This is a genomic window from Azotobacter chroococcum (assembly GCF_004339665.1).
Classification (GTDB): Bacteria; Pseudomonadota; Gammaproteobacteria; order Pseudomonadales; family Pseudomonadaceae; genus Azotobacter; species Azotobacter chroococcum.
In genome coordinates, this window is the sequence record NZ_SMMU01000011.1 from 1 (window position 1) to 55,711 (window position 55,711).

Genomic DNA, 55,711 nt, shown 5'->3' on the forward strand with positions numbered 1-55,711 from the left:
CCGCTGGCGGAGCAGCGCATTCTCTTCGCGCAACTGCCGAAGCAGCCCCTCCTGCGCGGCCAACTGCTCGCTCAGGGAAAGCAGCAGCTGCCTGAGTGCGGCGGGATCGTCGGGAAGGGTGTCGGGCACGGAAGTCATGGCGCCGGATTATACCGGCTCAGGCCACGTAGCGCGGCCTCGACACCCGGTGCGGACGGTTGCGCCAGAGGTCGAAGCCATCCAGCAGCCAGTTCAGCTCCTCGGCGCTCAATACGATGGCCGCGTCGCCGGGCTCCGGCGGCGCCTTGAAGCGCTCGGCCTCCAGGCGCTTGAGCCAGAGACAGAAGCCGTTGCGCTCCCAGTACAGGATCTTCACCCGGTTGCGCGACCGGTTGAGGAAGACGAACAGCACCGGATCGAACACCGCCACCCGGAGGTCCAGCTCGACCAGGGCGGCGAGGCCGTCGATGGATTTCCGGAAGTCGACGGGCTTGGGGTAGAGATAGACCTTTTCGACCTTGGTGTCGGGTCGCATCATGATGACGGGCTCCAGAAGGAAATCGGGAGCACAGCATCGGCGGGCCTTTACCTCGGTTGAAGATGGGGTTCATGGAGCGCTTTCCAGTGAGCGATCGAGAACAACCCGTACTCAGCCAGCAACCTGGCCGTGATACGCCGGGCAGCGTACAGCAGAGCAACAGTAGCCAACTGGGCGTCGGCAGGTAAGCGCATGCGGGCCTGCGCCAATGCGAAGTACCGAACCCAGCTGTTGTTTGGCCCGGAGGGCTCATGCGCGATTGCCCTGGTACTGGCATCCGAGAAAGTCCAATGGGTCTGCCTTTCCCCGCGGCCAGGTGCGCAATAGAGATAGATATTGCTGCCGATCAGTATTGTCAGATGCTGGTCGCCATCTTTTCAGTGCCCGAAATTTCTTCAGGCAGCAATTCAAAATGCATAAAAATTTTTATCTAACCCCTTGTGCATAAAAAGTTTTTCTGTAGAATGCGCGCCATCTTCGGAGCGTAGCGCAGCTTGGTAGCGCGTCTCGTTCGGGACGAGAAGGTCGCTGGTTCGAATCCAGTCGCTCCGACCATACCCGAGAACCCCAGCCTTCGGCTGGGGTGTCTACAAGAAGCCCGCCTAGTGCGGGCTTTTTCGTCTCTGGCCTGACCCTGTGCAGGTTTGCATTTCTAAATTCTTTTGAGTCGGATGCCGGGCTGTGTCAGATCATTTGTGGTGATCTACGTTGTTCTCCGCTTCGGCCAGCAATTGCGGTGTGTTCAGGTTGGCTAGCCGCGGATCTCCCGGGGGGCATTGCAGGACTGTGGTGGAATGGCTCAGGAAGATTCGGCGCGGACTGCGCTCGCCGTCCTGCCAGGCCTGTTCAAGTGCAGGTTTCAGGCTCTTGGGAAGCAGGCAGAACAGGGGCTCCCATTGTTGCCCTTGGCGTAACAGCAGAGGCTGTCCGGGATGGGGGCTGGCGTTTTGACGCATGCTGTTCAGCAGTGCAGCGTCGAGCAGGGGAGCATCGCAGGGCAGTACCAGCAGCCACGCGTGGCGGGCAACTGCCAGTCCGGCGCGAATGCCGGCCAGGGGGCCAGGAAAGTCCGGATTGTCGTCATGCACCACACGGTCGGCATAGATTGCATAACGTTCGGTATTGCGGTTGCAGGAGATGATCAGGTCATCGGTGAGTGGTCGGGTCAAGGCATGCAGGTGGGCGATCAACGGCTTGCCTCCCCATTCCAGCAGCCCCTTGTCGCGCCCTCCCATGCGTTGCCCGCGACCGCCAGCCAGCAGCAGTACAGAACAGGGGGGCAGGGGCGTACCGGGGAGGCTCATCGGATGGCTCCAGTGATGGCTTGTGGTATAACTCCGGCCCGACTTCTCCACAACCCTGGAAGGCAGCATGAGTCACAAGGTTGAAGCGGCCTTCGTGCCGTTGAACATCGCAGTCTTGACCGTCAGCGACACCCGCACTCTGGGTACCGACACCTCCGGCCAACTGCTTGTCGAACGCCTGAGCGCGGCCGGGCACAAGCTGGCGGCGCGCCTGCTGCTCAAGGACGACTTGTACCACATTCGTGCCGTGGTCGCCGCCTGGATCGCCGACAAGGACGTACAGGTCGTATTGATCACCGGTGGAACCGGCTTTACTGGCCGCGACAGCACGCCCGAAGCCGTAGCCTGTCTTTTGGACAAGCAGGTCGATGGTTTCGGTGAGCTGTTCCGGCATATTTCCATGAAAGAGATCGGCACTTCCACTGTACAGTCCCGCGCGCTGGCCGGCCTGGCCAATGGCACCCTGGTCTGTTGCCTGCCGGGTTCGACCGGGGCTTGCGCCACTGCCTGGGATGGCATTCTCGCCGAGCAACTGGATGCCCGGCATCGCCCCTGCAGTTTCGTGCCCCATCTGAAGCCGGTGGCGTCTTGCGAGACTCGCGGGTAAGGCAATGAAAAAAAACGCATTGATGTCCGTCGAGGCGGCTCTCGAATGCCTGTTGCAACTGGCCGAGAAAGAGCCGGTCGGTGATTCCGAACAGGTGGCACTGGATGATGCCGAAGGGCGTGTGCTGGCCGAGCCCCTGATCGCTCCCCTGGATCTGCCGCCCTGGCCGAACAGCGCCATGGACGGTTATGCCCTGCGTCTGGCCGGCTGGACGGGCGAGCCGCTGACGGTCAGTCAGACGATCTTCGCCGGGCAGGCCCCGGAGCCCCTGCAGTTGGGTACCTGCGCGCGCATCTTTACCGGAGCGCCGGTGCCGAAGGGGGCGGATTGCGTTGAGCTGCAGGAAAATGTCGAGTTGCTCGAGGACGGGCGAGTACGCTTCACTCAGGCTTTGCGCCCGCGACAGAACATCCGCGAGCAGGGCCAGGAAACTCGTCGCGGTGAGACCGTGCTGGCCGCCGGCACCCGCCTGGGGCCTGCGCAACTGGGCTTGGCCGCTTCCCTGGGGGCTGCCGGGCTGTTGGTGCGGCGACGCCTTCGGGTGGCAGTGCTTTCCACTGGGGATGAGCTGGTCGGGCCTGGACAGCCACTGGGGCCGGGGCAGATCTACAACAGCAATCGCACCCTGCTGCTCAGTTGGCTGAAGCGGCTGGGTTGCAGCGTACTGGATGCCGGCATCCTGCCCGATGATCCGCAGCTGACCCGCGTCCGACTTGGCGAGCTGGGAGCCGTCGATCTGATTCTTTCGACCGGTGGGGTATCGGTCGGTGAGGCGGACTGCCTCGGTCAGGTTCTGCGCGAGGAAGGCGAGCTGGCCCTGTGGAAACTGGCGATCAAGCCGGGCAAGCCACTGACCGTCGGCCGTTATCGGGGCGTCCCCGTGGTCGGCCTGCCGGGCAATCCGGCATCCTCGCTGGTCACCTTCGCCCTGCTGGCTCGGCCCTATCTGTTACGCCGTCTCGGGGTGCAGTCCGTGATGCCGCTGACGTTTTCGGTGCCGGCCGGCTTCGTCTGGAGCAAGCCCGGCAAGCGCCGCGAGTACCTGCGTGCGCGCTTGGAGGATGGGCGCGCCGTGCTCTATCCGAACCAGAGCCCTGGCGTACTGCTCAGCGCTGCCTGGGCCAACGGGCTGGTCGAGATACTCGAGGATACCACCCTGGCCGAAGGCGACCCGGTGCGCTTCATTCCGCTGAGCGAAGTGCTGGGCTGAGGGGAGTGCTGGAGGGCGTTGGCCATCCTCCTGTCGTCCATACTTGGCTGGAAAGTTTTCCGAGGTGAACGATGGGCGAGCACAAGGCATGGCTGGTGCTGCATGGTCGACAGGCCGCGAACGAGGAACTGCGTGCCGCTATCCTTGCCCAGCGCAAGGCTGGCTGGGACATTGCCGTGCGCCTGACCTGGGAGGCCGGCGATGCCCGCCGCTTGGCCGAGGAGGGGCTGGCGGCGGGTTATCCGACGCTCATCGCCGGTGGTGGCGACGGCACCTTGCGCGAAGTGGCGGAAGCCATGGTCCTGGCTGGCGGCGACGCCAGTCTGGCGATCCTGCCGCTGGGCACGGCCAACGACTTTGCGCGTGCAGCAGGCGTACCCTTGCCGCCGGCAGAAGCCCTGGCCCTGCTGGATGTTGCGCCCAGCCCGGTAGATCTTGGCGAGGTGGATGGTCAGCTGTTTCTCAACATGGCCACCGGCGGCTTCGGCTCGAAGGTCACCGCCAATACTCCCGAGGAGTTGAAGAAGGCCCTTGGCGGGGCCGCCTATCTTCTTACCGGACTGACCCGTTTCAATGAGCTGCATGCTTCCTTCGGGCGTTTTCGCGGGCCGGACTTCTGCTGGGAGGGCGAGTTTCTCGCGCTGGGCATCGGCAACGGACGTCAGGCCGGGGGCGGCAATCTGCTCTGCCCCGGCGCGCTGGTGGACGACGGTCTACTCGACCTCTGCATCGTGCCGGCGCCGGAGAATGCGGAAAGCCCGCTCAGCACCTTGGGGGCGCTGATTTCCCTGCGCATTCTCGGTGTGGAGACCATCTCCATCGGGGCGCGCCTGCCGTGGATCGAGGTCGAGGCGCCGGATGGCCTGGACCTGAACCTGGATGGCGAGCCGGCAAACAGTCGGGCCTTGCGCTTCACCACCCGCGCAGCGGCCCTGCGGATGCATCTGCCACCCGACTCGCCGCTGCTGAGCAGCAATTCCGGGCCGGCACTGGCCGCGGCCGATGCAACCCTGCCCGTGGCTTGACGTTTACTGATCGTCGAAATAGCGCTCGTGCCACTCCACTAGGGGTTGCGGAGCATTGAGCTTGTGCCCGTAGATCACCGAGTAGGACAGCACGTTCTGTACGTACTGGCGGGTTTCGTCGAAGGGGATGCTTTCCACCCAGACGTCGAAGGCCAGGTGGTCGGCGCCGCGCAGCCACTGGCGCACGCGCCCGGGACCGGCGTTGTAGGCGGCGGAGGCGAGCACCCGGTTGCCGCCGAACTGGGCATGCACCTGGCTGAGGTAGGCGGCGCCGAGCTGGATGTTGGTGTCAGGATCGTAGACCTGGCGCGGCGAGCTCAGCGGGATGCCGAACTTGCGCGCGGTTTCCTGGGCGGTGGCCGGCATCAGCTGCATCAGGCCGCCGGCGCCGGCGCCGGAGCGGGCATCGTTCATGAAGGCGCTTTCCTGGCGGGTGATGGCGAACACCCAGCTCGAGTGCAGGCCGCGATTCCTGGCGGCGCGGGTCAGGCTGCCCTGGTGGGCCATCGGGAAGCGGATGTCCAGATCGTCCCAGTACTGAGCCTGGCTGATGGTGCGGATGGCCGGGAAATACCAGCCCATGTCGTAGGCCAGTCTGGCCTGGGCGACCATTTCCTCGCGACTGAACAGGCGGCTGACGTGATACCACTCGCGGCGCGCGTCGACGACCTGTCCGCGGGCGTGGAACTCCAGGGCCCGGCGGATGCCGGCGGTGTTGCGCACCTTCTGCATCACCCGGGGATCGAGTGCCATCGGCTTGTGGTTCAGCTGGTAGGGAGCCTGGATGCGGTCGGCGGCGAGAAATCCGTAGAAATCCCGTTCGCGGGCGACCGGCTGGTAGAGCCCGGTCGCCTGCTGGCTCTGCGGCTGGGCCAGTTGCAGGCTGCGCGCCTGCCAGTAGCGCCAGCGGTTGCTGCTGGCGAGCTCCTGCGGCATTCGGCTGGTCAGGCGGTGGGCTTCGTCCCAGCGGCCGAGGCGCAGCAGCAGGCGGGTACGCCATTCGGCCACGGTCTTGTCGCGCAGCTCCGGATCGTATTCGGCCATCACCGCGAGGGCCCGGCTGTCGAAGCGCTTGGCCAGGGTCAGGCCGATCTCCCTGGCGATTGCCACCTTCTCCTCGCTGGAGAACCGCATGCGCCGGGCGTAGTCGTCGAGCAGGGCCAGGGCCTTGTCCGGCTCTTGGCGGGCCAGGCGGCGCAGGCCGAGCCCGACCACGTCGGCCATGCGCTCGCTGGCCGAGGCGAAGCGCGAACTCTGGCTCAGCAGCATCTGTGGCTTCTGCGCCACCTCCACCATCAGCAGGCCTTCGCGCTCGAGGCTGGGGGTGCTCTTCGCCAGATGGGTGGCCAGGCCATAGTTGCGTGCGTCGGCGGCCAGGCGCAGGCGCTGCCAGCGCTTCTGCTCGCTCAGTTGGCCGTCGGCGGCCCAGAGTCCGAACAGTGTGTCGCAGGCCTCGGGCTGCGACTTGCCGACCAGCCAGAGCTTCTCGGCGCTGGCATGGCCTTCGGCCTTGCGTCCGTGGGTGAGCTGATACTGGCCGTACAGGCAGTCGAGTTCGGTGAAGTTCAGCGCCGGATCGTAGTAGTCGACGAAGGTCCGCCAGTCGCCGCGCTCGGCCAGCCAGCGCAGCCAGCGCAGTTTCATCCAGCCGATCTGCGGCAGGTCGCCATGTTCGGCGAGGAACTCCTCGATTTCCCTGTTGCTGGCGCTCTTCAGGCGGGCGGTCAGCTCGTCGTAGGCCAGGTGAGGCTCCAGCGGATAGTCGCGCAGGGCCTGGCGGTTGCGCAGGTAGAGGCCGGCATCGCCCTTGGCCAGCGCCCGCTTGGCCTGGTCGTAGAGGATGCGCTGCTCGCCGAGCGAAGCCGCCTCGGCGGGCGGAATGGCCAGGGGGATCAGGGACAGGCAGAAAAACAGGCTGAGGAATCGACTGCGCATGACTCTTCTCGGGGGAAGGAGTGGCGACGGAACTTCGAGGTAATGGAACTCCTGTCTAGTTTAGCTGTAGCTCCACCTGTATTGACAGCGTACTGAAAAGCCCGACGAGGAGGCGTGCGCGCATGGCCGGCGCCCGGGCCTGATAGAATGTGCGCCGATTTTCTTCGAGATTTTGCCCATGACGCTGCTCAAGTTCACCGACGTTTCCCTCGCCTATGGCGCCATGCCGTTACTCGACAAGGTGTCCTGGCAGATCGCCCGCGGCGAGCGCGTCTGCATCATCGGTCGCAACGGCACCGGCAAGTCCAGCATGCTGCGTCTGGTCAAGGGCGAGCAGAACGCCGACGACGGCGAGATCTGGCGCGCCCCGGGGCTGAAGATCGGCGAACTGCCGCAGGAGCTGCCGCGCGCCGACGAGCGCACCGTGTTCGATGTGGTCGCCGAGGGCCTGACCGGGGTCGGCGAGCTGCTCGCCGAGTATCACCACCTGAGCCAGAACATTCACAGTGACGCCGACCTGGACAAGCTCATGCACGTCCAGCAGGAGCTGGAAGCGAAGGATGGCTGGCGCCTGCAGCAACTGGTCGACAGCACCCTGAGCCGTCTGCAGCTGCCGGCCGACAAGACCCTCGCCGAGCTGTCCGGCGGCTGGCGCCGGCGTGTGCTGCTGGCCCAGGCGCTGGTCTCCGAGCCCGACCTGCTGCTGCTCGACGAGCCGACCAACCACCTCGACATCGGCGCCATCGCCTGGCTGGAAGAGGCCCTGAGCGGCTTCAACGGCGCCGTGCTGTTCATCACCCACGACCGGGCCTTCCTGCAGAACCTGGCCACCCGCATCCTCGAGCTGGACCGCGGCCACCTGATCGACTGGAACGGCGACTACGCCAGCTTCCTGGTGCACAAGGAGCAGCAACTGGCGGCGGAGGAAACCGCCAACGCGCTGTTCGACAAGCGTCTGGCCCAGGAGGAGGTGTGGATCCGCCAGGGCATCAAGGCCCGCCGCACCCGCAACGAGGGCCGCGTGCGCGCGCTCAAGGCGATGCGCGCCGAGCGCTCCGAGCGCCGCGAGCGCCAGGGCAAGGCCAGCTTCCAGGTGGAGACGGCGGAGAAGTCCGGCAAGCAGGTGATCGTCGCCGAGCACGTCGGCTTCGCCCACCCCGGTGGCGAGCCGTTGATTCGCGACTTCTCCATGGTCCTGCAGCGTGGCGACCGCATCGGTCTGCTCGGCGCCAACGGTACCGGCAAGACCACCCTGCTCAAGCTGCTGCTTGGCGAACTGCAGCCGACCAGCGGCCGCATCGACGTCGGCACCAAGCTGGAAGTGGCCTATTTCGACCAGCTGCGCCACCAGCTGGAGCCGGAAAGGACGGTGATCGACAACATCGCCGAAGGCCGCGAGTTCATCACCATCAACGGCCAGAACCGCCATGTACTGAGCTATCTCGGCGATTTCCTGTTCAGTCCGCAGCGCGCCCGCACCCCGGTCAAGGCGCTGTCCGGCGGCGAGCGTGCGCGCCTGCTGCTGGCCAAGCTGTTCAGCAAGCCGGCCAACCTGCTGGTGCTCGACGAGCCGACCAATGATCTGGACGTGGAAACCCTGGAACTGTTGGAAGAGATCCTGCTGGACTTCCCCGGCACCGTGTTGATGGTCAGCCACGACCGGGCCTTCCTCGACAACGTGGTGACCAGCACCCTGGTGTTCGAGGGCGAAGGCCGGGTCCGCGAATACGTTGGTGGTTACCAGGACTGGCTGCGCCAGGGCGGCTCGCCGCGCCTCTTGGGCGTCGGCGAGCGCCAAGGCCGGGACGAGGCGCCGAAAAAGGAGGCGGCTGCCGCCGCGGCGGAAACTGCCAGCCCGTCGACCGTTCCCAGGAAAAAGCTGAGCTATAAACTGCAGCGCGAGCTGGAGGCGATTCCCGGCCAGATCGACGCCGTGGAGACGGAGCTGGCCGAGCTGCAGGAGCGCATCGCCGATCCGGCTTTCTATCAGCAGCCGGCAGAACAGAGCAGCGCGGCCCTGGCCCGCCTGGAAGGCCTGCAACAGGAGCTCGACCGTCTGCTCGAGCGCTGGGCGGAACTGGAAGAGGCCTGACCGGCTCGCCGCCGCGGGCGCACGGCGAGGTAGCCGGGCGCCACGGCTTTTTCTCAGCGACCGGCCGGAAGACACCTATGGCAATCGACTACCGCATCACCCTGGATGACTGGCACGCCTTCAGCTATCGCATCGAGCTGGAGCGCGGCTACGACCACACGCACGCCAAGGACGCGCCGGGCTGGACGCGCCTGGGCTACCAGCAGTGCAGCAACTGCCCGCTGAGTCCGGAACAGTACAGCCACTGCCCGGCGGCGCTGGACCTGCAGGGGGTGATCGAGGACTTCCAGGGCCTGCCGGCGTTCCAGAAGGCGCAGGTCTGGGTGCGCACGCCGGAGCGGGAATACCGCAAGCAGGTCAGTCTGGAGGAGGGCGTGCGCTCGCTGCTCGGGGTGATCATGGCCACCAGCGCCTGTCCCCGGCTGTCCCGCCTGCGGCCGATGGCGCAGCAGCATCTGCCGTTCGCCAGCCAGCAGGAGTTCGCCCTGCGCGCAGTATCCCTCTATCTGGCACGGCAGTACTTCAACGCCCGGGAAAGGCGCCATGCCGACTGGGAGCTGAAGGGCCTGGTGCGTCTGTTCCAGCAATTGCAGCTGGTCAACCAGGCCTTCTGGCAGCGCATCCATGGCACCTGTGGCGGCGACTCGAACCTCAAGGCCTTCCTGACCTTCTTCTCCATGGCCTCCAGCATGAGCTACTCGCTGGAAACCCAGCTCGCGAAGATCCGTCCGCTGGTGATGAGCGACGGCGAGGACTGAGCCTGTCCTCTCGTCCGCAGGGAGGAGGGGACGCCGGTCATTCGGGCTTCTTCAGACGCACCGCCAGCACGTCGCAGGGCGCGCCGTGCAGCAGGTCGTTGGCGGTCGAGCCGAGCAGCAGGGCGAGGCCGTGGCGGCCATGGCTGCCGACCACGATCAGATCGCAGCCCTTCTCCTGTGCCAGTTGGTGAATCTCCTGGCGCGGCTGGCCGAAGAGGATATGCCGCCGCTCGGGCAGCAGCTCGGGATACTGGCTGGCGAAGGCTTCGACCCGCTCGCGGGCCTGGTCGGTCTGCTGCTGCTGCAGCGTCGACAGGTCCATCGGCACGTCTCCGCCGAAGGCCATGGCCATCGGCTCGACGATGTGCACCAGCGACAGCTGGGCCTGGAAGCAGTTGGCCAGGGCAATGGCCTGGCGGATGACCGGATGGCATTCGTCGGTGAGATCGACGGCGGTCATGATGTGTTGGTAAGGCATGGTCGTGTCCTGTGCAGTGAGCCTGCGACAAGTATGACCTGCCCGCGTGAACAGGAAAGCCTCCGGCGGGGACTGATGCGCGATTCCTTGAGCCACGGCAAGGCCGTGCGGGGCGGCGGGCGGTGCTGCTGTTTTTATTGTTATGTTTTTTAACTATTAGCCTTCCGCTTCCTATAATTTCATGGTCGTTGACGGTGAAAAAACCCTTTGCTGAAATGCCAGCGCTTCATTGTTAAGTTGATTAACTAATGAGGCTTCCGGATAACAATCGATAAGAAAGGAAACGAACATGCTGAAGCTGATTCCGCTTGCCTGGCGCCTTCCGTGCGCTGCTCCCTTCTCCTCCTGCCTCCCCGGCATTGCCCGACCCCGGACAACGCCTCCTTCTTTCCCGACAACCAGGCCATAACCCGGCGGATACGCCTCGCGATAGCGGCGGTCGATGCAGTAACCCCTCGATGCGCCTGGCGCCGGCATGGGCCGGGGCGCGCGGCCGCCTGTCCGAATCCTGCAAAAGGTGGTTTTCGATGAATAGGGTAGGGAAAGAGTCTCGTCGTACTTACACGACCATTGGCCTGTGTTTTGTCGTTGCGCTCCTCGAGGGCATGGATCTGCAGTCCGCCGGCATCGCCGCGCCGGGCATAGCCGCCCAGTTCGGCCTGAGCTCGACGATGATGGGCGCGGTGTTCAGCGCCAGCATCCTCGGCCTGCTGCCCGGCGCCTTGGGCGGCGGCTGGCTGGCCGACCGGATCGGCCGCAAGCGGGTATTGATCGGTGCGGTGGTGCTGTTCGGCCTGTTCTCCATCGCCACCGCGCTGGTCTGGGATCTGAACAGCCTGCTGGCGGCGCGCTTTTTGACCGGCGTCGGCCTGGGCGCCGCGCTGCCCAACCTGATCGCCCTGTCCTCGGAGGCGGCGGATGCGCGCTCCCGCGGCACTGCGGTCAGCCTGATGTACTGCGGCGTACCGCTGGGCGGGGCGCTGGCGGCGCTGGTCGGGATGGCCGGCTTCGCCAGTGGCTGGAAGGCGGTGTTCTACGTCGGCGGGGTGGCGCCGCTGCTGGTCGCGCCGTTGCTGGTCCTGTGCCTGCCCGAGTCGGCGGCCTTCCGCGCGCAGCAGAACGCCCGGGGCGGCGTCTCCGCGACGCCACGCGCCTCCCTCTGGCAGGGGCTGTTCCAGGAGGGCGCGGCCATGCCGACCCTGCTGCTGTGGATCAGCTACTTCTTCACCCTGATGGTCGTCTACATGCTGCTCAACTGGCTGCCGTCGCTGCTGGTCGGCCAGGGCTTCAGCCGTCCCCAGGCCGGCATGGTGCAGATTCTCTTCAACCTCGGCGGGGCCACCGGCTCGCTGCTGCTCGGGTTGCTGCTGGATCGCTGGCGTCCGCTGGCGCTGGTGGCGCTGACCTACGCCGGCATCCTCGCCGCCCTCGCCGGACTGGGCCTGTCCACGGTGTTCGTCAGCATGCTGCTGGCCGGTTTCGCCGCCGGCTTCTTCGCCATCGGCGGGCAGTTGGTGCTCTACGCGCTGGCGCCGCTGTTCTATCCCACCGCGGTACGGGCCACCGGGGTCGGCGCCGCCGTGGCGGTCGGCCGCCTGGGCTCGATGAGCGGGCCGCTGGTGGCCGGGCAGATGCTGGCGATGGGCACCGGCGCGACCGGCCTGCTGCTGGCTTCCGCGCCCGGCGTCGTGGTGGCCGCGGCGGCGGTGTTCTACCTGCTCGGCCAGCGCCGCACCGAGGGTGTGACCGCCTGACCGGGACGGCGGGCCGCGAGGGACGGGGCCCGCCTATCCCGCTGTTTCCCTTTGAATGCCGCCGCTTTGCCCGGAACGGCAAGCTCCGCTCGTGCGGCGGCGACAGATAACAAGAACAACAAAGGTAATCGACATGCTCGACACACGACGGGGCGCGGCAGGCGCGACCGTGCTGCTGCTCGCCCAGGGAACGGCACTGGGCGCTGGCTTCATCGAGGACAGCCAGGGCAGCCTGACCCTGCGCAACTTCTACTTCGACCGCGACTACAAGGGCGAAAGCAACGTGTCCGCGCGCCGCGAGTGGGCGCAGGGTTTCATCCTCAACCTCAAGTCCGGCTTCACCGAAGGGCCGGTCGGCTTCGGCCTCGACCTGCAGGGCATGCTCGGCGTCCAGCTCGACTCCTCGCGCGACCGGGTCGGCACCGGCCTGCTGCCGGTCCAGCGCGGCAGCGGCGAGGCCGCGCAGGAGTATTCCGAGCTGGGCATCACCGGCAAGATGCGCTACTCGAAGACAGAGCTGCACGTCGGCACCGTGATGCCGCGCCTGCCGATCCTGATCAGCAGCCCGGCCCGGCTGCTCTGGCAGACCTTCCGCGGCGGCCACCTGCGCTCCCAGGACATCCGGGGCCTGAGTTTCCAGGGTGGCTACCTGAACCGCATGAACCAGCGCGACTCCACCGACTACCAGAAGATCGCCATCGCCGCGCCCAACGGCCGCTTCGACGGCACCGCGGAGTCCGACGAGTTCATCTTCCTCGGCGGCGACTACGCGCTGACCAAGGCACTGAGCGTGAGCTACTACCACGCCCGTCTCGACGAGATCTACCAGCAGAACTACCTGGGTGCGATCCACCAGTTCAAGCTGGGGCCGGGCGAGTTCAAGACCGACTTCCGCTGGTTCCTCAGCGACGAGGAGGGCGACGGCAAGGCCGGTTCGGTCGACAACCAGTACGTTGGAGTGGCCTTCGGCTACAAGCTGGGCGGGCACCGGCTGACGGTAGGCGGCGCGCTGTCCAGCGGCGACTCGGCGATGCCCTACATCGCCGGCTCGGAACCGCACCTGATCTCCGAGTACGCGCTCAGCTCGGAATTCCTCAACGCCGATGAGCACTACTGGAACGTCCGCTACGACTACGACTTCGCCGCGGTCGGCCTGCCCGGCCTGACCGGCATGCTGCGCTTCATGAAGGGCACCAACGTCGATTTGCCGGAGCGCCTCGGCGGCAGCGGGCAGAGCGAGAGCGAGCGGGATCTGGAACTGTCCTACGTGGTCCAGTCCGGGCCGCTGAAGAACGTGGCGCTGCGTGTGCGCAACGCGCGCTACCAGAACAGCTTCGCGGCCAACGCGACGATGCGCGACGACAACGAGACGCGGGTCAACGTCGATTACACCTGGAAGCTCTGGTAGGTCCGGGGTCGAAAAACGCGAAAACAATTAATTGACATAACTAATTTTCAGGCGCTAGTTTAGGCCTTACACCAACAACAACTCGAAGGTGAACTGCCATGAACAAGTACGAAGGCCGCTGGAAAACCGTGATCGTGGAGATTGAGGGCGGTATCGCCTGGGTCACCCTCAACCGTCCGGAAAAGCGCAACGCCATGAGCCCGACGCTCAACCGCGAGATGCGCGACGTGCTGGAGACCCTGGAGCAGGACGCCGAGGCTAGGGTGCTGGTGCTGACCGGCGCCGGCAGCGCCTGGACCGCCGGCATGGATCTCAAGGAATACTTCCGCGAGGTCGACGCAGGTCCCGAGATCCTCCAGGAGAAGATCCGCCGCGAGGCTTCCGAGTGGCAGTGGAAGCTGCTGCGCATGTACAGCAAGCCGACCATCGCCATGGTCAACGGCTGGTGCTTCGGCGGCGGCTTCAGCCCGCTGGTGGCCTGCGACCTGGCGGTCTGCGCCGACGAAGCGACCTTCGGCCTGTCGGAGATCAACTGGGGCATCCCGCCCGGCAACCTGGTCAGCAAGGCCATGGCCGACACCGTCGGCCACCGCCAGTCGCTCTACTACATCATGACCGGCAAGACCTTCGACGGCCGCAAGGCGGCGGAAATGGGCCTGGTCAACCAGAGCGTGCCGCTGGCCCAGCTGCGCGAGACGGTGGTCACCCTCTGCCAGGACCTGCTGGACAAGAACCCGGTGGTGCTGCGCGCGGCGAAGAACGGCTTCAAGCGTTGCCGCGAACTGACCTGGGAGCAGAACGAGGACTACCTGTACGCCAAGCTCGACCAGTCGCGCCTGCTCGACACGGAGGGCGGCCGCGAGGAAGGCATGAAGCAGTTCCTCGACGAGAAGAGCATCAAGCCGGGCCTGCAGGCCTACAAGCGCTGACCGCGACAGGACGGGAAGGGCGCCTGCCGCCCGCCCGTCCGGGTCCTGTGAAGAACAATGACAAGACAAGGATTCCCCCATGCTTGACGTGCCCTTGCTGATCGACGGGCTGGCCAGGCCGGCCGGCGACGGACGCACCTTCGTGCGGCGCAACCCGCTGAATGGCGAGATCGTCTCGACCGCCGCCGCGGCTACCCTGGAAGACGCCGATGCCGCGGTCGCCGCGGCGCAGCGGGCCTTTCCGGCCTGGGCCGCGCTGGCGCCGAACGAGCGCCGGGCGCGCCTGGCGAAGGCCGCGGACCTGCTGGAAAGCCGCGCCGCCGAGTTCGTCGCCCTCGCCGCGGAAACCGGCGCGATGGCCAACTGGTACGGCTTCAACGTGAAGCTGGCCGCCGGCGTCCTGCGCGAAGCCGCGGCGATGACCACGCAGATCACCGGCGAGGTCATCCCTTCCGACATCCCCGGCAGCTTCGCCATGGCGCTGCGCCAGCCCTGCGGCGTGGTGCTCGGCATCGCGCCGTGGAACGCGCCGATCATCCTCGCCGCGCGTGCCGTGGCGATGCCGTTGGCCTGCGGCAATACCGTGGTGCTCAAGTCCTCGGAGAACAGCCCGGCCGTCCACCGCCTGCTCGGCCAGGTGCTGCACGACGCCGGGCTGGGCGACGGGGTGGTCAACGTGCTCAGCAACGCGCCGGAGGATGCCCCGGCGATCGTCGAGCGGCTGATCGCCAACCCGGCGGTGCGGCGGGTCAACTTCACCGGCTCGACCCACGTCGGGCGGATCGTCGGCGAACTGGCGGCGCGCCACCTCAAGCCGGCGGTGCTCGAGCTGGGCGGCAAGGCGCCGTTCCTGGTGCTGGACGACGCCGACCTGGACGCCGCGGTCGAGGCGGCGGCCTTCGGCGCCTTCTTCAACCAGGGGCAGATCTGCATGTCCACCGAGCGGCTGATCGTCGACGAGCGGGTGGCCGATGCTTTCGTCGAGAAGCTGGCGAACAAGGCCGCTTCGCTGCGGGTCGGTGATCCGGCCGACCCGGCGTCGGTGCTCGGCTCGCTGATCGACGCCGGCGCCGCGCGGCGCATCCAGGCCCTGGTCGACGACGCCCTGGCCAAGGGCGCGACACTGCTGTGCGGCGGCCGCAGCGAGGGCAGCCTGATGCAGGCCACCCTGCTCGACGGCGTCAGCGCCGACATGCGCCTGTACCGCGAGGAATCCTTCGGCCCGCTGGCCGTGGTGCTGCGCGCCGCAGGCGACGAGGCGCTGCTGCGCCTGGCCAACGACTCCGAATTCGGCCTCTCCGCGGCGATCTTCAGTCGCGACGTTTCCCGCGCCCTGGCGCTGGCGCAGCGCATCGAGTCGGGGATCTGCCACATCAACGGGCCGACCGTGCAGGACGAGCCGCAGATGCCCTTCGGCGGCGTCAAGTCGAGCGGCTACGGCAGCTTCGGCGCGCGCGCTTCGATCGAACACTTCACCCAGCTGCGCTGGGTCACCCTGCAGAACGGACCGCGGCATTATCCGATCTGAGAACCTGCCCGTGGCCGGCGTGCGGCCATGGGCGGGTGGCGAGCGATCTTCCGGAACAACAAGAACAACACAGGGCCGGCGATGACCGGTCCGCGTATGCAGGCGCCTCCGCGTCCCCGAGCGTGCGGCGGCGCCCTGCGGGAGAAATGCGAATGAACAGCAAGGCTTGCGAGTCCCTTTCCCTTTCGCCGCAGTCGCCGGAGGAGCGTCCGCGCTGGCGGTCGGTGACGATCGGCCAGCCCGGCGTCGCCTTCGCAGAGGCGAACGAGATCTTCTACATGCGTCCCCGGGAGCTTCTGGAGCCCCTGCCGACGCGCCTGCTCGACCGCCTGCGCCACTGGGCCCGACTGACCCCCGGGCAGACCCTGGTCGCCCGCCGCGGCGACGACGGAGCCTGGCAGCGCCTCAGCTACGCGCAGATGCTGGCCAGCGCCCGGACCATCGGCCAGCACCTGCTCGACTACGGGCTGAGCGCCGAGCGGCCGCTCCTGATCCTCTCCGGCAACGGCCTGGATCACCTGAAGCTGGCCACCGCCTGCCTCTACGCGGGGATTCCCTACTGCCCGGTGTCGCCGGCCTATTCCACCCTGTCCCAGGATCTGGCCAAGCTGCGCCACATCGTCGAGCGCCTGCAGCCCGGCCTGGTCTTCGCCGCGGACAGCGACAGCTATGCGCGCGCTATCGAAACCGTGATTCCGGCGGACGTGCCGCTGCTGTTCAGCGAGGGCGCGCTGCCCGGGCGGCCGTGCCGGGTCTTCGCCGACCTCGAGCGGCCGACCGATACCGCCGCGGCGGACGCCGCCTTCGAGCGGGTGGGACCGGACAGCATCGCCAAGTTCCTCTTCACCTCGGGCTCAACCAAGCTGCCCAAGGCGGTGCCGACCACCCAGCGGATGCTCTGCGCCAACCAGCAGATGCTACTGCAGACCTTTCCGGTGTTCGGCGAGGAGCCGCCGGTACTGGTCGACTGGCTGCCCTGGAACCACACCTTCGGCGGCAGCCACAACGTCGGCATCGCCCTCTACAACGGCGGCACCCTCTACATCGACGACGGCAAGCCGACCCCGCAGGGCTTTGCCGAGACCCTGCGCAACCTGCGCGAGATCTCGCCGACCGCCTACCTGACCGTGCCCAAGGGCTGGGAGGAACTGGTCGGCGCGCTGGAGCAGGACGGCGAGTTGCGCGAGCGCTTCTTCACCAAGGTCAAGCTGTTCTTCTTTGCCGCCGCGGGTCTCTCGCAGTCGGTTCGCGAGCGCCTGGACCGGGTCGCCGAGGCGCACTGCGGCGAGCGCATCCGCATGATGGCCGGGCTGGGCATGACCGAGACCGCGCCGTCCTGCACCTTCAGCACCGGGCCGGTGGACATGGCCGGCTACGTCGGCCTGCCGGCGCCGGGCTGCGAGGTCAAGCTGGTGCCGGTGGACGGCAAGCTGGAGGCGCGCTTTCGCGGCCCGCACGTGATGGCCGGCTACTGGCGCGAGCCCGAACTCACCGCCGAAGCCTTCGACGAGGAGGGCTACTACCGCTCCGGCGATGCCCTCAAATTGGTCGATCCCGAGCGTCCCGAGCTGGGCCTGCTGTTCGACGGGCGCATCGCCGAGGATTTCAAGCTGTCCTCCGGGGTCTTCGTCAGCGTCGGGCCGCTGCGCACCCGGATCATCCTGGCCGGTGCCCCCTACATCCAGGACGTGGTGGTGACCGCGCCGAACCGCCCCGAGATCGGCCTGCTGATCTTCCCGCGTTTGCCCGAGTGCCGCGCCCTGGCCGGCCTGCCCGAGTCGGCGCCGGCCGCCGAGGTGCTGGCGGCGCCGGCGCTGCGCGACTGGCTGCGGAATCTGCTGGGCGAGCTCAACCGCACGGCGACCGGCAACGCCAGCCGGCTGGCCTGGGCCTGCCTGCTCGCCGAGCCGCCGTGCATCGACCGCGGCGAAGTGACCGACAAGGGCTCGATCAACCAGCGCGCGGTGCTGCAGTTCCGCGAGGCGCAGATCGACGCCCTGTACGCCGGCGAGGATGCCGGGCGGGTGCTCGCATGAGTCGCGCAGCCGGGCTGTATTCGGCCCTCGACGAAGTCTGCCTGGTGGATGCCCTGCGCACCCCCTGGGTCGATCTCGGCGGCGCGCTGGCGCAGGTCTCGCCCATCGACCTGGGCATCGCGGTGGCCCGCGGGCTGTTCGCGCGCAGCGGCATCGAGGCGGCGGCGGTGGACTCGGTGATCGCCGGCTCGATGGCCCAGGCCAGCTTCGATGCCTATTTCCTGCCGCGCCACATCGGCCTGTACAGCGGCGTGGCGCAGGCGGTGCCGGCGCTGGCGGTGCAGCGCATCTGCGGCACCGGCTTCGAGATCCTCCGCCAGGCCGGCGAGCAGATCGAACATGGCAGCGCGGGCCTGGTGCTGTGCGCGGCCAGCGAGTCGATGTCGCGCAACCCGATTGCCGCTTACACCCATCGCGACGGCTTCCGCCTCGGCGCGCCGGTGGAGTTCAAGGACTTCCTCTGGGAGGCGCTGTTCGATCCGGCGGCCGGCCTCGACATGCTGCAGACCGCGGAAAACCTCGCCCGCCTCTACGGACTCGATCGGGAGACGGTCGACCGCTTCGCCGCGCAGAGCTTCGCCCGCGCCGTGGCGGCCGAGGAGGCCGGCTGGTTCGCCGGCGAGATCCTGCCGCTGGAGCGCGCGCGCTTCGCCCTGGACGGCGGCTGCGAGCGCCGCCTCGAGCTGCCGCGCGGCGTCGAGACGGTGGAGCGCGACAGCCATGTGCGCGCCTCGTCGTTCGAGGCCCTGCAGCGCCTGCGGGCGGTGCATGCCGGCGGCGTGCAGACCGCCGGCAACAGCTGCGCGGTGGTGGACGGCGCCGCCGCCGCGCTGGTCGGCGCCTGCCGCGACTTCCCCGGCGCCCGGCCGCTGGGCTGGCTGCGCGCGGCCAGCGCCTGCGGCGTCGCCCCGGAACTGATGGGCAGCGGCCCGGTGCCGGCCATCCGCCTGCTGCTCGAGCGCAGTGGGCTGAGCCTGGCGGACATTGGCCGCTTCGAGATCAACGAGGCGCAGGGTGCGCAGGTGCTCGCCGTGCAGCGCGAGCTGGAGATCGATGCGGCGCGGCTGAACGTCCACGGCGGGGCCATCGCCCTCGGCCATCCGCTGGCCGCCACCGGCCTGCGCCTGACCCTGACCGTGGCGCGCCAGCTGCGCGCCGCCAACCTGCGCTACGGCGTGGCCGCGGCCTGCATCGGCGGCGGCCAGGGCATGGCCGTGCTGATCGAGAACCCCGACTACCGGGGCTGAGAATTCACTGGAGGATTTCCCATGTGGCACTACCAGGCTCCGCTGCGCGACATGCGCTTCGTCATCGAGGAATGGCTGGCGGCGCCGGCCGACTGGCAACGGATGCCGGCCTTCGCCGCCTTGGACGTTGAGCTGGCCGCGCAGGTGGTCGAGGAGGCGGGACGCTTCGCCGGCGGGGTGCTGGCGCCGCTGAATGCCTCCGGCGACCGCCAGGGCTGCCGCTTCGACAACGGCCGGGTGACCACCCCGGACGGCTTTCCCGCCGCCTACCAGGCCTTCGTCGACGGCGGCTGGGCGGCGCTGGCCTGCGCCGAGGAGCACGGCGGCCAGGGCCTGCCGCAGCTGCTCAACGCCGCGCTGCTGGAGATGATCTACTCGACCAACCATGCCTGGGCGATGTACCCCGGCATCGCCCACGGCGCCTACGAGTGCCTGCGCGCCCACGGCACGCCCGAGCTGCGCGAGCGCTATCTGGCGGACATCGTCAGCGGCGAGATCCTGCCGACCATGTGCCTGACCGAGCCGCAGGCCGGCAGCGACGTCGGCCTGCTGCGCAGCCGCGCCGAGCCGGCCGCGGACGGCAGCTACCGGATCACCGGCGGCAAGATCTTCGCCTCCGGCGGCGAGCACGACCTGACCGAAAACATCCTCCACCTGGTGCTCGCCCGCCTGCCCGACGCGCCGTCCGGCAGCCGCGGCATCTCGCTGTTCCTGGTGCCCAAGCGGCTGCCCGACGGCCGCCACAACGCGGTGCGCTGCGGCGGCATCGAGCACAAGCTGGGCATCCGCGGCAGCGCCACCTGCACCCTGAGCTTCGAGCAGGCCGAGGGCTGGCTGCTCGGCGAGCCGCATCGGGGCCTGGCGGCGATGTTCGTGATGATGAACTCGGCGCGCCTGCACGTCGGCCTGCAGGGCCTCGGCCACGCCGAGGCGGCCTGGCAGAACGCCGCGCAATACGCCGCCGAGCGCCGCCAGATGCGCGCGGTGCGCCGCCCGGAGGGGCGCGCCGAGGCGCCGGCCGATCCCATCCACTACCACCCGGCCATGCGCCGCACCCTGCTCGAACTGCGCACCCTGACCGAGGGCATGCGCGCCCTCGGCTACTGGACGGCGCACCTGCTCGACCAGGCCGAGCAGGGTGCCGATCCGGCGCTGCGTGCGCAGGCGGAAAGCCGGGCGCAGCTGCTCACCCCGCTGGTCAAGGCCTACTTCACCGAGCAGGGCTTTCGTCTGGCCAGCTCGGCGCTGCAGGTGTTCGGCGGCTACGGCTACGTGCAGGACTATGCCGTCGAGCAGATCCTGCGCGACAGCCGCATCGCGATGATCTACGAGGGCAGCAACGAGATTCAGGCCAACGACCTGCTGCTGCGCAAGGTGCTCGGCGATGGTGGCGCTGCGCTGCGCGGCCTGCTGGAAACCTTCCGCGCGGAAGCGGAGGCCGCTTCGACCCTGCCCGAATGCGGCGGCTTCGCCACCGCCCTGGGGCAGTACTGCGACCGCCTGGCGACCGCCGCCGAAGGGCTGGCCGCCGCCGCGGCGCAGGACCCGGAGCGGCCCTACCGGGCGGCGGGCGACTTCCTGCGCCTGCTCGGCCTGGTCGCCCTGGCCTTCGCCTGGGTGCGCAGCGCGCGCCTGGCTGCCGGGCGCGCGGACGATCCCTTCTATGCTGGCAAGCTGGAGTCGGCGGCCTTCTTCTTCGCCTACCTGCTGCCGGAAGCCGACCATCGCCTGGCGCTGATCGAGGCCAGCCGCCAGCCGCTGCCGTTCCTGCCCGAATGATCGAACAAGGAAAACCCCCGATGAAGATTCTGGTCACCGTCAAACGCGTGGTCGATTACAACGTCAAGGTCCGCGTCAAGGCGGACAACTCCGCCGTCGACCTGGCCAACGTCAAGATGGCCATGAACCCCTTCTGCGAGATCGCCGTGGAAGAGGCGGTGCGCCTGAAGGAGCGCGGCATCGCCAGCGAGATCGTGGCGGTTTCGGTCGGTCCCGCTGCCGCCCAGGAGCAGCTGCGCACCGCCCTGGCCCTCGGCGCCGACCGCGCCCTCCTGATCGAGACCGACGAGGAACTCGGTTCCCTGGCGGTGGCCAAGCTGCTCAAGGCGGTGGTCGACAAGGAGCAGCCGCAGCTGGTCATCACCGGCAAGCAGGCCATCGACAGCGACAACAACCAGACCGGGCAGATGCTCGCCGCGCTGACCGGCTACGCCCAGGGCACCTTCGCCTCCAAGCTCGAGCCCGCCGGCGACAAACTCAAGGTCGTCCGCGAGATCGACGGCGGCCTGCAGACCCTGGAGCTGGCCCTGCCGGCCATCGTCACCACCGACCTGCGCCTGAACGAGCCGCGCTACGCTTCCTTGCCGAACATCATGAAGGCCAAGAAGAAGCCGCTGGAGACGGTCACGCCCGCGGATCTGGGCGTATCCGTCGCCTCCACCCTGAAGACCCTCAAGGTCGAGGCCCCGGCCGAGCGCCAGGCCGGCATCAAGGTGGGCTCGGTGGCCGAGCTGGTGGAGAAGCTGAAGAACGAGGCGAAGGTGATCTGAGATGGCAATCCTGGTAATCGCTGAACACGACAACGCGGTACTGGCGGCCGCAACCCTGAACACCGTCACCGCGGCCCGGGCCATCGGCGGGGATATCCATGTGCTGGTGGCCGGCAGCGGCTGCGCCGCGGTGGCCGAGAGCGCCGCGAAGATCGCCGGGGTGGCCAAGGTGCTGGTCGCCGACGACGCGGCCTGTGCCCACCTGCTGGCGGAGAACGTCGCGCCACTGATCGCCGGTCTGGCCAAGGGGTACAGCCACGTGCTGGCGCCGGCCTCGACCAACGGCAAGAACTACCTGCCGCGCGTGGCGGCGCTGCTCGACGTCGAGCAGATCTCCGAGATCGTCGCGGTGGAAAGCGCCGACACCTTCAAGCGGCCGATCTACGCCGGCAACGCCATCGCCACCGTGCAGTCCAGCGCGCCGATCAAGGTGATCAGCGTGCGCGCCACTGCCTTCGACGCGGCGGCGGGCGAGGGCGGCTCGGCCTCGATCGAGGCGCTGGCCGGCGCGGGCGAGGCGGGCAAATCGAGCTTCGTCGGCGAGGAGCTGGCCAAGTCGGATCGTCCGGAGCTGACCTCGGCGCGGGTGGTGATCTCCGGCGGGCGCGGCCTGCAGAGCGGGGAGAACTTCGGGCTGCTGTACGCGCTGGCGGACAAGCTGGGCGCGGCGGTGGGCGCCTCGCGCGCCGCGGTGGATGCGGGTTTTGCGCCGAACGACATGCAGGTCGGGCAGACCGGCAAGATCGTCGCGCCGGACCTGTACATCGCGGTGGGGATTTCCGGGGCGATCCAGCACCTGGCGGGGATGAAGGACTCGAAGGTGATCGTGGCGATCAACAAGGACGCCGAGGCGCCGATCTTCCAGGTGGCCGACTACGGGCTGGTGGCGGATCTGTTCGAGGTGCTGCCGGAGCTGGAGCGGGCTCTCTGAACCTGCTCCGGCGGGGTGGGTTGGGCTGCAGGCCATAACCTACCGACCGGCCGCCAGGCCGGCAATGGGATACCTGTCGGTATCCTTGGCGGGTTACGCCGCTGCGCGGCTAACCCGCCCTACGAAAAATCCCTCGTCGACAATGGCTTGCAAGCGGCAGGCTGGGAAGCGCACGCAGCAGTTGGCGGTGTGCTGACGGTCTTCGCGCCATTCCCCGCCGATTGCAGGGGTAACCGGATAGGCCTTGTCGTTGACAATTTCGCCGCGATCCATCGAATGCTCTACGGTTAGTCTGTCGGGCCAAGGGAATGGGCGACAGGGACGATCGACGGATGGTTCTGATTGGGGAACACTAGCCCGCGTGGCTGACGGCTCCTTCCTCCTGATGGCGAACGATCCATGACGGCGATGATCCTGATGAATACGTGGCGCAGACGGATGCTCTGCTGCGTCCTGGCCGGCCTGCTCCCGGCATGCACATCGGTGGGGCCGGGGCCGGGCGAGCGTCAATCCGAGCGCCCGAAACAGGCCGCCTCCCTGGCGCCGTGGGAGGCCGAGATGCTTCCGGTGGTTTCCTGGAGCCTGTCGCCCGGTCCGGTCGAGAGCCGTGCGATCGATGCTCCAGGCCTGCGGCCGGTGTTCCTGATCGGCGATGACAGCCTGTCCAGGAGCTGGCTGAGGCTGCGGCGGGACCGGTTGCGGCGGCTGAACGCGCTCGGTCTGGTGGTGAACGTCGCTTCGCCTGCGGGCTTTGCAGAATTGCGCCGGCTGGCCGAGGGACTGCGGCTGATCCCGGTGACCGGCGACGACCTGGCAGCCCTGCTGGGGTTTTCCCATTACCCGGTGCTGGTCACCTCCACCTACATCGAACAATGACCATGGTACCCGCTGCCCTGGCCGGCTGAATGGCGAATCGCCCCGCCCGGCAGGGGATTTTCCTGCCGGGCGGGGCGGCTTCTTCGATGCGCCGGACTCAGGCGACCTCTTCGTAGGGCAGGCCGACGTAGTTCTCGGCGATGGTCACGCGGCCCGCTTCGGAGTTGAGAAAGTACTCGCGGTCGGCCAGCTGCATGCGCCTGTCGAAGGCGTCGCTGCCGGCGAAGTCGTGCAGCAGGTTGGTCATGAACCAGCTGAAGCGCTCGCCCTTCCAGACCCGGCGCAGGGCCAGTTCGGAATACTTCTCCAGCAGGTCGGTACGGCCTTCCCCATAGACCTTGACCAGGATGCGGAACAGGTAGCACACGTCGCTGCCCGCCAGGTTCAGGCCCTTGGCGCCGGTCGGCGGGACGATGTGCGCCGCATCGCCGACCAGGAACAGCCGGCCGTACTGCATGGGTTCGACCACGTAGCTGCGCAGCGGCGCGATGCTCTTCTCCAGCGACGGCCCGGTGACCAGCCTGTTCGCCACGTCGCCCGGCAGGCGGCGCTTGAGTTCGTTCCAGAAGCGCTCGTCGGACCAGTCCTCGACCTTCTCGCTCAGCGGCACCTGCAGGTAGTAGCGGCTGCGCGTCGTCGAGCGCTGGCTGCAGAGCACGAAGCCCAGGTCGGTGTGCGCATAGATCAGTTCCTCGTGGACCGGCGGCGTGTCGGACAGCAGGCCGAGCCAGCCGAACGGATAGACGCGCTCGTAGTGCGACAGCACCTCGGCCGGGATGGTCTTGCGCGACACGCCGTGGAAGCCGTCGCAGCCGGCGATGTAGTCGCAGTCGATGCGCTGGGGCTGGCCGTCCTTCTCGTAGGTGACGTAGGGCGTTCCGTCCTTGAGGCCGTACAACTGCACGTTCTCGGCCTCGTAGACGATCGGCGCGCCGCTGGCCTGGCGCGCGTCCATCAGGTCGCGGGTGACCTCGGTCTGGCCGTAGACCATCACCGTCTTGCCGCCGGACAGCGCCTTGAGGTCCAGGCGGATGCGCCGGCCCGAGCAGACCAGCTCGATCCCTTCGTGGACCAGGCCTTCGCGGTCCATGCGCTCGGCCACGCCGGCCTCGCGCAGCAGGTCGACCACGCCCTGCTCGAGCACGCCGGCGCGGATGCGGCCGAGCACGTAGTCGGGGGTATGGCGCTCGAGGATCACGTTGTCGATGCCGGCCTTGTGCAGCAGCTGGCCGAGGAGCAGGCCGGCCGGGCCGGCGCCGATGATTGCCACTTGAGTCTTCATTCTTATTGTCTCTCTGGTTGGGGCCGGCCAGCCTGTGCAGGGCCGGCTTCGCTGAAGGCCTCTGCATTTTTGTTCAATGAGTTCGCGAAAATAAGGTGATTTAGGCGGTATTACTGGTACTTTTGGATGATTCGTTCGATTATCGAACGAGAGGAGTTTGTGCCCCATGAGGCCGATCGCACCCGAGATTCCGGTGTTCAAGCTGTACGGGGAAGCGCTGGCCTGGCCGACGCCGGACCTGTTGCATTGCGAGTCGATTGCGCAGCGCAGCAGCCTGCACCACTGGGAGATCAAGCCGCACCGCCATGCCGACCTGTTCCAGCTGCTCTACGTCCAGGCGGGCGAGGCGCTGGCCGAGGTGGAGAACCAGCGCCTGCGCCTGGCCGAGGCGGCGATCCAGGTGGTGCCGCCGCTCTGCGTGCACGGCTTCCGCTTCTCCGAGGACATCCAGGGTTACGTGCTGACCCTGGCCGCGCCTCTGGTGGCGCATCTGGAGGAACTGCTGGGGCACAGCCTCGGCGTTCAGGGCGGCTTCGCCTGCCATCCGGCTGGCACGGACCGCGCCTGGCTCGATCTGCTGTTCGAGACGCTCTTTCGCGAGTACCGGGGGCACGAGCCGGGGCGCGAGCTGCAGCTGCAGTCGCTGGTCAACCTGCTGATGGTCTGGCTCGGCCGCCGCGAGCGTCGCCGCGCCGCCCCGCTCGGCGCCAGCGAGCGCAGCCGCCAGTACCTGGCGCGCTTCATGCGACTGGTCGAGCAGCACTACCGCGAGCATCTGCCGGTGGACGAGTTCGCGCGCCGCGTCGGGCTTTCCGGCGTCCACCTCAACAGCCTGTGCCGCCAACTGGTCGGCCAGAGCGCCCTGCAGGTGATCCACCAGCGCCTGCTCTTGGAGGCCAAGCGCAACCTGATCTACACCACCATGACCGTCAACGAGCTTTCCGATGCGCTCGGCTTCAACGATCCGGCGTACTTCTCGCGGTTCTTCCGCCGCCTCGCCGGACAGTCGCCGAAGGCCTTCCGCCAGACGGCGGTTGCTGGCAGTACGTCGTTGCCGAATCAGGACGATGAAGGGTGAGGAGGGAGCAAGACGGCGCGGCGCCTCCAGGCTGCGCCGGGCGGATTCAGCGGTAGATCTTATGCAGCAGCCCGATCAGTTGCTGGCGCTCCTCGGCGCTGAGCGCCGCGGTGGCGTCCAGGTCGCTCTGCGCGGCCACCTCGCGCAGCTGTTTGAGCAGCGTTTCGCCGGCCTTGCTGAGAAAGATGCCGTAGGAGCGCTTGTCCGGCTTGCAGCGCACCCGCACCGCCAGTCCGCGGCTTTCCAGCTTGTTCAAGAGGACCACCGCCTGCGGTGGCTCGATGGCCAGCGCGCGGGCCAGGTCGGCCTGCATCAGGCCGGCGTTCTGCTGGATGATCGCCAGGGCGGTGAACTGCGCCGGACGCAGGTCGAAGGCGCCGAGGCGGCTGACCAGATGCTGGAAGACCTTGAGCTGGGCGCGGCGCAGGGCATAGCCGATCAGCTCGTCGAGGGAGGCGTCCAGCGGGCCGTCAGCGGGCTGGGCGGCGGCCTGCGGATCGGCGGCCGGGGTGGGGCTGGACTTGCGGGACATGGGGATGTGCGGTTCCGATTAGTTAATCTGCATAAAAATTCTGCAATGCCCGGCGGAAACTATCCAGAGGCAATCTTTCCCGCGTGCCACCTCTTGCCCAAAGGGGCGCTCGGGTGCTGAATGCAGCCATGGCCCGCCGTCGATGGTTCGTTGTCGTAAGAATGTCCGATGGCCGGCTCCCGGGCTGCGCAACTATCCTGAAACCAGCGCCGGGCAACGCTGTCCACAAGCGATCCGGCTGCGGCGGTTCGCGTGATGCGCGGCCGGCCGACGTGGCCAGTGCAGCTTCTATTGGGAGAATCAGTCGATGATCTATAAAGGGAAAGCCATCCGGGTCCAGGCCCTGGGGGATGGCATCGTCGAGATGCAGTTCGACCTCGAGGGCGACTCCGTCAACAAGTTCAACCGCCTCACCCTGAACGAGTTCCGCCAGGCGGTGGACGCGCTGCGGGCGGAGGCCTCGCTCAAGGGCGTGCTGGTCACCAGCGCCAAGAGCATGTTCATCGTCGGCGCCGACGTCACCGAATTCCTCGAGCTGTTCCGCGCGCCCGAGGAGGAGCTGCGCGGCTGGTGCCTGGAGATCAACCGGATCTTCTCGGACTTCGAGGACCTGCCGGTGCCGACCGTGGTCGCGATCAACGGCATGGCCCTCGGCGGCGGCTTCGAGATGTGTCTGGCCTGCGACTTCCGGGTGATGGCCGAGTCGGCCAGGGTGGGCCTGCCGGAGGTCAAGCTGGGGATCAACCCAGGCTTCGGCGGCACCGTTCGCCTGCCGCGGCTGATCGGCAGCGACAACGCCATCGAGTGGATCGCCGCCGGCAAGGAGAACGGCGCCGCCGAGGCACTGAAGGTCGGCGCGGTGGATGCCGTGGTCGCCGACGAGCGGCTGCGCGAGGCGGCCCTCGACCTGGTGCGCCGGGCCGCCGCCGGCGAGCTGGATTTCCAGAGCCGCCGCCAGCCGAAGCTGGAGCCGCTCAAGCTCGGCAACATCGAGCAGATGATGGCCTTCGAGAGCGCCAAGGCCTACGTGGCCGCCCAGGCCGGCCCGCACTACCCGGCGCCCCTGGCCGCGGTGAAGACCATCCAGAAGGCCGCCAACTCCGGCCGCGAGGCCGCCCTGGAGATCGAGGTCGGCGGCTTCGTCAAGCTGGCCGCCACCTCGGTGGCGCAGAGCCTGGTCGGGTTGTTCCTCAACGAGCAGGAGCTCAAGCGCAGGGCCAGGAAATACGACAAAAACGCCCGCGAGGTGAAGCTGGCGGCGGTGCTCGGTGCCGGCATCATGGGCGGCGGCATCGCCTACCAGTCGGCGCTCAAGGGCACGCCGATCCTGATGAAGGACATCCGCGAGGAGTCCATCCGCCTGGGCCTGGCCGAGGCCGACAAGCAGCTCGGCAAGCGGGTGGAGAAGGGACGGATGACGGTGCGGCAGATGGCCGAGGTGCTCAACGGCATCCGCCCGACCCTGTCCTACGGCGATTTCGGCCAGGTCGACCTGGTCATCGAAGCGGTGGTCGAGAAGCTCGAGGTCAAGCAGGCGGTGCTTGCCGAGGTGGAGGCCCAGGTGAGGGAGGATTCGGTGATCGCCTCCAACACCTCGACCATCTCCATCAGCCGGCTGGCCGGCTCGCTCGAGCATCCGGAGCGCTTCTGCGGCATGCACTTCTTCAACCCGGTGCCGCTGATGCCGCTGGTGGAGGTGATCCGCGGCGAGCGCACCAGCGAGCAGGCCATCGCCACCACCGTCGCCTACGCGCGCAAGATGGGCAAGACCCCCATCGTGGTCAACGACTGCCCGGGCTTCCTGGTCAACCGCGTGCTCTTCCCGTACCTCTCCGGCTTCACCCGGCTGTTGGCCGCCGGCATCGACTTCCAGCGCATCGACCGGGTGATGGAGGCGTTCGGCTGGCCGATGGGGCCGGCCTACCTGCTCGACGTGGTCGGCATCGACACGGCGGTGCATGCGCGCAACGTGCTCGCCGAGGGCTATCCCGAGCGGATGAAGGAGGAGGGCGACACCGCCATCGACGTGCTGCTGCGCGCCGGGCGCCTGGGCCAGAAGAGCGGCGCCGGCTTCTACGCCTACGAGCGCGACGGCAGTCCCAAGCCGAAGAAGCTGGAGGACCCGCAGGTGGCGGAGCTGCTCCGCCCGCTGGTGCGCGAGACGCACGAGCTGGACGACGAGGAGATCATCAACCGCCTGATGCTGCCGCTGTGCCTGGAGACGGTGCGCTGCCTGGAGGAGGGCGTCGTCGAGTCGGCCGCCGAGGCGGACATGGGCCTGATCTACGGCATCGGCTTCCCGCCCTTCCGCGGCGGCGCGCTGCGCTACCTCGACGCCTTGGGCGTCGCCCGTTTCGTCGAGCTGGCTGACCGCCACGCCGACCTGGGGCCGCTGTACCAACCGACCGAAAAACTGCGCGACATGGCCCGTCAGGGCCGGACGTTCTTTGCCTGAGGGGGAGCCGAGTCATGAGTCTGAATCCGAAAGACGCGGTCATCGTCGACTTCGCCCGCACCCCGATGGGGCGTTCCAAGGGCGGCATGCACCGCCACACCCGCGCCGAGAACCTTTCGGCGCATCTCATCACCCAGCTGCTCGAGCGCAACCCGCAGATCGACCCGGCGGAAGTCGAGGATGTGATCTGGGGCTGCGTCAACCAGACCCTGGAGCAGGGCTGGAACATCGCGCGCATGGCCGCGCTGCTGACCCCGATTCCGCACAGCAGCGGCGCGCAGACCGTCAACCGCCTGTGCGGCTCCTCGATGAGCGCGCTGCACAGCGCGGTGCAGGCGATCCAGACCGGCAACGGCGAGGTGTTCGTGGTCGGCGGCGTCGAGCACATGGGGCACCTGCCGATGACCCACGGGGTCGATCCGAATCCGCGGCTGTCCCTGCAGGTGGCCAAGGCTGCCGGGATGATGGGCCTGACCGCCGAGATGCTGGCCATGATGCACGGCGTGAGCCGCGAGCAGCAGGACGCCTTCGCCCTGCGCTCGCATCAGCGGGCGCATCGCGCCACGCTCGAGGGCCACTTCGCCGAGGAGATCGTGCCGACCGAGGGCCACGACGAGCATGGCCTGCTGCGGGTCTTCGAGCAGGACGAGACGATTCGCCTGGACACCACCCTAGAGGGGCTGGCCAAGCTCAAGCCGGTGTTCAACCCGAAGAGCGGCACCGTCACCGCGGGCAGTTCCTCGCAGATCACCGACGGCGCCTCCTGCATGATCGTCATGTCCGGCCAGCGCGTCCGCGACCTGGGCCTCCAGCCGCTGGCCGTGGTACGTGCCATGGCGGTGGTCGGGGTCGATCCGTCGATCATGGGCTACGGTCCGGTGCCGGCCACCCAGAAGGCGCTGGCGCGGGCCGGGCTGTCCATGGCCGACATCGACTTCGTCGAGCTCAACGAAGCCTTCGCCGCCCAGGCCATTCCGGTGCTCAAGGACCTCAAGCTGCTCGAGGCGCTGGACGACAAGGTCAACCTGCACGGCGGCGCCATCGCCCTGGGCCATCCCTTCGGCTGCTCGGGGGTGCGGATTTCCGGCACCCTGCTGAACATCATGCGCCAGAAGGGCGGCAGCCTGGGGCTGGCGACCATGTGCATCGGTCTCGGCCAAGGCATCGCCACCGTCTTCGAGCGGGTCTGACGCCCTGCGTGGCACTTGCGGGGACGGGGCCTTGTGCCCCGCTCCCGCTGTCCCGCGTCTCTTCGGTGCATCCACCCTACCTGGAGAACGCCATGACCGTGCAACCTGGTCTCTACCGGCATTACAAGGGCGCCGAATACCGCGTGCTCGGCGTGGTCCGGCACTCCGAAACCGAGGAGGAGCTGGTGCTCTACCAGGCCCTGTACGGCGATTTCGGGCTGTGGGTCCGGCCGCTGGCGATGTTCGCCGACAACGTCGAAGTTGACGGTCGCCAGATGCCGCGCTTTGCTTTGATTCGAGCGGAAAGCCCGACTTTCCCGGCCATTTAAGCCCTGTGTGTGGCCGTGCCGCCCTTGACCGCACATCGGCGGCCACTATATATAGCGCCGAGCTGGAGCCTTGCGGTCGGTTGGTTGAATCACTTTCGGCATCCGAGGCCCTGATACTGCGTTGCCGCTCCTCGCCATAGCCTGGCTATGACCCGTCACAGCGCCTTGTCTCGGAATCTCCCTCGGCCGAACTTGCTCAAGCACCGGCTCGGCGGGCCGATAGACGCTCCCCGCTTTCATCTCTCGAATTAGGAATACTCCGATCCATGGGTAAATCGCTGGTCATCGTGGAATCCCCGGCCAAGGCCAAGACCATCAACAAGTACCTGGGCAGCCAGTACGTGGTGAAGTCGAGCATCGGCCATATCCGTGACCTGCCCACCAGCGGCTCGGCCAGTACCGCCAGGGAGCCGGCCAAGCGTGGCAAGAGCACGGCCGAGGCGCCGGCGCTGTCGCCCAAGGAGAAGGCCAAGCGACAGCTGTTCGCGCGCATGGGGGTCGATCCCGAGCACGGCTGGAAGGCCCACTACGAGATCCTGCCGGGCAAGGAGAAGGTGGTCGACGAACTGCGCCGCCTGGCCCAGGAAGCCGACACCATCTATCTGGCCACTGACTTGGACCGCGAGGGGGAGGCCATCGCCTGGCACCTGCGCGAGTCCATCGGCGGCGACGACAGCCGCTACAAGCGCGTGGTGTTCAACGAGATCACCAAGAAGGCGATCCAGGAGGCCTTCGCCCAGCCGGGCGAGCTGGACATCAATCGGGTCAATGCGCAGCAGGCGCGGCGCTTCCTCGACCGGGTGGTCGGCTACATGGTCTCGCCGCTGCTCTGGCAGAAGATCGCCCGCGGGCTGTCCGCCGGTCGCGTGCAATCGGTGGCGGTGAAGCTGATCGCCGAGCGCGAGCGGGAGATCCGCGCCTTCATCCCCGAGGAGTTCTGGGAGATCCATGCCGACCTGGGCACCGCCAAGGGCGCCCAGGTGCGCTTCGAGGTGGCCAGGGAGAACGGCGAGGCCTTCCGCCCGCTCAACGAGGCCCAGGCGCTGGCCGCGCTGGAGAAGCTCAAGGCCTCCAGCTACCGGGTGGCCAAGCGCGAGGACAAGCCGACCCGCAGCAAGCCCTCGGCGCCCTTCATCACCTCGACCCTGCAGCAGGCGGCGAGCAACCGTCTGGGCTTCTCGGTGAAGAAGACCATGATGATGGCCCAGCGCCTGTACGAGGCCGGCTACATCACCTACATGCGGACCGACTCGACCAACCTCTCGGCCGATGCCCTGGAGATGGCGCGCGGTTTCATCGAAGGCGAGTTCGGCGCGCAGTACCTGCCCGCGCAGCCCAATCTCTACACCAGCAAGGAGGGCGCCCAGGAGGCCCACGAGGCGATCCGCCCCTCCGACGTCAACCTGCAGCCGACCCAGCTGTCCGGCATGGAGCGCGACGCCGAGCGGCTCTACGAGCTGATCTGGCGTCAGTTCGTCGCCTGCCAGATGCCGCCGGCCGAATATCTGTCGACCAGCGTCAGCGTCCAGGCCGGCGCCTTCGAGCTGCGCGCCAAGGGCCGCATCCTCAAGTTCGACGGCTACACCCGCGTGCTGCCGCAGCTGGCCAAGCCCGGTGAAGACGACGTACTGCCGGACATGGCCGAGGGCGAGGGCCTCGACCTGCTCAAGCTCGACCCCAGCCAGCACTTCACCAAGCCGCCAGCGCGCTACAGCGAGGCCAGCCTGGTCAAGGAGATGGAAAAGCGCGGGATCGGCCGACCCTCCACCTATGCGGCGATCATCTCCACCATTCAGGAGCGCGGCTACGTGGCCCTGCAGAACCGCCGCTTCCATTCGGAGAAGATGGGTGACATCGTCACCGAGCGCCTCGCCGAGAGCTTCGCCAACCTGATGGACTACGGCTTCACCGCCAGCATGGAGGAGCATCTGGACGACGTGGCTCAGGGCGAGCGCGACTGGAAGCACCTGCTCGACGAGTTCTACGGCGACTTCAGGAAGAAGCTGGACATCGCCGAGTCCAGCGAGGCGGGCATGCGCGCCAACCAGCCTACCCTGACCGACATTCCCTGCCGTGAATGCGGCCGGCCGATGATGATCCGCACTGCCTCGACCGGCGTGTTCCTTGGTTGCTCGGGCTACAGCCTGCCGCCCAAGGAGCGCTGCAAGTCGACCATCAACCTGATCCCGGGCGACGAGATCGCCGCGGACGACGAGGGCGAGTCCGAGTCGCTGCTGCTGCGCAACAAGCGCCGCTGTCCGAAGTGCGGCACGGCGATGGACGCCTATCTGCTCGACGAGCAGCACAAGCTGCACATCTGCGGCAACAATCCGGACTGCTCCGGGTACGAGATCGAGGAAGGCCAGTACCGGATCAAGGGCTACGAGGGCCCGAGCCTGGAATGCGACAAGTGTGGCAGCCAGATGCAGCTCAAGACCGGTCGCTTCGGCAAGTTCTTCGGCTGTACCAACGCCGCCTGCAAGAACACCCGCAAGCTGCTGAAGAGCGGCGAGCCGGCGCCGCCGAAGATGGATGCGGTGAAGATGCCGGAGCTGCGCTGCGAGAAGGTCGACGACGTCTATGTGCTGCGCGACGGCGCCTCCGGCCTGTTCCTCGCCGCCAGCCAGTTCCCGAAGAACCGCGAGACCCGCGCGCCGCTGGTCCTGGAGCTGCTCCCGCACCGGGACGAGATCGACCCGAAGTACCACTTCCTGCTGGATGCTCCGGCCGAGGACCCGGAAGGCCGCCCGGCGGTGATCCGCTACAGCCGCAAGAGCAAGGAGCAGTACGTGCAGAGCGAGGTCGAGGGCAAGCCCAGCGGCTGGCGCGCCTTCTACCAGGACGGCCGCTGGGTGGTCGAGGACAAGCGCTGACCCACGCCATTCGCCGCGTTTTCCCGCCTGCAGGGCACCCGCCATCGGAGACGAAGGGTGCCGTCCGTGCGGCGGGTCCATACTTGCACCCCGGCCCGGTATAGTGGCTGTCTCGAACCGGAGGGCGCCGTCATGGCCCATGAGCTGTATACCCGTACCAACCAGAAACTCTATTTCGCCGGCCTGGCGCTGGCCTCCCTGCGCCAGGCGGAGGAAGGCCGGGCGCTGAATGCCCAGGCGCAGGCCATGGCGGAGCGCGAGGCGGCGCTCTTCCACCTGCATGGCGCCCTGCTGGGGCTGTGCCATGAGATCGCCGGTTTCTATCGCCTGCCCGAGGCCGGAGCGCCGCAGGTCGGGCGTTTCCTGAATGCCGAGCTGTTGAGCGCGGCGCCCAGTCCGGAATTGGCGGAGCTGGTGGAGCTGGCCGGCCAGCCGGAAACCTGGCTGGCGCAGCTGCTGGCCGAATACGCCCGGCTGTTCCAGCCGCCGCAGGCAGCGAAGAAGGCCAAGGTCGATCCTCGGCTGCCGCTGATCGAGGCGGTCAGCCTGGACGAGGAGGAAGAGGCGCTGGCCTTGAGCGCCGCGCAGCTGGAGCAGTGGCGGCAGTCGCTCAAGGAACTGGCGCTGCGCTTTCGCGACTCCCTGACCGAGTGCTGACCCGGCAGGGGAGGGGCGAGGCGGCCCATCCAGGGGTGCCCGGGGCCGACTGTTACATTACAATGTCCGGCCTTCCCCAAGAGCAGAACCCCATGCCTACGTCCTTTCTCGAAATTGTCGAACTGCCCGACGGGCGCATCGCCTTGCGTCGCGCCGATGACGAAGAGGAGCTGGTCATCCTCGACTTTTCCGAAAGCGCGAAGAGCTTTCTGCAGGGCCATCACATCGAGGTGGCCAAGGCCATGCTGAATGTGGGGGTGCAGATGGCCGGACGCCTGGCCGAGGGCGACTTCGAGAGCGATGAGCTGCCGCGGGTTCTGCACTGAATCCGGCTTCATCCGGGGAAATGGGCGACCACCTGGCCGGGTCCCGGGCTTGTTGCTTCAGCCCAGGCGGATGTTCAGGCTCTGTGCCTGGCCGGTCCGGGCAGCCTGGAGCAGGCGCTGCCGGGTCGACCGGTTCACCGGGCTCAGCCAGCTGACCACCGTGTGGCTGCGTCCCAGGCGCAAGGCTTCGCAGACCAGCTCGCTGGCCTCCTGTTCCCGCGCGGGTTGCAGCAGGAGAATCCGCTCGCGGTTCAGGCCGGCCTCGCGCAGCCAGCCGTGGCTCAGGTTGGCGGGGGGCGCCACCAGGGTCAGCCAGCGTCCGTCATTCCCCTGACTCAGCTCGCGCAGCATGGGTGCGAGCAGGAACAGGCACTGGTCGGCGCCACCACGCAGGCTGACTTCGCTGAAGGGCTCCGCTTCCCGGGCCGGGGGCGATCCAGGCATGTCCTTCGTGCAGCGGAACGGTGGCCGGGCCGGGGCCGCCTCGAACAGCATCAGCTGCGAGGGTTTCAGCGGCTGCGGGAGCGGGAGCTGCATGGTTCCTCCTAGCGGCGTATCACGCCGACACTCAATCCTTCGATGATCAGGTCCTGCTCGTTCAGATCGATCTCGAGCGGGGCGAATTCAGGGTTTTCGGCGATCAGCCAGACCTTGTCTCCTTCGCGCTTGAAGCGCTTGACCGTGACCTCGTCGTTGAGGCGCGCCACCACGATCTGGCCGTTGCGCGCCTCGCGACAGGTATGCACGGCCAGCAGGTCGCCATCGTAGATGCCGACATCCTTCATGCTCATGCCACGCACCCGCAGCAGGTAGTCGGCGCGGGGATGGAAGAAGTCGGGATTGATCCGGCAGGTTTCCTCGATGTGCTGTTGGGCGAGGATCGGTGCGCCGGCCGCGACCCGGCCGACGACGGGCAGGCTGCCCGGTTCGCTGTCGGCTTCACCGCCAGGGATGCGGATGCCGCGGGAGGCGCCCGGGGTCATTTCGATCGCCCCCTTGCGCGCCATCGCCTTGAGATGCTCTTCCGCCGCATTGGGCGACTTGAAGCCGAGCTCGCGGGCGATCTCTGCCCGGGTCGGTGGATAGCCGTTCTCCTCCAGACAACGCTTGATGAAGGCGAGGATTTCGACTTGGCGAGGCGTCAGTTTGGACATGGAGGCTGCTCTGTCTTTTTATCCAGGTCCTGGGATTATATACAGTGTTGTTTCACTGGCAACCTCTCGATACGGCAACGACGGCAATCCCTGCTCAGTCCGGCGTTCGAATTGAAATACAATGGCGGCTAAAAATGACAGGGTTGTCAACCGCCGGAGGAAGCATGCCCCACTCGGAAACTGTCGAGCGCATCCTGGATGCTGCGGAGCAGCTGTTTGCGGAACGGGGGTTCGCGGAAACCTCGCTGCGGCTGATCACCAGCAAGGCCGATGTCAATCTGGCGGCGGTGAACTATCACTTCGGCTCGAAGAATGCGCTCATCGAGGCGGTGTTTTCCCGGGTCCTCGGCCCTTTCTGTGCCTGTCTGGAGCGCGAGCTGGACCGCCGTCAGGCCGCTCCGGAGCCCGGCCTGAGCCTCGAGGAGCTGCTGGAGATCACCATCACGCAGGTGCAGTCGGCGCGCCCGCGCAGCGGCAGCGACCTGGCCATCTTCATGCGTCTGCTCGGCCTGGCCCTGAGCCAGGGGCAGGGACACCTGCGGCGCTACCTCGAGGACACCTACGGCAAGCTCTTCCGGCGCTACCTGCTGCTGCTGCAGGTGGCGGTGCCGCGGATTCCGCCGCTGGAGCTGTTCTGGCGCACCCACTTCATGCTCGGCGCGGCGACCTTCAGCCTGTCTGGGATGGATACGCTGCGGGCCTTCGCCGAGGAGCGCTTCGGGGTACAGACCTCCAGCGAGCAGGCATTGCGTCTGCTGGTGCCCTTTCTCGCCGCCGGCATGCGCGCGCAGAGCGTCCTGCATGATCCGCAGCTGGCCAGCGCCCAGCCCAGGCCGCGTGGCAAGGCGGCGCTGCCTGCCAGGAGTGTGGCCCGCCCCGCTCCGAGCGATGCGGACGAGTAGCGGGGCGGTGGGCGGCACCGTTCCGATCGGCTAAGCTAGCCGCCCATGCAAGCTCTCGATCTTCTCCATATCTCCCTGGCCGATCAGGCGCTGTACGGCTTTGCCGACGGCCAGCTGGTCCTGCGCCTGGCGGTTTCCACTGCCCTGAACGGTCCCGGCGAGCAGTCCGGTTCCGGCTGCACGCCGCGCGGGCTGCATCAGGTACGGGCGAGGATCGGCGAGGGGCTGCCGGCGGGCGCGGTGCTGCGCGGGCGGCGCTGGACCGGCGAGGTCTGGACACCCGAGCTGCACGAGGCCTTTCCCGGCCGCGACTGGATCCTCACCCGGATCCTCTGGCTGAGCGGCTGCGAGGTCGGGCGCAACCGGCTCGGGGCGGTCGACACTTTCCGCCGCTACATCTATCTCCATGGCACGCCGGACAGCGAGCCCATGGGGGTGCCGCGCTCCCACGGCTGCGTGCGCCTGCGCAACGCCGACCTGCTGGAGCTCTACCCGCGCGTGTCCCTGCACTGCCGCGTGCGGATCGAAGAAGCGCCGTGCCCCGTGTGGGCGGCGGCCGATCTCACTTAAGGATTTTCCATGCAAGGCTCTTTGATGCTGGACATCGCCGGCACCTGGCTGACCGCCGAGGATCGCCGCCTGTTGCGCCAGCCCGAAGTGGGCGGCCTGATCCTGTTCGCCCGCAATATCGAGCACCCCGCCCAGGTCCGCGAGCTCTGTGCGGCGATTCGCGCCGTGCGTCCCGACCTGCTGCTCGCCGTGGATCAGGAGGGCGGCCGCGTGCAGCGCCTGCGCCAGGGCTTCGTTCGCCTGCCGGCGATGGGCGCGCTGGCCGGCCACGACGAGGCCGAGCGGCTGGCCGAGGCGTGCGGCTGGCTGATGGCGACCGAGGTGCTGGCGGCGGGGCTGGACTTCAGTTTCGCGCCGGTGCTGGACCTCGACCACGGGCGCAGCGCGGTGATCGGCTCGCGCGGCTTCGCCAGCGATCCGCAGGCGGTCATCCGCCTGGCCGGGGCCTTCATCCGCGGCATGCATGCCGCTGGCATGGCCGCCACCGGCAAGCATTTTCCGGGACATGGCTGGGCGGAGGCCGACTCCCATGTGGCCATCCCCACCGACGAGCGCAGTCTCGAGGCGATCCGCCCCCGGGACCTGCTGCCCTTCCAGCAGCTCCGCGGGCAGCTGGATGCCGTGATGCCGGCACACGTCATCTTTCCGCAGGTGGATGTGCAACCGGCCGGCTTCTCCCGCCGCTGGCTGCAGGACATCCTGCGCGGCGAGCTGGGCTTCGACGGGGTGGTATTCAGCGACGACCTGTCGATGGCCGGCGCCCATGTGGCTGGCGACGCGGCGGCGCGGATCGAGGCGGCACTCGCCGCAGGCTGCGACATGGGGCTGGTGTGCAACGACCGGGCGGCGGCCGAGCTGGCCCTGTCCGCCCTGCAGCGCCTCGGCGTGCAGCCGGCAGCGCGCCTGGCACGCATGCGCCGGCGGGCCTTCCCGGGGATCGACTACAAGCAGAACCCACGCTGGCTGCGCGCGCTCGAGCGTCTGCGCCAGGCCCGGCTGATCGATTGAGGAGATGAAATGACGGTCCATGCGATCATCGGCGGCACCGGTCTGACCCAGCTGGAGGGGCTGAGCATCCGCCAGTCTCTCCAGCTGGAGACGCCCTATGGCGCCCCCTCGGCGGACATCCTGCGCGGCGAGTACGCCGGCCGCGAAGTGCTGTTCCTGGCGCGCCACGGCCATCCGCATCGCATCCCGCCGCACCAGGTCAACTACCGGGCCAATCTCTGGGCGCTGCGCCAGGCCGGGGCCGAGGCGATCCTGGCGGTCAATGCGGTCGGCGGCATCCATGCGGCCATGGGCACCGGGCACTTCTGCGTGCCGCACCAACTGGTCGACTACACCTACGGCCGCGCCCACACCTACTTCGAGGGCGAGCTGGAGGCGGTCACCCACGTGGACTTCAGCCATCCCTACGACGAGGGCCTGCGCCAGCGGCTGATCGCGGCGCTGCTGGCCGAGGGCTGTGCCTTCAGCGGGCATGGGGTCTACGCATGCACCCAGGGGCCGCGCCTGGAGACCGCCGCGGAAATCGTTCGTCTGGAGCGAGACGGTTGCGACATCGTCGGCATGACCGGCATGCCCGAGGCGGTGCTGGCCCGCGAGCTGGGGCTGCCCTACGCCTGTCTGGCGCTGGTGGTGAATCCGGCGGCGGGCAAGAGCAGCGCGCTGATCACCATGGCCGACATCGAGCGCGCCCTCGGCGAGGGCATGGGCAAGGCCAAGGCGGTGCTCGGGCGGGTGCTGGCAGCCTGACCCGCAGAGCCTGGAAACGAAAAGGACCGCTGCGGGCGGTCCTTTTCGTTTATGGCATGGGTCAGAGCGGCGTGACCAGGATCAGCAGACCCAGGTTGCCGTGGTCGAGGAAGGTGAGCTGGCCGGCGGACAGGCGGCTCTTCTGTTTCAGGCGCTCGCTGCCGGCGAGGAAGCCGGTGTTGTCGAAACGGTTGATCCAGAACTCCGCCGCGACGTCCAGGTAGCGGCCCTGGGTCAGGCTCAGCGTGCCCTGGATGGGGTAGTGGCCGTGGCTTCCCTTGCCGCTGCTCAGCGCCATCCGGCTCGGTGCGCCGCCCAGTTGCTGCTGCCAGGCCTGGTGCAGCAGCACCTTGTAGCCCTCGGCCTTGGCCAGCTTGGCCGCCTGCTCCTCCAGCGCCGGGGTCCGGCGGTTCGTGTCGTTGAGGGACTGCGCCCCGGCGGCCCAGTTTTCCGCCGGCGGCTGGCCGGCCGGCAGCGGATCGCCGGGTTGGCGGAACAGGATCAGTTCGATCTGGTACAGCCCCTCGGCGAGCGCGGCCGGGGCGAGCAGGGCGAACAGCAGGGGAAGCAGGCGTAGCGCACGCATGGGTCTGTCCTTAAGCGGATGGCGGAGTCAGGCGCTCGAGCAGCGCCTCGAGGGTGTTGAAGCGTTCTTCCGGGCGCTCCATGGGGATCTGGAACTTGAGCAGGGTGGCGCCTTCGAACTTGTAGCGGTTCGGCTGGCTCTGGATCAGCTTGATCAGCACCAGCGGGTCGACGCAGGTATGGGAGGCGAACTCGATGCGCCCGCCCTGGGGCCCGGCGTCGATCTTGGCGATGCCGAGCTTGTCCGCCTGCAGCTTCAGCCGGGTCAGGCGCACCAGGTGCTTGGCCGGCTCGGGCAGCAGGCCGAAGCGGTCGATCATCTCCACCTGCAACTCCTTGAGCTCGTCCTCGTCGGCCGCCGAGGCGATGCGCTTGTAGAGGATCAGGCGGGCGTGCACGTCCGGCAGGTAGTCCTCGGGAATCAGCGCCGGCACCCGCAGGTTGATGTCCGGGCCGCCGCCCAGCGGCTGCTCGAGGTTCGGCTGCTCGCCCTTGCGGATGGCCTTGACCGCACGCTCGAGCATTTCCATGTAGAGGCTGAAGCCGACCGCCTGGATCTGCCCGCTCTGGCCCTCGCCAAGCAGCTCGCCGGCGCCGCGGATCTCCAGGTCGTGGGTGGCCAGGACGAAGCCGGCGCCGAGGTCCTGGGCGCCGGCGATGGCTTCCAGGCGCTTCTGCGCGTCCTCGGTCATCTGCTTGCGCGGCGGGGTGAGCAGGTAGGCGTAGGCCTGGTGGTGGCTGCGTCCGACCCGTCCGCGCAACTGGTGCAGCTGGGCCAGGCCGAACTTGTCGGCGCGCTCGATGACGATGGTGTTGGCGCTGGGCACGTCGATGCCGGTCTCGATGATGGTCGAGGCCACCAGCACGTTGAAGCGCTTGTGGTAGAAGTCGCTCATCACCTGTTCCAGCTCGCGCTCGCGCATCTGTCCGTGGCCGATGGCGATGCGTGCCTCCGGCACCAGCTCGGCCAGCTCGCGGGCGCATTTGTCGATGGTCTTCACCTCGTTGTGCAGGTAGTAGACCTGGCCGCCGCGCAACAATTCGCGCAGCAGCGCCTCGCGGATCAGGGTGTTCTGCTGCTCCATGACGAAGGTGCGCACCGACAGCCGGCGCGCCGGCGGAGTGGCGATGATCGACAGGTCGCGCATGCCGGCGACGGCCATGTTCAGGGTGCGCGGGATCGGCGTGGCGGTCAGGGTGAGGATGTCCACCTCGCTGCGCAGGGCCTTGAACTGTTCCTTCTGGCGCACGCCGAAGCGGTGTTCCTCGTCAATGATCACCAAGCCCAGGTTATTGAACTTGACGTCGTCCTGGAGGAGCTTGTGGGTGCCGATGACGATGTCGATCTTGCCCTCGGCCAGGGCGGCGATGGCGCCCTCGACGTCCTTGGCCGACTTGAAGCGGCTCATCACCTCGACCCTCACCGGCCAGTCGGCGAAGCGGTCGCGGAAGCTGTTGTAGTGCTGCTGGGCGAGCAGGGTGGTGGGCACCAGTACGGCCACCTGGCGGCTGCTGTGCACGGCGATGAAGGCGGCACGCATGGCCACCTCGGTCTTGCCGAAGCCGACGTCGCCGCAGACCAGGCGGTCCATCGGCCTGGGCGCCAGCATGTCGGCGTGCACCGCGTCGATGGCGGCCTGCTGGTCCGGGGTTTCCTCGAAGGGAAAGCTGGCGCTGAAGGTCGCGTAGTCGGCGGCCGGATCCCTGAAGGCGAAGCCTGTGCGGGCGGCGCGCCGGGCATAGATGTCGAGCAGTTCGGCGGCGACGTCGCGAACCTGCTCGGCGGCCTTGCGCTTGGCCTTCTGCCATTGCTCCGAGCCCAGCCGGTGCAGCGGCGCCAGGGCGTCGTCGCTGCCGGTGTAGCGGGCGATCAGGTGCAGGTTGGCCACCGGCACGTAGAGCTTGGCTTCCTCGGCGTACTCCAGCATGAGGAACTCGGCGGCCTGGCCTTCGACCTCCAGGGTGAACAGACCGCGGTAGCGACCGACGCCATGGTCGATGTGCACCACCGGCGCGCCCTCGCGCAGCTCGGTGAGGTGCTTGATGACGTTGTCGCCGCCGTCGCGGGCCTTTTCCCGCCGGCGGCGCTGCATCACCCGCTGGCCGAACAGCTGGCTTTCGGGAACCAGCGCCAGGGACGGCGCCTCGAGCAGCAGGCCTTCGTCCAGCGGGGCGATGGCGATGGCCAGGCGCTCCGTGGCAGCGAGAAAGCCCGGCCAGCCGTCGACGCTCTGCGGGCGCAGGTTCAGGCGCGCGAGCAGCTCCAGCAGGATCTCGCGGCGTCCGGCCGATTCGGCGGCGAACAGCACGCGGCCGGGGAACTCGGCGAGGAAATCGGCCAGGGCCGCCAGCGGCTGGCTGGCCTTGGCGTCGAGGGCCAGCGACGGCAGATGGCGCGCGGGCAGGCGCTCGCGGCCGACGCCAGGCTCGAGCTCTTCGGTCGAGACGACCACCCGCGGCCAGTCCTTCAGGCGGGCGAAGCAGTCCTCCACCGGCAGGAACAGCTCGGCGGGCGGCAGCAGCGGACGCTCGGGGTCGAGGCGGCGCTCCTCGTAGCGGTTGCGCACGTCGCTCCAGAAGCTCTCGGCGGCCTGTTCGATGCCGGGCAGGGAGAATACCTGGGTGGCGGGCGGCAGGTAGTCGAGGAGGGTGGCGGTTTCCTCGAAGAACAGCGGCAGGTAGTACTCGATGCCGGCCGGGGTGATGCCGCTGGCGAGGTCCTGATAGATCGGGCAGCGGCGGAAGTCGACGTCGAAGCGCTCGCGGAAGCGGGCGCGGAAGGTGGCGACCGCCTCCTTCCGCAGCGGGAATTCGCGAGCCGGCAACAGGCGGATCGAGTCGACCTTGTCGATCGAGCGCTGGGTTTCCGGGTCGAAGGTGCGCAAGGTCTCGATTTCGTCGTCGAACAGGTCGATGCGGTAGGGCTGCTCGCTGCCCATGGGAAAGAGGTCGATCAGTGCGCCGCGCACGGCGAATTCGCCGTGTTCGTAGACGGTTTCCACGCAGCGGTAACCGGCTGCCTCCAGGCGCTGGCGCATCTGCTCCACGTCGAGCCGCTGGCCGACGTCCAGCACCAGGCTGCTGCCCAGCAGGAAGGGCTTCGGCGCCAGGCGGTACAGGGCGGTGGTGATCGGCACCACCAGCACGCCATGGCTCAGTTCGGGCAGCCGGTAGAGACTGGCGATGCGCTGCGAGACGATGTCCTGGTGGGGCGAGAAGAGGTCGTAGGGCAGGGTTTCCCAATCCGGAAACTGCAGCACCGGAAGTGTCGGGGCGAAGAAGCGCAGCTCCTGTTCCAGACGTTCGGCGCTCAGGCTGTCGGCGGTGAGGAGCAGGGTGAAGCGCTTGGCGGCGCTGGCGGCCTCGGCGATCGCCAGGGAGAGCGCCGTGCCTGGCAGGTTGCCCCAATGTTGTTTGCCGGCGGCGGCCGGCAGGCTCGGAAGACGCAGTACAGACACGGGGAGGCCTGGCTCCGGTGGGTAATTGATATCCGGTCGATTGTAACTATCCGCATGCTTTGCTGTCAGTGTTTCGTCCACTGCAGATTGCCGGCCTATACTGGCGTGGTCATAATGTAGTCATTTTTATCAGCCCCTACATGTAAGAAGGTGTCGCCCGTGAATCAGAAGCCCGACCAGTGTCTTGGTGAATGGATTGACCGTGAAGCGCTCGCTGAAGCGATGATCCCGCTGATTGGCCAGCTCTACCGCAATAATAATGTGGTGACCTCGATCTTCGGCCGCAGCCTGATCAACCGCTCCGTCATCGCGATCCTCAAGGCCCATCGTTTCGCCCGCCATCGCCAGAGCGATGAAGCCGAGCTCTCGGTGCACGATACCTTCCCGATCCTCAAGGCCATGAGCGAGCTGAAGCTCGGTGCCGCCTCGGTCGACCTGGGCAAGATGGTCGGCAAGTACAAGGAGGCCGGCGCCGGTCGTTCCGTCGAGCAGTTCGTCCGCGACGAACTGGCCGAAGTTGCCGGCAAGCAGAACACCGTGCAGCACAAGGGCACCGACGTGGTGCTGTACGGCTTCGGCCGCATCGGTCGCCTGCTGGCGCGCATCCTGATCCAGAAGACCGGCGGCGGCGACGGCCTGCGCCTGCGTGCCATCGTCGTGCGCAAGGGGGCCGACAACGATCTGGCCAAGCGTGCCAGCCTGCTGCGTCGCGACTCGGTGCATGGCCCGTTCGATGGCACCATCACCGTGGACGAGGAAAACAACACCATTCTCGCCAACGGCAATCTGATCCAGGTGATCTACTCCAACGATCCGACCAGCGTCGACTACACCCAGTACGGCATCAAGGATGCCATCGTGGTGGACAACACCGGCAAGTGGCGCGATGCCGAGGGCCTCGGCCAGCACCTGAAGTGCCCGGGTGCCGCCCGCGTGGTGCTGACCGCTCCGGGCAAGGGGGCGCTGAAGAACATCGTGCATGGCATCAACCACCGCGACATCACCGATGAGGACAAGATCATCTCCGCGGCCTCCTGCACCACCAACGCCATCGTGCCGGTGCTGAAGGCGGTGAACGACCGGTTCGGCATCGCCAACGGTCATGTGGAAACCGTGCACTCCTACACCAACGACCAGAACCTGATCGATAACTTCCACAAGGGCAGTCGTCGCGGTCGCAGCGCCCCGCTGAACATGGTGATCACCGAGACCGGTGCGGCCACCGCGGCGGCCAAGGCCCTGCCGGAGTTGAAGGACAAGCTGACCGGCAACGCGATCCGCGTACCGACGCCGAACGTCTCCATGGCGATCCTCAATCTGAATCTGGAGAAGTCCACCAGCCGCGACGAGATCAACGAATATCTGCGCCAGGTGGCGATGTTCTCCGACCTGCACAAGCAGATCGACTTCGTCAACTCGTCCGAGGTGGTGTCCACCGACTTCGTCGGTTCCCGCCATGCAGGCGTGGTGGATGCCGAAGCCACCATCTGCACCGACAACCGTGTCGTGCTCTATGTCTGGTACGACAACGAGTTCGGCTACAGCTGCCAGGTGGTGCGCGTTCTGGAGGATATGGCCGGAGTCAATCCGCTGGCCTTCCCGCGCTGATCGCTGCGTCAGCTGCAAAAGCGGGAGCCCATGGCTCCCGCTTTGCTTATCTGCTTGCCATGCCGTTCTGCTGCCTCCTCGAGGGCTGAAGCAGAAAAATTTCCTTTCAAGAAACCATAAAAAACAAGCCCTTGGGTGGCCATTACCGCATGGGCATCTTTATAATCGGGCGGATTTTTTTCCTGGATTCGGAGATTGCAAAGTGCAGGAACAGTCGCGGCTTGCCGTTTACTGTCCCTTCTCTGTGCTTTTTTGAGTCTTGCAATGTTTTTTGAAATCAGTGGGTTAGGCCTAGAACCTATGATCAGAATCAAAAGAGGGCTCGACTTGCCCATAACGGGTGAGCCGACGCAGCGCATAGAGGCTGCGAGATCGGTTCGCAGCGTGGCCGTGGTAGGTTTCGACTACCACGGCATGAAGCCAACCATGAATGTGCAGGTCGGCGACCGGGTCAAGCTCGGTCAGGTCCTGTTCGGCGACAAGAAGACCCCGGGTGTCCAGTACACTGCGCCGGGGGCGGGTGTCGTCAGTGCCATCCATCGTGGCGCGCAGCGCGTCCTGCAGTCGGTGGTCATCGACCTGGACGGCGACGAAGAGGAAACCTTCGTCCAGTACGCGCCGGAGCAACTGGAAAGCCTGAGCAGCGAGCAGGTGCGCGAGAACCTGCTGCGCTCCGGCCTTTGGACCGCGCTGCGTACCCGTCCGTTCAGTCGCGTTCCGGCCGTCGATGCGACGCCCAGCTCGATCTTTGTCAACGCGGTCGATACCCATCCGCTGGCGGCGGATCCTGCTGTGATCATCGCCGAGCAGGCAGCGAACTTCGAGAACGGCCTCAAGGTGCTCGGCAATCTGGCCAAGCTCTACCTGTGCAAGGCCGAGCGTGTCGCCCTGCCCGGCGAGCAGCTGGCCAAGGTGCAGACCGAGTCCTTCGCCGGCCCGCATCCGGCCGGTCTGGCCGGCACCCACATCCATTTCCTCGATCCGGTCAGCGCCAGCAAGAGCGTCTGGAGCATCAACTACCAGGACGTGATCGCTGTCGGCAAGCTGTTCACCAGCGGCCGGCTGTCGGTCGAGCGCGTCGTCGCCCTGGGCGGCCCGGTGGTCGAGCGTCCGCGCCTGCTGCGTACCCGCCTGGGCGCCAGTCTCGACGAGCTAACCGCCGGCGAGCTGCAGCCTGGCTACAACCGCGTGGTATCCGGCTCGCTGTTCGGCGGCCGCAGCGCTCATGGCGCCTTCGCCTACCTCGGTCGCTACCACCTGCAGGTGTCCTGCCTGAAGGAAGGCGACGAGCGGGAAATGCTGCACTACCTGCGTGCCGGCACGGAAAAGCATTCGCTGCTCAACGTCTTCGTCTCCAAGCTGGCGGAAGACAAGCGCTTCGCTCTCTCCACCACCACCAACGGCAGCCCGCGCGCCATGGTGCCGGTCGGCAACTACGAAGAGGTGATGCCGCTGGACATCCTGCCGACGCAGCTGCTGCGCAGCCTGATCGTCGGTGATACCGAGATGGCGCAGAAGCTCGGCGTGCTGGAGCTGGACGAAGAGGATCTGGCCCTGTGCAGCTATGTCTGTGCCGGCAAGTACGAGTACGGCCCGATTCTCCGGGACAACCTCACCCGTATCGAGAAGGAGGGTTGATTGATGGGAGTCCGAGCGTTTCTCGATAAGATCGAGCACAACTTCGAGAAGGGCGGCAAGCTCGAGAAGTGGTACGCCCTCTACGAGGCCGTCGACACCTTCCTCTACCGTCCGGCCAGCGTGACCAAGACCACCGCCCATGTGCGCGACGGCATCGACCTCAAGCGGATGATGATTCTGGTCTGGCTCTGCACCTTTCCGGCAATGTTCTTCGGCATGTGGAATACCGGCTACCAGGCCAACCTGATCTTCGCCAAGAGCCCCGAGCTGCTGGCGGCCCAGGACGGCTGGCGCTTCGCCCTGACCGGCGCCCTGGCCGGGTTCGACCCGAACAGCCTGTGGGACTGCTTCGTTCAGGGGGCGGCCTACTTCCTGCCGATCTACGCGGTGACCTTCATCGTCGGCGGTTTCTGGGAAGTGCTGTTCGCCTCGGTGCGCAAGCATGAGGTCAACGAGGGCTTCTTCGTCACCTCCGTGCTGTTCTCCCTCATCCTGCCCCCGAGCATTCCCCTCTGGCAGGTGGCGATGGGCATCAGCTTCGGCGTGGTGATCGGCAAGGAAGTGTTCGGCGGTACCGGCAAGAACTTCCTCAACCCGGCGCTGGTCGGCCGGGCCTTCCTGTTCTTCGCCTACCCGGCGCAGATGTCCGGCGATGCTGTGTGGACCGCGGTTGACGGTTATGCCGGCGCCACCGCGCTGAGTCTGGCGGCTGCCGGCGGCATCGAGAGCGTGGTGGCCACCGGTGCCAGCTGGATGGATGCCTTCCTGGGCACCGTGCAGGGCTCCATCGGCGAAACCAGCACCCTGGCCATCTTCATTGGCGGCGCCGTGCTGCTGGCGACCAAGATCGCCGCCTGGCGCATCGTCGCCGGCGTAATGGTGGGCATGGTGGTCCTGAGCACCCTGTTCAACCTGATCGGCTCCGATACCAACCCCATGTTCGCCATGCCCTGGTACTGGCATCTGGTCGTCGGCGGCTTCGCCTTCGGCATGCTGTTCATGGCCACCGACCCGGTTTCGGCGTCCATGACCAATACCGGCAAGTGGGCGTTCGGCATCCTCATCGGGCTGATGGTCGTACTGATCCGGGTGGTCAACCCGGCCTTCCCCGAGGGCATGATGCTGGCGATCCTGTTCGGCAACCTGTGCGCACCGCTGATCGACCACTTCGTCGTTCAGGCCAACATCAAGCGGAGGCTGGCACGCAATGTCTAATCAGAAAGAGTCCACCGTCCGCACGCTGGCGGTGGCCATCGTGGTCTGCCTGGTGTGTTCGGTGTTCGTCGCCGGCGCCGCCGTGGCGCTGAAGTCGACCCAGATCGAGAACAAGGAACTGGACAAGCAGCGCAGCATCCTGGCCATCGCCGGGCTGGGCGATGCGGACCTGTCCGGCAAGCAGGTCAAGGCGCTGTACAAGGAGCGCATCGTCGCCAAGGTGGTGGACCTGGAGTCCGGCACCTTCAGTGATGCGCAGGACGTAAATACCTTCGATCCGCTCAAGGCGGCCAAGGACCCCAAACTGTCCGACGCCCTGCCGGGCGAGCAGGACATCGCCTCGATCAAGCGGCGTGAGCGTCTCACCACCGTTTATCTGGTGGAAAAGGATGGCCAGCTGGACACCCTGATCCTGCCGGTGCGCGGCTACGGTCTGTGGTCGACCCTGTACGGCTTCATGGCGCTCAAGGGCGACCTGAACACCGTGGTCGGCATGGGCTTCTACCAGCACGCCGAGACTCCCGGTCTGGGCGGCGAAGTGGACAACCCGAAATGGAAGGCCCTGTGGCCGGGCAAGACCCTGTTCGACGAGGACGGCAAGCTGGCTGTGGATATCGTCAAGGGCAACGTCGATTCGCAAAGTCCGAAAGCAACCCATCAGGTCGATGGCCTGGCCGGTGCGACCCTGACCAGCAACGGCGTCGAGAACCTGCTGCGCTTCTGGCTCGGCCAGAAGGGCTTCGGTCCGTTTATCGCTAACCTTCGCAATGGGGGGGCCTGAGCATGGCGCAACCGACCATCAAGGAAGTCCTGTTAAATCCGGTCTTCAACAACAACCCTATCGGCCTGCAGATCCTCGGTATCTGTTCGGCGCTGGCAGTCACCTCGAACCTGAAGACCGCGCTGGTGATGTCCATCGGGCTGACCCTGGTGACGGCCTGTTCGAGCATGTTCATCTCGATGATCCGCAGCCAGATTCCCAGTTCGATCCGCATGATCGTGCAGATGGTGATCATCGCCTCGCTGGTGATCGTGGTCGACCAGTTGCTCAAGGCCTTCGCCTACGGGCTGTCCAAGCAGCTGTCGGTGTTCGTCGGTCTGATCATCACCAACTGCATCGTGATGGGTCGTGCCGAAGCCTTTGCCATGCAGAACCCGCCGGTCCTGTCGTTCTACGACGGCATCGGCAACGGTCTGGGCTACAGCGTCATGCTGATCGTGCTGGGCGTTTTTCGCGAGTTGTTCGGCGCCGGCAAGCTGTTCGGCTTCACCATCATTCCGGTGGTCAACGACGGCGGCTGGTATCTGCCCAACGGTCTGCTGCTGCTGCCGCCCTCGGCGTTCTTCCTCATCGGCCTGATCATCTGGGGCCTGCGTAGCTGGAAGAAAGACCAGGTCGAGAAGCCGGCCTACCGCCTGGCCCCGCAGGTCTCGAACAAGGAGGCTTACTAATGGAGCACTACATCAGCCTGTTCGTGAAGGCCGTGTTCGTGGAGAACATGGCACTGGCCTTCTTCCTCGGCATGTGCACCTTCATCGCCATCTCCAAGAAGGTGGAGACCGCCATCGGTCTCGGCATCGCGGTCGTGGTGGTGCAGGCCATCACCGTGCCGGCCAACAACCTGCTCTATACCTATCTGCTCAAGGAGGGGGCGCTGGCCTGGGCCGGCCTGCCCGATATCGATCTCAGCTTCCTCGGCTTTCTGAGCTACATCGGGGTGATCGCTGCCATCGTGCAGATCCTCGAGATGCTGCTGGACAAGTACGTACCCTCGCTCTACAACGCGCTGGGCGTGTACCTGCCGCTGATCACGGTGAACTGCGCCATCATGGCCGGCTCGCTGTTCATGGTCGAGCGCGACTACAACTTCCCGGAAAGCGTGGTCTACGGCGTCGGCTCGGGTTTCTCCTGGGCGCTGGCCATCGCCTTGCTCGCCGGTATCCGCGAGAAGCTGAAATACAGCGACGTGCCCGAAGGGCTGCAGGGGCTGGGGATCACCTTCATCACCATTGGCCTGATGTCCCTGGGCTTCATGTCTTTCTCCGGCGTACAGCTGTAAGGACGGGATGAGCAGATGAGTTACGAAATATTCCTCGCCATCGGCATGTTCACCGCCATCGTGCTGGCGCTGGTGGTGATCATTCTCGCCGCCCGCGCCAGGCTGGTATCCAGCGGCGACGTGAGCATCGAGATCAACGGCGAGCGCACCATTACCGTGCCGGCCGGCGGCAAGCTGCTGCAGACCCTGGCGTCCAACAACATCTTCCTGTCCTCCGCCTGCGGTGGCGGCGGTACCTGTGCACAGTGCAAGTGCGTCGTCGAGTCCGGTGGTGGCGAGATGCTGCCTACCGAGGAGTCGCACTTCACCCGCCGCCAGGCCAAGGAAGGCTGGCGCCTGTCCTGCCAGACTCCGGTCAAGCAGGACATGAAGATTGAAGTGCCGGAAGAGGTCTTCGGCGTGAAGAAGTGGGAATGTACGGTGGAGTCCAACCCCAACGTCGCCACCTTCATCAAGGAGCTGACCCTGCGTCTGCCGGAAGGTGAGAGCGTGGACTTCCGCGCGGGCGGCTACGTCCAGCTGGAGTGCCCGCCGCACGTGGTCAACTACAGGGACTTCGACATCCAGGAGGAGTACCGCGGCGACTGGGACAAATTCAACATGTGGCGCTTCGTGTCCAAGGTGGACGAGACGACGATCCGCGCCTACTCCATGGCGAACTACCCGGAAGAGAAGGGCCTCGTCAAGTTCAACATCCGCATCGCCTCGCCGCCGCCGAACCGCGACGATATCCCGCCGGGCAAGATGTCCTCCTTCGTGTTCAACCTCAAGCCGGGCGACAAGGTCACGGTGTACGGTCCCTTTGGCGAGTTCTTCGCAAAGGACACCGACAACGAGATGGTGTTCATCGGCGGTGGTGCCGGCATGGCGCCGATGCGCTCGCACATCTTCGACCAGCTCAAGCGCCTGAAGTCCACGCGCAAGATGAGCTTCTGGTACGGCGCGCGCTCCATGCGCGAGGCCTTCTACGTCGAGGAGTACGACCAGCTGCAGGCGGAGAACCCGAACTTCCAGTGGCACCTGGCGCTGTCCGATCCGCAGCCCGAGGACAACTGGACCGGCCTGACCGGCTTCATCCACAACGTGCTCTACGAGAACTACCTGAAGGACCATCCGGCGCCGGAGGACTGCGAGTTCTACATGTGCGGCCCGCCGATGATGAACGCGGCAGTGATCAAGATGCTGCTTGACCTGGGCGTCGAGCGGGAAAACATCCTGCTTGACGACTTCGGCGGCTAGTGTGGTTGCCGAACTGTTGAAGCCCGCCATCGCGGCCGCCCTGGCGGCCGCGATGGCGGGCTGCATGTTTTCTGACCAGGTGGAAAGTTTCGCCGGCCCGACCATGGGCAGCACCTATTCGGTGAAATACGTGCAGCGTCGTGGGACTCCTGCCAAGGAGGACCTGCAGCGCGAGACCGAGGCGATCCTGGCCGATCTCGATCGGCAGGTGTCCACCTACCGTTCCGACTCGGATATCGAACGCTTCAATGCCCTGCCGGCCGGCAGCTGTGCGCCGATGCCCGCCACCGTGCGCGAGCTGGTGGCGGCTGGCGAGCGGCTTTCCGTGGAGAGCGGCGGGGCGCTGGATCTGACCGTCGGTCCCCTGCTCGATCTCTGGGGCTTCGGTCCGCACAGTCACGGCGAGCGGGTGCCGGATGCCGAGGCGATCGCCGCGGCGCGCCAGCGCGTGGGGCACCAGCATCTGCGCATCGACGGCGAGCGGCTGTGCAAGGACGCTCCGGTGCAGGTGGATTTCAACAGCATCGCCGCCGGCCACGCAGTCGATCGGGTCGTCGCCCGTCTCGAGGCGCTGGGCGTGGACAGTTACCTGGTGGAAATCACCGGCGAGCTCAAGGCCAAGGGACTCAAGCCCGACGGCACGCCCTGGCGGATCGCCATCGAAGCGCCCCACGACAACGAGCGGGTCGCACAGAAGATCGTCGCCCTCGACGGCTATGCAGTCTCGAGCTCGGGTGACTACCGCAACTTCTTCGAGCAGGACGGTAGGCGCTATTCCCATACGATAGACCCTCAGAGCGGTGCTCCGGTCGCCCATCGGCTGGCTTCGGTGACGATCGTCGATCCTTCGGCCCTCAGGGCGGACGGCCTGTCCACCATACTGATGGTACTCGGCGACGAGCGTGGCCTGGTCTTCGCGGAGCGGCAGGGGATCGCCGCCTTTCTGGTGATTCGCGAGGATCAGGGATTCATCACCAAGAGCACTGCGGCCTTCGATCGGCTGTTCGGTGCGGGAGACAAGCAATGACCTGGGTACTGGTTTTTCTCGTCATGTTGCTGGTGGTGCTGGGCATGTCCATCGGCGTGATCATGGGGCGCAAGCCCATCGCCGGCTCCTGTGGTGGCATCGCCAACCTAGGGATCGAAAAGGATGAGTGCCCCATCTGCGGCGGCGATCAGGACAAGTGCGAGGAAGCGAATGCCGGGGGTGACAAGGCGGCCAGGCCCAGTCTGGGTTACGACGCCAACAGGGATTAGCCGCTCCGTGATGGGGCGGAGATACCCAAAAGGTCTATAGCGGCAGGACTGGTGTTGAAGTATTCAGTCAGGTTCTGAGCGAATTCGTCAACCGCGCCGGGGGGCGCCCCGCCGCGTTTTCAGGAGTAAGTATGGCTGTATATAACTACGATGTGGTGGTAATCGGCACCGGCCCCGCTGGCGAAGGGGCGGCGATGAATGCCGTGAAGGCCGGGCGCAAGGTGGCGGTGGTGGATGACCGTCCCCAGGTCGGCGGCAACTGCACCCACCTCGGAACCATTCCCTCCAAGGCGCTGCGCCACTCGGTGCGGCAGATCATGCAGTACAACAACAACCCGCTGTTCCGCCAGATCGGCGAGCCGCGCTGGTTCTCCTTCGCCGATGTCCTGAAGAGCGCCGAGCAGGTCATCGCCAAGCAGGTTTCCTCGCGGACCGGCTACTATGCACGCAACCGCATCGATACCTTCTTCGGGACCGCGAGCTTCTGCGACGAGCACACCATCGAGGTCGTCCATCTCAACGGCATGGTCGAGAAGCTGGTGGCCAAGCAGTTCGTCATCGCCACCGGCTCGCGCCCCTACCGTCCGGCCGATGTCGATTTCAGCCATCCGCGCATCTACGACAGCGACACCATCCTCAGCCTCGGGCACACGCCGCGCCGGCTGATCATCTACGGGGCGGGGGTCATCGGCTGCGAGTACGCCTCCATCTTCAGCGGCCTCGGCGTGCTGGTCGACCTCATCGACAACCGCGACCAACTGCTCAGCTTCCTGGATGACGAAATCTCCGACTCGCTCAGCTACCACCTGCGCAACAACAACGTGCTGATCCGCCACAACGAGGAGTACGAGCGCGTCGAAGGTCTGGACAACGGGGTGATTCTGCATCTCAAGTCCGGCAAGAAGATCAAGGCCGATGCCTTCCTGTGGAGCAACGGCCGTACCGGCAACACCGACAAGCTGGGTCTGGAGAACATCGGCCTCAAGGCCAACAGCCGCGGGCAGATCCAGGTCGACGAGCATTACCGCACCGACGTCGGTAACATCTATGCGGCTGGCGACGTGATCGGCTGGCCGAGTCTGGCCAGTGCCGCCTATGATCAGGGCCGCTCGGCCGCGGGCAGCATCACCGAGAACGACAGCTGGCGCTTCGTCGACGACGTGCCGACCGGTATCTACACCATCCCGGAGATCAGTTCGGTCGGCAAGACCGAGCGCGAGCTGACCCAGGCGAAGGTGCCCTACGAGGTCGGCAAGGCCTTCTTCAAGGGCATGGCCCGGGCGCAGATCGCCGTCGAGAAGGCCGGCATGCTGAAGATTCTCTTCCACCGCGAGACCCTGGAAATCCTCGGCGTGCACTGCTTCGGCTATCAGGCCTCGGAGATCGTCCACATCGGCCAGGCGATCATGAACCAGAAGGGCGAGGCGAATACCCTCAAGTACTTCATCAACACCACCTTCAACTACCCGACCATGGCCGAAGCCTATCGGGTGGCGGCGTACGACGGCCTCAACCGGCTTTTTTGAGAGGCTCCGACCGGTGGCCTGAGCCGGTCGGAGGAGGCGACCTCAACCTTTCCCAAGGGTGGCAATGGCCAAACCGGGAAAGTCTGTGATCAGGCTGTCCACCCCGAAATCGGCGAGCCGGCGCATCAGCGCCGGTTCGTTCACCGTCCATACCGATACCTGCAACCCCGTCTGCCGGGCCTTTTTCAAGCGTTCCGGGGTGCACAGCGTCCAGTTCAGGGCGAGCAGCTCGCAGCCGTGGTTGCTGGCGACCTTCACCGGATCGAGCCAGGCGTATTCGGCGACCAGGCCGCGCGACAGACGAGGCGTCAGTCGCCGCAGGGCGCGCAGGACTTCCCGCGAGCTCGAGGTCACGGTGACCCGATCGAGCAGTTCGTAGCGCTCCACCAGATCTTGGATGGCCGTCACGGTGCGTGCCGCGCGGACCCGCGAGGCGCTCTTCACTTCCAGTTGCCAGTGCTCGAAGTTGCACTTCTCGAAGAGTTCGGCGAGACGCGGAATGGGGCAGGGCTGTACCCAGCCCGGGCCGCCCAGGCGGGCGTCGATGCTCGCCAGTTCGGCGGCATCCTGTTCGCTGACCTTGCCGCGGCGCCCGGTGGTGCGCTTCAGGGTCGGATCATGGATGACCATCAGCTCGCCGTCGCGAGACAGGTGCAGATCGAGTTCGCAGCGGCGCACGCCATGTTCGAGGCAGCGCTGGAAGCTGACCAGGGTGTTTTCCGGGGCTTCGCCCTTGGCGCCGCGATGGCCGTAGATGAGGGTCACGATTGTTCCTTCCGGAGCGATTCCGCTCTGCGTGGTTGGGGGGGCGAAAGCTTGTCGGGAGCACGCCCGCAGTTCGCTGCGCGATGCTCAGCCGTGGGGCGGAAAGGGCGCCTGCCGGCTCTGGTTCCTGGGGGCGGTCGGGCAATTTCCGGTGCCATCCGTCACTACGATACGGTAGTATGCGCGGCGATTTCCTGTCGACATGGCGACTCCCATGGCCAACTGCCGCTCCTGAGTGTAACAGCTGGGATCGGCCCTCAGCCCCGCCAGGGGGCGCCTCTCTTTCGCTGGCGATAACGACTCTCCGCTATGTTCAGACCGCTGTCCGTCTTCATCGGCATGCGTTACACGGGTGCCAAGCGTCGCAACCATTTCGTCTCCTTCATTTCGCTGACCTCGATGATCGGACTGGCGCTCGGCGTGCTGGTGATGATCCTGGTGCTGTCGGTGATGAACGGTTTCGATCACGAGATGCGCACCCGGGTGCTCGGCATGGTTCCCCATGCGACCATCGAAAGTCCGGTGCCGATCGATGACTGGCGCAGTCTGGCGGCGCGGGCGCAGGCCCATCCCCAGGTCGTCGCGGTGGCGCCCTTCAGCCAGATGCAGGGGCTCCTGACCCACAACGGGCAGGTGCAGAAGGTGCTGATCAACGCCATTGATCCGGCGCTTGAGCCGCGGGTGTCGATCATCGGCGACTTTTTTCGCCAGGGTAGCCTGGCGGCGCTGCGGCCGGGCGAGTTCGGCATCCTCATCGGCGACAAGGCGGCCGCCAAGCTGGGCGTCGGCCTCGGCGACCGGCTCACCTTCGTCGCCCCCGAGGTGACAGTCACCCCGGCCGGCATGTTCCCGCGGATGAAGCGCTTCACCGTGCAGGGGATCTTCCATGTCGGCGCCGGCGAGCTGGATGGCTACGTGGCAATGGCCCATCTCGACGACCTCGGCCGGCTGCAGCGCTGGAGGCCCGGCCAGGTCCAGGGGCTGCGGCTCAAGCTCGCCGACCTGTTCCAGGCCCCACGCACCGCTTGGGCGATTGCCGCGAATCTGGACGGCGAGGACTTCTACGCCCGCGACTGGACGCGCAGCCACGGCAACCTGTATCAGGCGATCCGCATGGAAAAGACCATGATCGGCCTGCTGCTGCTGCTGATCGTCGCGGTAGCGGCGTTCAACATCATTTCCACACTGGTCATGGTGGTCACCGACAAGAAGGGCGACATTGCTATCCTGCGCACGCTCGGTGCCACGCCGGGGCAGATCATGGCCACCTTCATGGTCCAGGGCACGGTGATCGGCGTGATCGGCACTCTGATCGGCGGCGTTCTGGGGATTCTCGCCGCACTCAATATCGGCAGCTGGATCGCCGCCCTCGAAAAGTTGCTGGGCCACAAGTTCCTCAGCGCGGACGTCTATTTCATCGATTACCTGCCTTCGCAGCTGATGGGCGAGGATGTGGTGCTGGTCTGCGGCGCGGCCCTGCTGCTGAGTTTCCTCGCCACCCTATATCCGGCCTGGCGCGCCGCGCGCACCCAGCCTGCGGAGGCCTTGCGTTATGAGTGACCCTGCCATGAAAGATCGAGCCGTTCTCAGTTGCCGCAATTTGGGCAAGCGCTACGAGGAGGGCCCGCAGTCGGTGGTGGTGCTTTCCGGCCTGGAGCTGGAGTTGCATCCGGGCGAGCGGGTGGCCATCGTCGGTAGCTCGGGCTCCGGCAAGAGCACTCTGCTCAATCTGCTCGGTGGCCTGGACACGCCCAGCGAGGGCAGTGTTTGGCTGGCCGGCGAGGAGCTTTCGGCGCTCAACGAGAAGGCACGGGGCCTGCTGCGCAATCGCGCGCTGGGCTTCGTCTACCAGTTCCATCATCTGCTGCCGGAATTCACCGCCCTGGAGAACGTTTGCATGCCCCTGCTGATCGCCCGTGTGGCGATTCCCGAGGCGCGCCAGCGGGCCGCCGCGCTGCTCGAGCGGGTTGGCCTGGGGCACCGCCTCAAGCACAAGCCGGCGGAGCTTTCCGGCGGCGAGCGCCAGCGCGTGGCGATCGCCCGCGCCCTGGCCAACCAGCCGGGCCTGGTGCT

General features: G+C 66.8%; 51 protein-coding genes and 1 tRNA gene (1 of these 52 cut by a window edge). 39 read left to right on the forward strand and 13 right to left on the reverse strand.

Annotated elements, in window-relative coordinates:
• Positions 1-157: 157 nt before the first annotated feature.
• Positions 158-517 carry an IS66 family insertion sequence element accessory protein TnpB gene (gene tnpB / locus EV691_RS11155; RefSeq protein WP_243649660.1) on the reverse strand — a complete coding sequence of 120 codons (360 nt, stop codon included), beginning with the start codon at positions 515-517 and terminating at the stop codon, positions 158-160.
• A gap of 478 nt (positions 518-995) precedes the next feature.
• On the opposite strand from tnpB, the gene EV691_RS11160 reads away from it, so the two are divergent.
• A tRNA-Pro gene (locus EV691_RS11160) sits at positions 996-1,072 on the forward strand.
• Between the two features lie 134 nt (positions 1,073-1,206).
• Here the strand turns inward: EV691_RS11160 and mobA are convergent.
• Positions 1,207-1,821, reverse strand: a complete 615-nt coding sequence (gene mobA / locus EV691_RS11165; RefSeq protein ID WP_207390119.1) for a molybdenum cofactor guanylyltransferase MobA — start codon at positions 1,819-1,821, stop codon at positions 1,207-1,209.
• 67 nt (positions 1,822-1,888) lie between these two features.
• Between mobA and moaB the strand changes: the two genes are divergently transcribed.
• The 3 genes from moaB (at position 1,889) to yegS (ending at position 4,663) form a co-directional block, all read left to right on the forward strand.
• A complete protein-coding gene (moaB, locus tag EV691_RS11170; protein WP_089167488.1) occupies positions 1,889-2,428 on the forward strand; it encodes a molybdenum cofactor biosynthesis protein B in 540 nt (179 codons plus the stop codon).
• A gap of 4 nt (positions 2,429-2,432) precedes the next feature.
• On the forward strand, positions 2,433-3,638 hold the full coding sequence (locus tag EV691_RS11175; protein ID WP_131296911.1) for a molybdopterin molybdotransferase MoeA: 1,206 nt from the start codon (positions 2,433-2,435) through the stop codon (positions 3,636-3,638).
• 71 nt (positions 3,639-3,709) lie between these two features.
• Positions 3,710-4,663: a lipid kinase YegS gene (yegS, locus tag EV691_RS11180; RefSeq protein ID WP_131296913.1), complete on the forward strand. Its 954-nt coding sequence runs from the start codon at positions 3,710-3,712 to the stop codon at positions 4,661-4,663.
• A gap of 3 nt (positions 4,664-4,666) precedes the next feature.
• On the opposite strand, the gene EV691_RS11185 is transcribed toward yegS, so the two are convergent.
• Complete coding sequence (locus EV691_RS11185) at positions 4,667-6,598, reverse strand: transglycosylase SLT domain-containing protein (protein WP_131296915.1); 1,932 nt, start codon at positions 6,596-6,598, stop codon at positions 4,667-4,669.
• Positions 6,599-6,776: 178 nt separating this feature from the next.
• Here EV691_RS11185 and EV691_RS11190 point away from each other — a divergent pair, with 178 nt between their 5' ends.
• Together EV691_RS11190 and EV691_RS11195 are read left to right on the forward strand one after the other, a co-directional pair.
• A complete protein-coding gene (locus EV691_RS11190) occupies positions 6,777-8,690 on the forward strand; it encodes an ATP-binding cassette domain-containing protein (RefSeq protein WP_131296917.1) in 1,914 nt (637 codons plus the stop codon).
• Positions 8,691-8,767: 77 nt separating this feature from the next.
• Positions 8,768-9,448, forward strand: coding sequence for a DUF6901 family protein (locus tag EV691_RS11195; RefSeq protein ID WP_131296919.1), 681 nt, complete (start codon positions 8,768-8,770; stop codon positions 9,446-9,448).
• Between the two features lie 37 nt (positions 9,449-9,485).
• On the opposite strand, the gene EV691_RS11200 is transcribed toward EV691_RS11195, so the two are convergent.
• A complete protein-coding gene (locus tag EV691_RS11200) occupies positions 9,486-9,926 on the reverse strand; it encodes a universal stress protein (RefSeq protein ID WP_039805513.1) in 441 nt (146 codons plus the stop codon).
• 527 nt (positions 9,927-10,453) lie between these two features.
• Here EV691_RS11200 and mhpT point away from each other — a divergent pair.
• The 9 genes from mhpT (at position 10,454) to EV691_RS11245 (ending at position 22,308) form a co-directional block, all read left to right on the forward strand.
• Positions 10,454-11,680 carry a 3-(3-hydroxy-phenyl)propionate transporter MhpT gene (gene mhpT / locus EV691_RS11205; RefSeq protein ID WP_131296921.1) on the forward strand — a complete coding sequence of 409 codons (1,227 nt, stop codon included), beginning with the start codon at positions 10,454-10,456 and terminating at the stop codon, positions 11,678-11,680.
• Positions 11,681-11,813: 133 nt separating this feature from the next.
• On the forward strand, positions 11,814-13,088 hold the full coding sequence (locus EV691_RS11210; protein ID WP_131296923.1) for an OprD family porin: 1,275 nt from the start codon (positions 11,814-11,816) through the stop codon (positions 13,086-13,088).
• Positions 13,089-13,186: 98 nt separating this feature from the next.
• Positions 13,187-14,017: a p-hydroxycinnamoyl CoA hydratase/lyase gene (locus tag EV691_RS11215; RefSeq protein WP_131296926.1), complete on the forward strand. Its 831-nt coding sequence runs from the start codon at positions 13,187-13,189 to the stop codon at positions 14,015-14,017.
• Between the two features lie 79 nt (positions 14,018-14,096).
• On the forward strand, positions 14,097-15,545 hold the full coding sequence (locus EV691_RS11220; protein WP_131296929.1) for an aldehyde dehydrogenase: 1,449 nt from the start codon (positions 14,097-14,099) through the stop codon (positions 15,543-15,545).
• Between the two features lie 152 nt (positions 15,546-15,697).
• Entirely contained in the window at positions 15,698-17,581 is a 1,884-nt protein-coding gene (locus EV691_RS11225) for a feruloyl-CoA synthase (protein ID WP_131296931.1), read from the forward strand.
• Positions 17,578-18,828 carry a thiolase family protein gene (locus EV691_RS11230; protein ID WP_131296933.1) on the forward strand — a complete coding sequence of 417 codons (1,251 nt, stop codon included), beginning with the start codon at positions 17,578-17,580 and terminating at the stop codon, positions 18,826-18,828. The genes EV691_RS11225 and EV691_RS11230 overlap by 4 nt, the downstream gene beginning before the upstream one ends.
• Before the next feature lie 21 nt (positions 18,829-18,849).
• Positions 18,850-20,607, forward strand: a complete 1,758-nt coding sequence (locus tag EV691_RS11235) for an acyl-CoA dehydrogenase family protein (protein ID WP_131296935.1) — start codon at positions 18,850-18,852, stop codon at positions 20,605-20,607.
• A 20-nt stretch (positions 20,608-20,627) separates the two neighbouring features.
• Complete coding sequence (locus tag EV691_RS11240; protein ID WP_131296937.1) at positions 20,628-21,377, forward strand: electron transfer flavoprotein subunit beta/FixA family protein; 750 nt, start codon at positions 20,628-20,630, stop codon at positions 21,375-21,377.
• A gap of 1 nt (position 21,378) precedes the next feature.
• Positions 21,379-22,308 (forward strand): electron transfer flavoprotein subunit alpha/FixB family protein, encoded by a 930-nt coding sequence (locus tag EV691_RS11245; protein ID WP_131296939.1) that lies wholly within the window; start codon positions 21,379-21,381, stop codon positions 22,306-22,308.
• A 93-nt stretch (positions 22,309-22,401) separates the two neighbouring features.
• Here EV691_RS11245 and EV691_RS11250 read toward each other — a convergent pair whose 3' ends face one another.
• Entirely contained in the window at positions 22,402-22,581 is a 180-nt protein-coding gene (locus EV691_RS11250; RefSeq protein ID WP_131296941.1) for a hypothetical protein, read from the reverse strand.
• A 126-nt stretch (positions 22,582-22,707) separates the two neighbouring features.
• Here EV691_RS11250 and EV691_RS11255 point away from each other — a divergent pair, with 126 nt between their 5' ends.
• On the forward strand, positions 22,708-23,184 hold the full coding sequence (locus EV691_RS11255; protein WP_131296943.1) for an integrating conjugative element protein: 477 nt from the start codon (positions 22,708-22,710) through the stop codon (positions 23,182-23,184).
• Between the two features lie 97 nt (positions 23,185-23,281).
• On the opposite strand, the gene pobA is transcribed toward EV691_RS11255, so the two are convergent.
• The gene (gene pobA / locus EV691_RS11260; protein WP_131296947.1) at positions 23,282-24,466 is read right to left on the reverse strand and encodes a 4-hydroxybenzoate 3-monooxygenase; all 1,185 of its coding nucleotides are present in this window, start codon (positions 24,464-24,466) and stop codon (positions 23,282-23,284) included.
• A 166-nt stretch (positions 24,467-24,632) separates the two neighbouring features.
• On the opposite strand from pobA, the gene EV691_RS11265 reads away from it, so the two are divergent.
• Entirely contained in the window at positions 24,633-25,544 is a 912-nt protein-coding gene (locus EV691_RS11265) for a helix-turn-helix domain-containing protein (protein WP_131296953.1), read from the forward strand.
• A 46-nt stretch (positions 25,545-25,590) separates the two neighbouring features.
• Here EV691_RS11265 and EV691_RS11270 read toward each other — a convergent pair whose 3' ends face one another.
• Positions 25,591-26,076, reverse strand: coding sequence for a MarR family winged helix-turn-helix transcriptional regulator (locus EV691_RS11270; RefSeq protein WP_131256015.1), 486 nt, complete (start codon positions 26,074-26,076; stop codon positions 25,591-25,593).
• Between the two features lie 307 nt (positions 26,077-26,383).
• On the opposite strand from EV691_RS11270, the gene fadB reads away from it, so the two are divergent.
• The 6 genes from fadB to EV691_RS11300 all read left to right on the forward strand — a co-directional run bounded on the left by fadB (position 26,384) and on the right by EV691_RS11300 (position 33,906).
• The gene (gene fadB, locus EV691_RS11275; protein ID WP_131296956.1) at positions 26,384-28,531 is read left to right on the forward strand and encodes a fatty acid oxidation complex subunit alpha FadB; all 2,148 of its coding nucleotides are present in this window, start codon (positions 26,384-26,386) and stop codon (positions 28,529-28,531) included.
• A 14-nt stretch (positions 28,532-28,545) separates the two neighbouring features.
• A complete protein-coding gene (gene fadA / locus EV691_RS11280) occupies positions 28,546-29,721 on the forward strand; it encodes an acetyl-CoA C-acyltransferase FadA (protein ID WP_131296958.1) in 1,176 nt (391 codons plus the stop codon).
• A gap of 92 nt (positions 29,722-29,813) precedes the next feature.
• On the forward strand, positions 29,814-30,050 hold the full coding sequence (locus EV691_RS11285) for a DUF1653 domain-containing protein (RefSeq protein ID WP_131296961.1): 237 nt from the start codon (positions 29,814-29,816) through the stop codon (positions 30,048-30,050).
• Positions 30,051-30,316: 266 nt separating this feature from the next.
• Positions 30,317-32,923: a type I DNA topoisomerase gene (gene topA, locus EV691_RS11290; RefSeq protein ID WP_131296964.1), complete on the forward strand. Its 2,607-nt coding sequence runs from the start codon at positions 30,317-30,319 to the stop codon at positions 32,921-32,923.
• Between the two features lie 132 nt (positions 32,924-33,055).
• The gene (locus tag EV691_RS11295) at positions 33,056-33,580 is read left to right on the forward strand and encodes a DUF6586 family protein (protein ID WP_131296968.1); all 525 of its coding nucleotides are present in this window, start codon (positions 33,056-33,058) and stop codon (positions 33,578-33,580) included.
• A gap of 92 nt (positions 33,581-33,672) precedes the next feature.
• Positions 33,673-33,906 carry a hypothetical protein gene (locus EV691_RS11300; protein WP_012700084.1) on the forward strand — a complete coding sequence of 78 codons (234 nt, stop codon included), beginning with the start codon at positions 33,673-33,675 and terminating at the stop codon, positions 33,904-33,906.
• Positions 33,907-33,963: 57 nt separating this feature from the next.
• Here EV691_RS11300 and sulA read toward each other — a convergent pair whose 3' ends face one another.
• Entirely contained in the window at positions 33,964-34,443 is a 480-nt protein-coding gene (sulA, locus tag EV691_RS11305) for an SOS-induced cell division inhibitor SulA (RefSeq protein WP_089167511.1), read from the reverse strand.
• Positions 34,444-34,451: 8 nt separating this feature from the next.
• Positions 34,452-35,060, reverse strand: coding sequence for a transcriptional repressor LexA (gene lexA, locus EV691_RS11310; RefSeq protein ID WP_089167512.1), 609 nt, complete (start codon positions 35,058-35,060; stop codon positions 34,452-34,454).
• A gap of 164 nt (positions 35,061-35,224) precedes the next feature.
• On the opposite strand from lexA, the gene EV691_RS11315 reads away from it, so the two are divergent.
• The 4 genes from EV691_RS11315 to EV691_RS11330 are packed head-to-tail and all read left to right on the forward strand — an operon-like array spanning position 35,225 to position 38,287.
• Complete coding sequence (locus tag EV691_RS11315; protein ID WP_131296971.1) at positions 35,225-35,962, forward strand: TetR/AcrR family transcriptional regulator; 738 nt, start codon at positions 35,225-35,227, stop codon at positions 35,960-35,962.
• A 45-nt stretch (positions 35,963-36,007) separates the two neighbouring features.
• The gene (locus tag EV691_RS11320) at positions 36,008-36,532 is read left to right on the forward strand and encodes a L,D-transpeptidase (protein WP_131296974.1); all 525 of its coding nucleotides are present in this window, start codon (positions 36,008-36,010) and stop codon (positions 36,530-36,532) included.
• A gap of 9 nt (positions 36,533-36,541) precedes the next feature.
• Positions 36,542-37,540: a beta-N-acetylhexosaminidase gene (gene nagZ, locus EV691_RS11325; RefSeq protein ID WP_131296977.1), complete on the forward strand. Its 999-nt coding sequence runs from the start codon at positions 36,542-36,544 to the stop codon at positions 37,538-37,540.
• Positions 37,541-37,549: 9 nt separating this feature from the next.
• Positions 37,550-38,287: an S-methyl-5'-thioinosine phosphorylase gene (locus tag EV691_RS11330; protein WP_131296982.1), complete on the forward strand. Its 738-nt coding sequence runs from the start codon at positions 37,550-37,552 to the stop codon at positions 38,285-38,287.
• Between the two features lie 61 nt (positions 38,288-38,348).
• Here EV691_RS11330 and EV691_RS11335 read toward each other — a convergent pair whose 3' ends face one another.
• Positions 38,349-38,873, reverse strand: coding sequence for a CsiV family protein (locus EV691_RS11335; protein WP_131296986.1), 525 nt, complete (start codon positions 38,871-38,873; stop codon positions 38,349-38,351).
• 10 nt (positions 38,874-38,883) lie between these two features.
• A complete protein-coding gene (gene mfd, locus EV691_RS11340; protein WP_131296989.1) occupies positions 38,884-42,330 on the reverse strand; it encodes a transcription-repair coupling factor in 3,447 nt (1,148 codons plus the stop codon).
• A gap of 159 nt (positions 42,331-42,489) precedes the next feature.
• Between mfd and EV691_RS11345 the strand changes: the two genes are divergently transcribed.
• The gene (locus EV691_RS11345) at positions 42,490-43,938 is read left to right on the forward strand and encodes a glyceraldehyde-3-phosphate dehydrogenase (protein ID WP_131296992.1); all 1,449 of its coding nucleotides are present in this window, start codon (positions 42,490-42,492) and stop codon (positions 43,936-43,938) included.
• Between the two features lie 8 nt (positions 43,939-43,946).
• Here EV691_RS11345 and EV691_RS11350 read toward each other — a convergent pair whose 3' ends face one another.
• Positions 43,947-44,252 carry a hypothetical protein gene (locus EV691_RS11350; RefSeq protein WP_131296995.1) on the reverse strand — a complete coding sequence of 102 codons (306 nt, stop codon included), beginning with the start codon at positions 44,250-44,252 and terminating at the stop codon, positions 43,947-43,949.
• Between EV691_RS11350 and EV691_RS11355 the strand changes: the two genes are divergently transcribed.
• The 9 genes from EV691_RS11355 to sthA all read left to right on the forward strand — a co-directional run bounded on the left by EV691_RS11355 (position 44,239) and on the right by sthA (position 52,873).
• A complete protein-coding gene (locus tag EV691_RS11355) occupies positions 44,239-45,576 on the forward strand; it encodes a Na(+)-translocating NADH-quinone reductase subunit A (protein ID WP_131296998.1) in 1,338 nt (445 codons plus the stop codon). The genes EV691_RS11350 and EV691_RS11355 overlap by 14 nt on opposite strands.
• Before the next feature lie 3 nt (positions 45,577-45,579).
• Positions 45,580-46,791 carry an NADH:ubiquinone reductase (Na(+)-transporting) subunit B gene (locus EV691_RS11360; RefSeq protein WP_131297002.1) on the forward strand — a complete coding sequence of 404 codons (1,212 nt, stop codon included), beginning with the start codon at positions 45,580-45,582 and terminating at the stop codon, positions 46,789-46,791.
• Positions 46,784-47,572, forward strand: coding sequence for a Na(+)-translocating NADH-quinone reductase subunit C (locus EV691_RS11365; protein ID WP_131297005.1), 789 nt, complete (start codon positions 46,784-46,786; stop codon positions 47,570-47,572). The genes EV691_RS11360 and EV691_RS11365 overlap by 8 nt, the downstream gene beginning before the upstream one ends.
• Positions 47,569-48,243: an NADH:ubiquinone reductase (Na(+)-transporting) subunit D gene (locus EV691_RS11370; RefSeq protein ID WP_169531184.1), complete on the forward strand. Its 675-nt coding sequence runs from the start codon at positions 47,569-47,571 to the stop codon at positions 48,241-48,243. Before EV691_RS11365 ends, EV691_RS11370 begins: the two co-directional genes overlap by 4 nt.
• The gene (nqrE, locus tag EV691_RS11375; RefSeq protein WP_089167523.1) at positions 48,243-48,851 is read left to right on the forward strand and encodes an NADH:ubiquinone reductase (Na(+)-transporting) subunit E; all 609 of its coding nucleotides are present in this window, start codon (positions 48,243-48,245) and stop codon (positions 48,849-48,851) included. Before EV691_RS11370 ends, nqrE begins: the two co-directional genes overlap by 1 nt.
• 15 nt (positions 48,852-48,866) lie before the next feature.
• Complete coding sequence (gene nqrF / locus EV691_RS11380; RefSeq protein WP_131297007.1) at positions 48,867-50,090, forward strand: NADH:ubiquinone reductase (Na(+)-transporting) subunit F; 1,224 nt, start codon at positions 48,867-48,869, stop codon at positions 50,088-50,090.
• A gap of 64 nt (positions 50,091-50,154) precedes the next feature.
• The gene (locus EV691_RS11385; protein WP_377802232.1) at positions 50,155-51,117 is read left to right on the forward strand and encodes an FAD:protein FMN transferase; all 963 of its coding nucleotides are present in this window, start codon (positions 50,155-50,157) and stop codon (positions 51,115-51,117) included.
• Positions 51,114-51,347 (forward strand): (Na+)-NQR maturation NqrM, encoded by a 234-nt coding sequence (gene nqrM, locus EV691_RS11390; protein ID WP_039805441.1) that lies wholly within the window; start codon positions 51,114-51,116, stop codon positions 51,345-51,347. Before EV691_RS11385 ends, nqrM begins: the two co-directional genes overlap by 4 nt.
• 131 nt (positions 51,348-51,478) lie before the next feature.
• Positions 51,479-52,873, forward strand: coding sequence for a Si-specific NAD(P)(+) transhydrogenase (gene sthA, locus EV691_RS11395; protein WP_039805439.1), 1,395 nt, complete (start codon positions 51,479-51,481; stop codon positions 52,871-52,873).
• A gap of 42 nt (positions 52,874-52,915) precedes the next feature.
• Here the strand turns inward: sthA and EV691_RS11400 are convergent, their stop codons facing one another.
• Positions 52,916-53,638, reverse strand: a complete 723-nt coding sequence (locus EV691_RS11400) for a glycerophosphodiester phosphodiesterase (RefSeq protein ID WP_131297010.1) — start codon at positions 53,636-53,638, stop codon at positions 52,916-52,918.
• A 309-nt stretch (positions 53,639-53,947) separates the two neighbouring features.
• Between EV691_RS11400 and EV691_RS11405 the strand changes: the two genes are divergently transcribed.
• Together EV691_RS11405 and lolD are read left to right on the forward strand one after the other, a co-directional pair.
• Positions 53,948-55,198 (forward strand): lipoprotein-releasing ABC transporter permease subunit, encoded by a 1,251-nt coding sequence (locus EV691_RS11405; protein ID WP_131297013.1) that lies wholly within the window; start codon positions 53,948-53,950, stop codon positions 55,196-55,198.
• A gap of 7 nt (positions 55,199-55,205) precedes the next feature.
• Positions 55,206-55,711, forward strand: partial view of a lipoprotein-releasing ABC transporter ATP-binding protein LolD gene (lolD, locus tag EV691_RS11410; protein ID WP_377802233.1) — the 5' portion only. It continues 178 nt past the right edge of the window; the window shows 506 of its 684 coding nt (coding positions 1-506); its start codon is at positions 55,206-55,208; the stop codon falls past the right edge of the window.

What these genes read in the sequence shown, in the direction of transcription:
- EV691_RS11200 (WP_039805513.1), bottom strand. Translation starts at nt 9,926, where the DNA reads ATGCCTTACCAACACATCATGACCGCCGTCGATCTCACCGACGAATGC.
- sthA (WP_039805439.1), top strand. Translation starts at nt 51,479, where the DNA reads ATGGCTGTATATAACTACGATGTGGTGGTAATCGGCACCGGCCCCGCT.
- pobA (WP_131296947.1), bottom strand. Translation starts at nt 24,466, where the DNA reads ATGAAGACTCAAGTGGCAATCATCGGCGCCGGCCCGGCCGGCCTGCTC.
- moaB (WP_089167488.1), top strand. Translation starts at nt 1,889, where the DNA reads ATGAGTCACAAGGTTGAAGCGGCCTTCGTGCCGTTGAACATCGCAGTC.
- fadB (WP_131296956.1), top strand. Translation starts at nt 26,384, where the DNA reads ATGATCTATAAAGGGAAAGCCATCCGGGTCCAGGCCCTGGGGGATGGC.
- EV691_RS11285 (WP_131296961.1), top strand. Translation starts at nt 29,814, where the DNA reads ATGACCGTGCAACCTGGTCTCTACCGGCATTACAAGGGCGCCGAATAC.
- EV691_RS11225 (WP_131296931.1), top strand. Translation starts at nt 15,698, where the DNA reads ATGAACAGCAAGGCTTGCGAGTCCCTTTCCCTTTCGCCGCAGTCGCCG.
- nagZ (WP_131296977.1), top strand. Translation starts at nt 36,542, where the DNA reads ATGCAAGGCTCTTTGATGCTGGACATCGCCGGCACCTGGCTGACCGCC.
- EV691_RS11175 (WP_131296911.1), top strand. Translation starts at nt 2,433, where the DNA reads ATGAAAAAAAACGCATTGATGTCCGTCGAGGCGGCTCTCGAATGCCTG.
- EV691_RS11295 (WP_131296968.1), top strand. Translation starts at nt 33,056, where the DNA reads ATGGCCCATGAGCTGTATACCCGTACCAACCAGAAACTCTATTTCGCC.
- nqrE (WP_089167523.1), top strand. Translation starts at nt 48,243, where the DNA reads ATGGAGCACTACATCAGCCTGTTCGTGAAGGCCGTGTTCGTGGAGAAC.
- EV691_RS11360 (WP_131297002.1), top strand. Translation starts at nt 45,580, where the DNA reads ATGGGAGTCCGAGCGTTTCTCGATAAGATCGAGCACAACTTCGAGAAG.
- EV691_RS11215 (WP_131296926.1), top strand. Translation starts at nt 13,187, where the DNA reads ATGAACAAGTACGAAGGCCGCTGGAAAACCGTGATCGTGGAGATTGAG.
- fadA (WP_131296958.1), top strand. Translation starts at nt 28,546, where the DNA reads ATGAGTCTGAATCCGAAAGACGCGGTCATCGTCGACTTCGCCCGCACC.
- yegS (WP_131296913.1), top strand. Translation starts at nt 3,710, where the DNA reads ATGGGCGAGCACAAGGCATGGCTGGTGCTGCATGGTCGACAGGCCGCG.
- EV691_RS11195 (WP_131296919.1), top strand. Translation starts at nt 8,768, where the DNA reads ATGGCAATCGACTACCGCATCACCCTGGATGACTGGCACGCCTTCAGC.
- sulA (WP_089167511.1), bottom strand. Translation starts at nt 34,443, where the DNA reads ATGCAGCTCCCGCTCCCGCAGCCGCTGAAACCCTCGCAGCTGATGCTG.
- EV691_RS11300 (WP_012700084.1), top strand. Translation starts at nt 33,673, where the DNA reads ATGCCTACGTCCTTTCTCGAAATTGTCGAACTGCCCGACGGGCGCATC.
- EV691_RS11235 (WP_131296935.1), top strand. Translation starts at nt 18,850, where the DNA reads ATGTGGCACTACCAGGCTCCGCTGCGCGACATGCGCTTCGTCATCGAG.
- EV691_RS11230 (WP_131296933.1), top strand. Translation starts at nt 17,578, where the DNA reads ATGAGTCGCGCAGCCGGGCTGTATTCGGCCCTCGACGAAGTCTGCCTG.
- EV691_RS11385 (WP_377802232.1), top strand. Translation starts at nt 50,155, where the DNA reads ATGTTTTCTGACCAGGTGGAAAGTTTCGCCGGCCCGACCATGGGCAGC.
- EV691_RS11270 (WP_131256015.1), bottom strand. Translation starts at nt 26,076, where the DNA reads ATGTCCCGCAAGTCCAGCCCCACCCCGGCCGCCGATCCGCAGGCCGCC.
- EV691_RS11315 (WP_131296971.1), top strand. Translation starts at nt 35,225, where the DNA reads ATGCCCCACTCGGAAACTGTCGAGCGCATCCTGGATGCTGCGGAGCAG.
- lexA (WP_089167512.1), bottom strand. Translation starts at nt 35,060, where the DNA reads ATGTCCAAACTGACGCCTCGCCAAGTCGAAATCCTCGCCTTCATCAAG.
- mhpT (WP_131296921.1), top strand. Translation starts at nt 10,454, where the DNA reads ATGAATAGGGTAGGGAAAGAGTCTCGTCGTACTTACACGACCATTGGC.
- nqrM (WP_039805441.1), top strand. Translation starts at nt 51,114, where the DNA reads ATGACCTGGGTACTGGTTTTTCTCGTCATGTTGCTGGTGGTGCTGGGC.
- EV691_RS11330 (WP_131296982.1), top strand. Translation starts at nt 37,550, where the DNA reads ATGACGGTCCATGCGATCATCGGCGGCACCGGTCTGACCCAGCTGGAG.
- nqrF (WP_131297007.1), top strand. Translation starts at nt 48,867, where the DNA reads ATGAGTTACGAAATATTCCTCGCCATCGGCATGTTCACCGCCATCGTG.
- EV691_RS11335 (WP_131296986.1), bottom strand. Translation starts at nt 38,873, where the DNA reads ATGCGTGCGCTACGCCTGCTTCCCCTGCTGTTCGCCCTGCTCGCCCCG.
- EV691_RS11265 (WP_131296953.1), top strand. Translation starts at nt 24,633, where the DNA reads ATGAGGCCGATCGCACCCGAGATTCCGGTGTTCAAGCTGTACGGGGAA.
- EV691_RS11255 (WP_131296943.1), top strand. Translation starts at nt 22,708, where the DNA reads ATGACGGCGATGATCCTGATGAATACGTGGCGCAGACGGATGCTCTGC.
- EV691_RS11185 (WP_131296915.1), bottom strand. Translation starts at nt 6,598, where the DNA reads ATGCGCAGTCGATTCCTCAGCCTGTTTTTCTGCCTGTCCCTGATCCCC.
- topA (WP_131296964.1), top strand. Translation starts at nt 30,317, where the DNA reads ATGGGTAAATCGCTGGTCATCGTGGAATCCCCGGCCAAGGCCAAGACC.
- EV691_RS11320 (WP_131296974.1), top strand. Translation starts at nt 36,008, where the DNA reads ATGCAAGCTCTCGATCTTCTCCATATCTCCCTGGCCGATCAGGCGCTG.
- EV691_RS11245 (WP_131296939.1), top strand. Translation starts at nt 21,379, where the DNA reads ATGGCAATCCTGGTAATCGCTGAACACGACAACGCGGTACTGGCGGCC.
- mobA (WP_207390119.1), bottom strand. Translation starts at nt 1,821, where the DNA reads ATGAGCCTCCCCGGTACGCCCCTGCCCCCCTGTTCTGTACTGCTGCTG.
- EV691_RS11365 (WP_131297005.1), top strand. Translation starts at nt 46,784, where the DNA reads ATGTCTAATCAGAAAGAGTCCACCGTCCGCACGCTGGCGGTGGCCATC.
- EV691_RS11250 (WP_131296941.1), bottom strand. Translation starts at nt 22,581, where the DNA reads ATGGATCGCGGCGAAATTGTCAACGACAAGGCCTATCCGGTTACCCCT.
- EV691_RS11220 (WP_131296929.1), top strand. Translation starts at nt 14,097, where the DNA reads ATGCTTGACGTGCCCTTGCTGATCGACGGGCTGGCCAGGCCGGCCGGC.
- tnpB (WP_243649660.1), bottom strand. Translation starts at nt 517, where the DNA reads ATGATGCGACCCGACACCAAGGTCGAAAAGGTCTATCTCTACCCCAAG.
- EV691_RS11190 (WP_131296917.1), top strand. Translation starts at nt 6,777, where the DNA reads ATGACGCTGCTCAAGTTCACCGACGTTTCCCTCGCCTATGGCGCCATG.
- EV691_RS11240 (WP_131296937.1), top strand. Translation starts at nt 20,628, where the DNA reads ATGAAGATTCTGGTCACCGTCAAACGCGTGGTCGATTACAACGTCAAG.
- EV691_RS11210 (WP_131296923.1), top strand. Translation starts at nt 11,814, where the DNA reads ATGCTCGACACACGACGGGGCGCGGCAGGCGCGACCGTGCTGCTGCTC.
- EV691_RS11355 (WP_131296998.1), top strand. Translation starts at nt 44,239, where the DNA reads ATGATCAGAATCAAAAGAGGGCTCGACTTGCCCATAACGGGTGAGCCG.
- EV691_RS11405 (WP_131297013.1), top strand. Translation starts at nt 53,948, where the DNA reads ATGTTCAGACCGCTGTCCGTCTTCATCGGCATGCGTTACACGGGTGCC.